This window comes from Gemmobacter sp. 24YEA27, from assembly GCF_030052995.1.
Taxonomy (GTDB): domain Bacteria; phylum Pseudomonadota; class Alphaproteobacteria; order Rhodobacterales; family Rhodobacteraceae; genus Pseudogemmobacter.
In genome coordinates, this window is sequence record NZ_JASJPW010000004.1 from 1 (window position 1) to 55630 (window position 55630).

The window sequence follows — 55630 nt, forward strand, 5'->3', positions numbered from 1 at the left end:
CGCGCCTTGCGCCGCAAGGTCGCCATCGTTTTTCAGGGCTATAATCTCTTTCCGCATCTGACGGTCGAGGACAATGTCGCGCTTGCGCCCGTGTCACCGGCAAGGCGAGCGGCCACCGAGGCGCTGAAGCTTGCCCATCGCTATCTCGAACGCGTCGGCTGGCCGACAAATTCGCGCCCATCGCGCGATCTGTCGGGCGGTCAGCAGCAACGCGTGGCCATCGCGCGCGCCCTTGCCGTGCAGCCCGAGATCCTGCTGCTTGATGAGGTGACGGCGGCGCTTGATCCCGAACTGGTGGGCGAGGTGCTCACGGTGCTGGGCGAACTGGCGGAACAGGGCCTGACCATGGTTCTTGTAACCCATGAGATCGCCTTTGCCCGCAGGGCTGCCAACCGCATTGCCTTCATGCATCAGGGGCGGTTGCACGAGGTCGGCCCGGCAGAGGCAACGATCAGTCAGCCACGGACCGGCGAGCTGCAGAAGTTTCTTTCGGCCGTCCGCTGACAACCAATAACAGGGAAGATGGAGACTAAGATGATCAGACAATTCAGCAGGGTCGCAGCCGGTGCCATGGTCAGTCTGGGCCTGGTCCTCGGGGCGGGAATGGCCGCGGCAGAGGATCTGCCGGCGATTCTGGAAAAGAAAAAGATCGTGATCGGCGTGCAGAATGACCTGCCGCCCTATAGCCAGATCGGCGATGCGAACCAGCCGATCGGGCTTGATATCGATGTAGCGGAAGAAATCGGCAAGCGCCTCGGGGTCGAGGTCGAGCTCGTGGTGCTGACCGGCGCCAACGTGTGCCCTATCTGATCTCGAACCGGGTTGACGCCGTGGTCGCAACCATTGGCATCACGCCCGAACGCCGCGAGGCCATTGGCTTCACCCGCCCTATCTGGTGTTCCGTACTGTCATGGTGGCACCGAAGGATCTTGATGTAACCAGCAATGAAACCATCGGCGACAGGGTTGTGGGCGTGACCCGCGGCACCATGATGGATCCGCTGATCACCAATGGTGCGCCCGCAGGCACCAATATCCAGCGCTTTGACGATGATGCGACGACCTCGGTCGCGCTTGTCACCGGCCAGGTCGACATGATCCCAACCGCGAGGCGATCGTCATGGAAGTGATCCGCCAGAACCCCGCGCGCAATCTTGAGATCAAATATGTCATGGCCAGCACCTATGCCGGCATCGGCGTGAACAAGGACAATACCGCGCTGGTGGAAAAGCTGGACGAGGTGATCACCGCGATGGAGGCCGATGGCAGCCTTGGCGCGATCTATCTGAAATGGATCGGCAATGAGATGCCAGACCTGCCCAAATCGCTTGATGAGCTGAACTAAGCCGGAAACGGCCGCTTGCGGCGCGCCAGCGCGCCCTCGCCCTGTCGCAGTTGCGGTGCCGCAGCTCTGGCGGGGCAGTTGTTTTCCTGCCGGAGACCTCACCGATGACCTTTGCCTTGCTCACCTCCTTTGCCGATGGCGCTGCCGAAATGCGCAGCTGGCTGCGCGCGCTGCATCAGATGCCGGAGCTTGGCTATGAGAGCATAAAAGCGCGGCTTTTGTGGCGGCGCGGCTTGCCGAGATGGGGCTTGAGCCCGTGACCGGCGTGGGCGGCACCGGAGTTGTCGCGGTGCTGAAGGGCCAGGGGCTGGCGCCTCCGATCGGATTGCGGGCCGATATGGATGCGCTGCCGATTGAGGAAGCCAGCGGCCTTGACTGGGCCTCGCGCGTGCCGGGCGTCATGCATGCCTGCGGCCATGACGGCCATATGGCGATGCTGCTGGGCGCGGCCCGTTATCTGACCGACCGCCATCTGAGCAAGGCCCCGCCGCCCGGCGATGTTGTCTTCATCTTTCAGCCCGCCGAGGAAACCGGCGCCGGCGCGGCCGCAATGATCCGCGACGGGCTGTTTGACCGGTTTGATATCCCGGCGACTTACGGGCTGCACAACTGGCCGGGGCTGGAATTTGGCCGCTTTCTCGCCTGTGACGGCGCGCAGATGGCCGCCGTCGATCGTTTTGACATCACCCTGACCGGCACGGGATGCCATGCCGCCATGCCGCATCTGGGGTGCGATGCCCTGCTGGGGGCAAGTCAGCTGCATCAGCTCTTGCAGGCGATCGTGGCGCGCAATGCTGATCCGCTGGACAGCGCGGTGGTCTCGGTCACCCAGATCCATGGCGGCGAGGCCTATAATGTGCTGCCGGAAACCGTGGTGATGCGTGGCTGCACCCGCAGTCTCAGCGCCGGAATGCGTGATCTGATCGAGACGAGGATGCGGGGCATCAGCGCCGGTCTGGCCGCAAGCCTCGATCTGAAGATCACGCTAGATTATCATCGCGGCTATCCCGTCACCCAAAACAGCGCAAAGGAAGCCGGTCTGGCGCGCGAGACCGCGCTCCGCGTGCTTGGGCCCGCTTCTGTCGATCCCGCGCCGAAGCCCTCGCTTGCCTCTGAGGATTTCGCTTATTTCCTGGAGAAACGCCCGGGCTGCTACGGCTTTCTCGGGGCAGGCCCCGGGGCAGCACTGCACAGCCCGCGCTACCGCTTCAACGAAGACCTTTTGCCGGTCGGCGCGGCCTGGTGGGTGGGTCTGGCGCAGCGGGTGGCGCTGACCTGACCCACCGGTCGCGAGTTCGGTGCCGGGGCAGTGTGAGACCTCGGCCGCCCCATGGCCAGGCAGATCATGGGGCGCGTTTTCGGCGGTTGTTACACACGTTCCTTGCGGCGATACTGCGGATCATCCAGCCCGATCACCGTGATGAAGCCCGGCAGGGCGCGAATTCTGTTGATCCAGGCCCGGATCGCCGGATATGGCTCCAGCGGGATATCCCCCATCGGGGCCAGCGCGACATAGGGAAAGACCGAGATATCGGCAATGGTGGGGCGGCCCAGCACAAGCCAGTCCTGCCCGGTCAGCGCGGTCTCGAGGATCTCAAGCGATTTCAGCCCCCGGACGCGGGCCTCCCTCAGCGTGACATCCTCCTGCTGGAAGCCGACGCCGTTATAGGTGCCTTTGAACGAGACGATGGCGCGGGCGGTAAAGACACCATACTGGATCCAGCTGGCCGAGAAGGCGAGCCAGTCGATGATCCCGGCCTGCTCACCCGTATCTCTGCCGCCCCAGCCTTCGGGCGCATAGGTGCCGGCAAGCCAGGTCAGGATCGCGGCAGAATCGCGGAAGGTGCGGTCGCCATCGACCAGAACCGGCACCTCGCCCCGCGGATTGATCGCGAGGAAGGCCGGGCCGTGATGTTCGTCCCCTGGCAGATCGACCTCATATTCCTCAAGCGTGATCCCGGCGAGCGCCGCGAAAAGCCGCACCTTGTAGCTGTTGCCGGATTCGAAATTTGTATAGAGCTTCGGCATATTGGCCTCCCGTTTCATTTGATGGTCAGGCCGCGTTGCGAGGCCATGGTGAAGATCGCGGCGAGCACGATGACCGCGCCTTTGATCATGGTCTGGGCGAAGTCCTGAACGCCCATCTGGTTCAGCCCATTGACCAGAACGGTGATGATCAGGACGCCGAGAAAGGTGCGCCCGACCCCGCCGACGCCCCCCGAAAGCGCGGTGCCGCCGACCACAATCGCGGCGAGGGAATCAAGCAGGGCCGTCGAGCCAAGCGAGGGCCCGCTGGAGCCCAGCTGCGACGAGATCAGCAGCCCCGCCAGCGCCGCCGTCACCCCCGAGGTGACAAAGGCCAGGATCTTCACCCGCCTGAGCGCGATCCCGGACAGCCGCACCACCCGCTCATTGCCGCCGATCGCATAGATATAAAGACCGAACCGTGTCCGGTTGGTGATCAGGGCCACCAGGGCCAGCGCGATCAGCCCGATCACTGCCGAATTCTGCACACCCGGAATCCATTGCCCGATGGAAAGCGACAGCACACCCGGCGCGTCGAAATAGATCGAGCGCCCGCCGATCACCGTCAGCCCCAGCCCGGCAAAGAAGGAAAGCGTGCCAAGCGTGGCGATAAACGAGGGCACTTTGCCGAAGGTGAAGATCAGCCCGTTCACCAGCCCCGCCAGCGCGCCGACAAGGATCACGACCAGGATGATGAGGATCGGCGCAGTGACCCCGAAATTCACCACCCGGGACAGGATCGCCGCCGTCAGCAGGATGATCGAGCCGACCGAGAGGTCGATGCTGCCCATAAGAATGACCAGCGTCGCACCAAGCGCCACCAGCAAAAGGATCCGGCCTGCCCGCTCATGATCAGGAGATTGGCCGGGCTGAGAAAGGAGTCCGCCCGCAGCGCGAAGAAAAGGATCAGCGCCGCCAGCACAGCAACCGGCAAGAGATCCCCCGGCCGCAGCTGCCTCAGCCAAAGGCGGGCAGGCTGCAGGGTAAGACTATGGTCAGACATGGAGTTTTCCTGAAACACTGGCCAGCGCCGCCAGCGGTGCTGGCGGGGTCGCTGACGGAATTGCGGTTGGGGACAGACCCGCCGGGATCATATCGGCGACGATATCGGCCTCGGCAGGTTTCGCCTGCGGCGGCGCGGCGATGTCGCGGGTGATCCTGCCTTCGACCATCACGAGGATCCGGTCCGAGAGGCCGATCAGCTCGGGCAGGTCATCACTGACGATCAATACGGCAATGCCCGCCGCCGCCGCCTCGCGAATGGTGCGGTAGATCGCCTCGCGCGCGCCGCTGTCGACGCCCTGGGTCGGGTTTTCCAGCACCAGAACCTGCGGCGCCCGTTCGAGCCATTTTGCCAGCAGGACCTTTTGCTGATTGCCGCCCGACAGCGCCGAAACCGGGCTGTCGATGCCTTCGGGCGCCTTCACCTCCAGCGCCTGGAAACGGCGTTCTGCGGCCGCGCGGGCTGTTGCCTGCCGCCAGACCCCCAGCCTCGTTGCGAAAAGATCGCGTAGCGACGGCAGCTGGAAATTCGCGATCAGGCTGGCGCCGGTGATCAGCCCCTCGGCCTGACGGTCGCCCGGAACAAAGGCGATCCCGGCGCTGACAGCCGCATCGCTGCCGGCCCCGATCCGCCTGCCATTGACCCGGATCTCGCCCTCATCGGGTTCAAGGTCACCGCCCAGCACCTGGGCCACCCGCCGTTTCCCCGATCCGTCCGTCCCGGCGATGCCGACGACTTCCCCGGCCTGATGCTGAAGCCAAGCGGCCCGACCCCCGATGCCAGCCGCAGACCATCCACCTCCAGCCGGGCGGCCCGGGCAAGGCCGCCGTTTTGCAGATCGCCGAGATAATAATTCGCGCCGCGCTCGCGCCCGACCATCAGCCGGTGCAGGTCAGGCTCTGTCAGGCCCTGAACCGGCTGATCCGTCACCAGATCGCCGTCTTTCAGCACCACGACCCGGTCGCAGCTGCGCAGAACCTCGCCCAGACGATGCGAGACGAAGACCACCCCTGCCCGGCCGCGCAGCCGGTCCAGCAGATGCAGGAAATTCTCTTCATGGCTCTGGTCAAGCGCGGTGGTCGGCTCATCGAAGAGGATCACCGGATCGGGAATATCCAGCCGGTCCGCCAGCGCCACAGCCCGCGCGATATCGAGGCTCTGACGCAGGCCGGGGGGCAGATCGCCCACCCGTTTCGTCACCGGGACAGAGGCCAGATTGCCCGAGGCCAGCACCTCGCGCGCGGCCTCTTCCATGGCGCGCCTGTCGAGAAGGCCCACCGCATTGCGAAACAGGCTTTCCCAGCCGAACCAGAGGTTCTGCGCCACCGTCAGAGTGCCGATCAGCGCCGGATCCTGGAAGACACGGAAGATGCCGCGCTGATTGGCCTCGCGATAGCTGCGCGGCACGATGGGTTTCCCATTCCTGCGGATCTCTCCGGCGTCTTTGGTCACCACGCCGGAGAGGATATTGAGAAGCGTGCTTTTCCCCGCACCATTCTCGCCGAGAAGGCCGATGATCTCACCGCGCCTGAGGGAAAGTGACACATTGGTCAGCACCCTGTGGCCGTCATAGCTTTTGGCGATGCCGGTCAGCTCCAGCAAAGGGGATGCGGGGGCCATCGGCTCAGCCCGCCAGCGGCGATTTGTCGAGCAGCTTGATCTTGTAGTGATCTTTGAACTGCTGGACGATCCGCTCATAAGAGCCGTCTTCGCGGCCCTTCACATAGGCCTCGGGATAGCTATAGCCCTCCGGCTTCGGCTGATTGATCCATTGCTCATCGATGTCGCTCGGGATCAGTTCATATTGCGGATCCCAGTCCTCGGGGCTTTTCACCCGCGAGATTTTGGTCGCATCGAAATGGGTCTCGACCGGCGCGTCGATGTAACGCTCGATATAGGCATCGATATTGTCTTTGGTCAGGATCTCGGCGCGGAAGGTCAGGGCGCGTTCCAGGGGCTCGGGCGTCCAGCCGTTCAGCCGGTCAAAGAGGTTCGCGGCCAGTGTATAGCCGATAAAGGACGGATTATTCGCAGCCGAGGCCAGCTGCGTGCCGTCTTTGATCCGGCGCGCGCCATCCAGCGTGCCATTGGTGCCGACAACCAGGATATCCTTGCCCGGAACCTTGCCGATCGCCCGGATCGCCGCAATCACGCCGGTCGCGGTATCGTCATTCTGCGCGATGATGCCACGGGTATCGGGGAAGCGCGACAGGAGCGCCGCCGCCGCCTTCTGCGATTGCTCCGGCGTCCAGTCGCCGGGCAGCTCACCGGCAAAGGTGATGCCGGGATATTCGGCGATGACCTTATCGGCGCCTGCACTGCGCACCACATCCGAGCTGTCATTCAGCAACCCGCCGACACGCACGATGGTGCCTTCACCGCCAAGCGCCTCGATCAGGACGCGGGTGACCTGGCCCAGGCCCTCGAATTCATTGGGCTGGATATGCAGGCTGTAATATTCGCTGGCATCCCAGGGCGTGAACCAGGGCGCATTGCCCCAGACATGGCTGAGCCAGACCTTGTTCTCTTCCGCCACCCGCGCAAGACCCCGGATCGAGCCGCCATCGACTGCTTCCAGGGCGATGCCGCCAAAGCCGCGCCCGATCTGCTGGTTCAGCCCATTCACCTGGATCGACGGATCAGACTGGCCGTCAAAGCTCTCGCCTTCGATGCCGAGCTGTTTCGCGGCGGCGTTGAAAGCCTCGGCGATCTGCACCGAAAGCGTTGCGGCATAGCTGAAAGGGGTGAAGCCGATGCGCTGTGCCGTCTGGGCGCGCAACGGGCCGGCACCAAGGGCCGGCAGCAGCGCCGCTGCGGCCCCTGCCTGCAAAAGCGCACGTCTGGAAAGCCCACTGACAGTGGGTCGAGTAACTCTGGTCATCATTCTACCTTTGGTTTGATGGTTTTCGGGAAAGGGGCTTCAGGAGCAGGCCCCCTTTTTTTATGTGATGGCCCGGGCCCAGGCGCCGGTCTCAAGCGGCAGATCAGGATCCGCCGTCCATTCGGTCAGCGATCCGTCATAGACCGCCACATCGTCCCGTCCGAGCGTGGCCAGGGCCAGCGCTTCGACCGAGGCGGCAATGCCACTGCCGCAATAGGTGATGGTGCGCTTTGACGGGTCCAGCGCGCCGACCCGGCTGAAATGCGCCCTGAGTTCGTCGGGAGATTTCAGCTTTCCGGTCGCCGCGTCGAAAATGTCCTCATACCAGACATTGCGGCTGTTCGGGATATGGCCGGGGCGTGAAAAGGTGGTGCGCCCGCCCGCATGGGTGACCGGATCAACCGTGTTCAGCAGCAGGATATCATCGCGCGTGATCGCTTCACGCACCTGGGCCTTGTCGGCGATCAGCTCGGGGCGGCGGCGGGCGGTGAACTGTGCGGGTGGATAGTGGGTTTCGCCCGCTTCAACCGGCCGCCCCTCGCGCCGCCATTGCGCAAGGCCTCCATCAAGCACCGCCACATTGTCAAAGCCTTCAAGCCGCAGCTGCCACCAGAGCCGCCCCGCCCAATGCTGATAGAACGCGTCCGGGTTACGGGTCGGATCGAACTGGTCATAGACCACCACGATACTGTCATTCCCGACGCCAAGCGCGCCGATCCGCTCGGCAAATGTCGCAGATGGCAAAACGGTGAAGGCATGTTTCGCCTGCTGATCGGTAAGCTCCAGCAAGAGATCGGCAAAAGCGGCGCCGCTGATATGCTCTTCGATATAGGCATCGCGCCCTGAGGACAGGGTGTAATAGCCGTCCTGGCCATCTTCGGGGAAGGCGAGAACCGTGGTCGCGTCGAAGATCCTGAGAGAGGGCTCACCGAGCCTGGCCTCGAGCCAATCGCCATCAACAAGGGGGGAATCGTTGCCATTTTCGCTCCTTTTGTCCGGCACCGGGGTTTCAAACCGGCCTGATCCGGACTGCTGCGGGCAAAGTCTCCTTCATAACAATACTTGTCAACAAGGTGGATAAAGATTGGAACAAGCCATGTTTCTTCCATGCCCGTTTTGGAAAATTTCATTCAGAAACATGGTCAGAAACAGAAAGCCTGTTAAGCTTTACATCACCAGGTCACTGTGGAATCATGGGGTGATCCGGTCGCAATTCCCGCGCAGGATCCAATATAACTGATCTTATGATGAAGGGCGTTTCGGCCGATGCATATCTCCGCGAGGACCGATTACGCTTTGCGTGCGATGATCGAACTGGCCGCTCATGGCGAGGAGCCGCTGAAATGCGAAACCATCGCCCGGGCGCAGGCAATGCCGCTGAACTTCCTCGTCAATATCCTCAATGAGCTGAAGCGGGCCGGGCTGGTGCACAGCCAGCGCGGCACCGAGGGCGGCTACTGGCTGGCCCGTCCGGCGCGCACGATCTCGGTCGGCGAAATCATCCGTGCTATCGAGGGTGAGATTGCCCTGGTGCGCGGCACGCCGCCGCAATCGGTGGATTACAATGAACGCAGCCGCCCGCTGCAGGATGTCTGGATCGCCTTTCGCGCCGCGATCCGTGAGGTTCTGGATGAAACCAGCCTTGCAAATCTGGCCGACGGAAACCTGCCTGACGTGGTGCGCCGCCTCAGCGATGGGCCGCATCGCTGGCAATCCTGAACATTTGCGTCCCTGCATATCGGCGTCGGCAAAGCGCAGGGTTCTGATGTCTGGCAGCTTGCCCTGAGATCAGGCGCTGCGGCCTGAACGGCCGCAAAAAACTTCCTCCCGCCGAAATCTGTGTTGCTGATTGCTAACAATCATCTATCTTTCAGGGAATCGGGGGGTCTTTCATGCTGTTCGAGAAAGTAAGTCTTACGGACCGGGCGATTTCGCACCTGCGCAACATGATTGTCGCGGGTGAGCTGGTGGCCGGACAGCGCCTGACCGAACAGGAAATCGCGAATGCCCTCCAGGTTGCGCGCGGCACGGTCCGGGCAGCTTTCGCGGCTCTGGAAACCGAAAACCTGCTCGTCCGGCGCCCCTATGCCGGCTGGTCGGTGAAAGAGATCAACCCTGAAGTTCTGCGCGAAAGCTATCAGCTTCGCGGCGCATTGGAGGAACTGGCCGTCCGGTTGCTGGCCGGTTCCATGGATCACGACAAGCGCGACAGGCTGACCGAACTCGGCCAGCGGCTCAGATCGGCAGAGATGTCCGGGGTCGCCGAGGATCGGGTCAAGGCCGATCTCGGGTTTCACAGTGGCATCGTAGGGCTTTGCGGGAACGGGCTTCTCAAGCGGCAATATGAGGCGATCTCGGGCCATACCGAATGGCTCTATCGCTGGTCAGAGCTGAACTGGCCATCCCGGATCAATCTGATCGAATGGCATCAGCCGATGATCGACGCGATCCTCGCCGGCGATGCCGGGGCCGCAGTCAAAGCGGCGCAGGAGCATACAGACCGCAGCCTCAGCGACGATGAACGCGATCTGCACAATCAAAACAAATGACAACAGGGACATATCAGATGACATCTTTCCCTCTCACCGGCACACGCTCTGGCCTCAACCGGCGCGGCTTCCTTGCGGCAGGATCTGCGCTTGGTCTCTTGCTGCCGCTTGGCATGGCGCGCGCGGAAAGCGCGGCGCCGGTCAAGGGCGGTGTATTCAATCTGGGGATGGCCGGGGGCAGCACCGACAACTCGCTCGACCCGCGCGCCTTTACCCAGCAGGTGCAGCGGGTGATCGGGGTTGCGGTCTGCAACCAGCTGGTCGAAGTGCTGCCCGATGGCACGCTGGCGCCCGAACTTGCCGAAAGCTGGGACAGCTCCGACGCCATCACCTGGGTCCTGAAGATCCGCAGCGGTGTCACCTTCCACAATGGCAAGACACTTGATGCCGCTGACGTGGTCTATTCGGTCAATCTGCATCGCGGTGAAGACACGACCTCGGGCGCGAAATCCCTGTTCAATACGATCAGCGACATTCAGGTGACCGCGCCGGATGAGGTGACGGTAGTGCTTGACAGCGCCAATGCTGAATTCATGCGCGTCTTCGCCGATTATCACGCAATGATCGTGCCCGATGGCTTCACCGACTGGCCGAACCTGACCGGCAGCGGCGGCTATCGGCTGGTCAGTTTTGACCCCGGCGTGCGGGCGGTGCTGGAACGCAACCCGGATTATTGGAAATCTGATCGCGCCCATGTCGATCAGGTGGTGATCCATGTGATCAATGACGGCACCTCGCGGCTCGCGGCGTTGCAAAGCGGCATGCTTGACGTGATAAATCAGGTCGACCGCAAGGTCGTGCCCTTCATCCGCAACAACCCGAAGCTGGAACTGGTGCGCTCGCCCGGTGCGGTCCACTGGACCTTTATCTGCGCCGCAGACAAAGAACCGACCAGCAACAATCATATCCGCCAGGCGCTGATGTATGGCTGCGACCGCCAGGCGATGCTGGATCTGGTGATGGGCGGGCTGGGCTCGCTGGGGAATGATCACCCGATCTCGCCCGACAACCCCTATTACAATGCCGACCTGCCGCAGCGCCTGTTCGACCCGGAACGCGCGCAATTCCACCTCAAGGCCGCCGGGATGGAAGATTTCAGCATCGACCTCTATACGTCCGAGGCGGCGCTGCCGGAGGCAATTGACCTTTCGATGGTCTATGCCGCCAAGGCCGGGCCGGCGGGCCTGAAGATAAATGTGCAACGCCGCCCGGCGGATGGCTACTGGACCGACGCCTGGATGAAGCAGCCCTTCGCGGTGTCCAGCTGGCTGAACCGCCCGATCGACCAGACCTTCTCGCTGATCTATGGCACCGGATCGTCCTGGAATGAAAGCTACTGGTCGCATGAGCGCTTTGATGCGCTGCTGGCCGAGGCAAGGCCGCGCTCGACTTTGACCGCCGCAAAGAGATCTATGGCGAGATGCAGGCGATCCTGCACAATGAGGGGCCAAGCGCGATCCCGGTCTTTGCCGATTTCCTCGATGCGAAATCGGTGCGGGTCAAAGGGTTCGAGCCAAGCAATGTCGCAGACCTCTCGGGCGACCGCATCATCGAACGGATCTGGCTGGAAGGCTGACCGCCGCTCCAGGGGCTCCCCGGGTGCAACACGTGCCGCCCGGGCCATTCCGGTGACCGGAAACCCGGTCACCGTCCTCATAACCGGAGAACTGCATGTCCCTCACCTCCGTCTGGTGTGAGCCGGACCTGAGCGCCCAGGGGCGCCAGGTCGGCTGGATCCGTGTCGAGCATTCTGTCCATCGTTCCGCCTATGGCACAATCGCTATTCCTTTTGCGGTTTTCGCCAATGGCGAGGGGCCGACGATCCTTCTGATGGCGGGCTCGCATGGGGATGAATATGAGGGCAGCTGGCTCTGACGCGGCTGATCCGCAGCCTTGATGTCAGCCGAATCAGGGGCCGGATCCTCGTTCTGCCGGCGGCAAATCTGCCGCTGTTGTCGCGGGCCAGCGCACCTCTCCGCTTGATGGTGGCAATCTCAACCGCAGCTTTGCGGATCACTATACCGACACCCCAACCGGGCAGATCGCGGCGTTCATCGCCGAAGAGCTGCTGCCGCTATGTGACGCGATGCTGGATCTGCATTCGGGGGGCAGTTCGCTGCGCCATCTTTCCTGTTCCTATGCCGATCTGGGCTGTGATGCCGTGATCGCGGCGAGGACTTTCGCCGCGCTTGAGGCGATGAATGCGCCGCTGTCCTGGGCGCAGGCGGGGATCCCTGCCGCGCCGGTCGCCGGACGGGCGGCTTTGCGCAAAGGGGTCATGCATCTCTCGGGCGAATTTGGCGGCGGCGGGGCGCTGAATGCCGCTGATCTGAATGTGGCCGAGCGCTGTATCTACCGCCTCCTCGACCATCTCGGCATCCTGGAAATGGCTGCGGAATGGCGGGCGGAAATCGCAACCCGCTTCGTCTTCAACACGCAGGCCCATTTCACCTATGCCCCCGGGGAAGGCGTGTTCGAGCCCTGGCAGAGCCCGGCGATGTGGTGGAAAAGGGTCAGCCTGCCGGCTGGATCCACCGGCCGGAACACCCGGAAGACGTCCCGATCCCCTTGCATTTCACCAGCGACGGGATCGTCGCGGTGGTGCGTGCGATGGGGCGCTGCCTGCCTGGCGACTGCCTGTTCCAGTTGCTGGAGGAGACACCGCGCGCGGCGGTCCTTGCGGGGATCAATGCGCTGAAATGATTGATTTCCGGTCTGATAACAGCTGCCCGCCATCTCCGGAGCTGCTCGATGCCCTCGCGCCCGTGCTGCGCCAGGGTCATTCGCCCTATGCCGCGGATGAGATCACGAAAAGGGTCGAAGGCCGCTTTTGTGAGATCTTTGACCGCGATCTGCGCTTTTTCCCGTTGTTTTCCGGGACTGCGGCGAATGCGCTGGCGCTGACACAGCTCGCGCCGCGTTTTGCCGAAGTGATCTGCCATCGCGACTCCCATATCAATCTCGACGAATGCGGCGCGGTTGAATTCCAGTCGGGGGCCCGACTGCTGCCCGTTGGGGCGCGCGACGGCAGGATCTCGCCCGACGATCTGCCCCCCCTTCATGACAGCCAGGATCCGCACCGGATGCGACCGGCTGTGCTGTCGCTCAGCCAGTGCACGGAAATGGGCACCGCCTACCGCGCCGCCGACATCCGGGCGCTGACCGGGCCGGCACGGGCGGCCGGGCTGGGCGTCCATATGGATGGCACCCGCTTTGCCAATGCGCTGGCGACAACCGGCAGTACACCGGCGGATCTGAGCTGGCGCGCCGGCGTCGATATCCTCTGCCTCGGCGCGACCAAAAGCGGTGCGCCCGGGGCCGAAGCGGTTCTGATCTTTAACCCCGATCAGGCCGCCGGATTTGACCGGCTGATGAAACGCGCCGGGCATCTGGCATCGCGGCTCTGGTTCCTTTCGGCCCAGATCGAAGCCTGGCTGGAAAATGACCTCTGGCTGCGGCTGGCCGCGCATAGCAACGCCATGGCGAGCCAGCTTGCCGGTCTTATGCGGGCCGCAGGTCACAGCCCGCTTTATCCGGTCGAAGCGAATATGCTGTTTTTTGCCGCCAGTGCCGGGCAGAGCGAAGCGCTGAACCAGGCCGGTTTCGCGCATTATCTCATTGCCCGGTCAGACGGGCAGACCGCGATCCGGCTGGTCACCTCCCATGCCACAAGCGGTGCGGATATCGAACGGCTGGCGGCGGTGCTGCCCGGCATCCTCGGGCAAAGTGACAAGGTCTCACAAACCGCCGCCGCCATCTGACTGACGCCAGGCGGTCGGTGACAGACCGACCACCCGGCGAAATTCACGGCTGAAATGATAGATGTCGCTGAAGCCGCAGGCCTCAGCGACCGCCGAGACCGTGACCCCCTGGCGCAGCAGCAGATCCTGAGCGCGCTGGATCCGCTGCCGCCGGAGCCAGTCTCGCGGTGTCGTCTGCAGATGCGCGCTGAACAGCCGGCGCAGCTGTGCTGCGCTCATCCGGGCTGTTACGACCATGTCTTCCGCCGTCCAGCGCAGCTCGGGGCGGGCACCCATCGCGGCGATCAGGCGCATCAGCGCGGGCGGCAGGCGGTCGCTTTCAAGCGCCAGTCTTTCGGCATTCAGCAGGGACCAGAGTTCGCCGATCTGCCGGTTTATCAGCAGATCCTGGTTCGTGCCCCGCTCGCGCATCAGATCAAAGAGGCGGGAAAACCAGTCGGCGACCGCCGCCCCGCGCGCAATCGGGATCCGCCCCGCGGGGCCGAACAGCAGGCGCATCATTTCTGTCGCCTCGGCCCCGGTGATGCGCAGCCAGTACAGCACCCAGGGATTCTGTCGGTCGGCGAAATGGCCATGCGGCTGATCGCCCGCAATCACTGCGCAGGTCGAGGGCCGATCCGGCGCAGCTCCTCGCCGATGCGGATCGTGCCCTGCCCTTCCCGGCAATACAGCAGATCGAAACCCGGCGAGGACATCCGGCTGATCGCATAATCCGGCCCACAGATCACATGGCCCGCCCGGGCAACACGGGTGACTGCGCCGTCCCAGCGGGGATCGGGCAGCGTATGCAGGTTTTCGACAAAAACCGTTCGTTTTTCGCGGAGCGCAATCATGCGCGTTTTGTACAAATAATTGATCTGAGAGTCCATTTTAGAATGGCGCCCGACAGGTCATAACCGCCACAGGAGGGGCCGCTGCAGCCATGGCGCGCGGTCCGGAGGATCGGATTTCATTTCGAAGACAGAGGGAGGGCCGGGTCATGCTCATGCCGACCAGGGACCAGCAGAACCGCTATGCGGAAGATGGCTTCTATATCGTCAAAGGGCTGCTTTCAGCCGAAGAAGTCACCAATTTCCGGGACCACGCCCGCAAGCAGCTTGAAGAAGAGGCCCGCGAAGGCAGTGTCATGGCCAAGGGTGATCGCGATGGCAAAAGCACGCTTCTGAAGATGTGGAACACCGCTGGCGATGACAAATACGGGCTTCTGGCCCGTGACCAGCGCATGGTGCTGCAGGCTGAAGCGCTGCTGGGCGAAGAAAGCTATCTCTACAGCCACAAAATGACGATGAAGCAGCCCCGCGAGGGCGGCGCCTGGGAATGGCACCAGGATTTCGGCTATTGGTACAACAATGGCTGTCTGCGCCCCGATATGCTGTCGATCTACATCTCGCTGGACAAGGCGACGAAAGAAAACGGCTGCCTTCAGGTGCTGAGCGGCACGCATAAGCTCGGCCGTCTGGATCACGTCCGCGAAGACGGTCAGACCAATGTGGCGCGCACCCATCTCGAAGCCGCCATCGAGCGTTACGAGCATCTTTATGTCGAGATGGAAGCCGGCGACGCGCTGGTGTTCCACGGCAATCTGCTGCACCGCTCGGATGCGAACAACAGCGACACCTATCGCTGGGGTTACATTTGCTCTTATAACGCCGTCTCGAATGCGCCCTTCGCCCGTCTGCGTGAATACGGCAATTACGAAGAGATGAAGCCGGTTCCTGCCGGCAGCTTCATGGCTGCCTGACTTCGGTTCTCCTGAGCCATTATGGCCCGCGACGGCGGGCCATTCGCCATCCCAGAAAGGCCCTGATTGCGGCCATCCCGGAAAGGAAACTGGTGACAGGATCTCTGGCACAGCCTGCCGCAAAAGCGGCAAAAAAGCGGTTCCTGCGGTTCGGCGGGCGCGAAACCGGCGTCGCGCTGGCCCTTTTGGTCATGTGTATTGCACTGACGCTGCTGAATGACCGCTTTCTCACGACCAACAATCTGCTGAATATCGGGCGTCAGGTCTCGCTTCTGGGGATCATGGCGGTCGGCATGACCTTCGTGCTCGCCTCGGGCGAAGTCGACCTCTCCGTGGGGTCGATTTATGCGTTTTGCGGTCTGGTGACCGGCATGGTGATCGTCGCCGCCTACGGGCTTTTCGCGGCCCTCGTGCTGGGCATCCTGGCCGGGATTGTGATCGGCATCATCAACGGGCTTTTGTCGACCTATGGGCGGCTGCCCTCGCTGATCGCGACGCTTGGCATGTTGTCGATGGTGCGCGGCGCAGCACTGATCCTGACGGATGGCCGCCCGGTGACCGTCAACGCCAAAAACGGCGCCGCGCCGGATGTGCTGGCGCAGTTCACCTTCCTTGGTCAGGGCTCGGTTGGCGGCATCCCGATGCAGCTTGTATTCTTTGCCCTGATCGCGCTGGCGGGCTGGTTCCTGCTGGCGCGGACCTCGTTCGGCTTTCGCGTGCTGGCGGTGGGCGGATCGACCAAGGCGGCACGCGTCTCCGGGATCTCGGTCGAGCACGTCAAGATCGCAGCCTTTGCGCTGATGGGTGGCCTCGCGGCCTTTGCCGGTATCCTGTCGATCGCCTTCCTGCCCTCGGGCCAGGCAGGGCGCACCGGACTGGGGCTGGAGCTGGACGTGATCGCGGCAACAATTGTCGGCGGCACCTCGCTTGCGGGCGGTGAAGGCACCATCATCGGCACCATCCTTGGTGTGCTGATTATCGGCGTCTTACGCAACGGGCTGGTGCTGACCGGGGTTTCGCCATTCGCCCAGGAATTCCTGATCGGCCTCGTCATCGTCGTCGCGGTTGCCATCGACAAATGGACCATCCGGGAACGCCGGATCTGAATGACCCCGACAGGGGCGATCATGCGGGAGGGCATGATCGAAAACAACAAAGAGGGAGGAACTCAGATGAAGAAACTGCTTGGAACCGCACTGGTCGCGGGGCTTGCCTGGCCGATGCTGGCCGGAGCTGACCCGATCCATGTCAAGGATTTCGCCCTTGCGCCGCGGATCGCGGCAAAGGTGGCTGCGGGCGAAGAGCTGAACATCTTTGTCTCGTATCACGATGTCTCGAATGAATTCGCGCCGAAGATCCGCGCAGGCGTCGAGCGCGGCGATGCGCTGGACAAGGTCAAAGCGAAATTCATCGGTCCGGTTGGCGCAGGTGCCGATGGCCAGATCAACGAGATCGAGGCGCTGCTGGACACGATGGACGGGCTGGCAATTTCCTCGGTCTCGACCGATGCGCTGGCACCGATCATCGACCGCGTGGTCGAGGCGGGCATCCCGGTCATCACCTATAATACCGACAATCCCGACAGCAAACGCATCGCATTCGCCGGCCAGGATCTGATCCAGTCGGGCCGCGAAGCCGGCAAGCTGATGTGTGAGGTTCATCCCGAGGGCAAGCTGCTGATCCTGACGCTGGACGCGGCCGCGCAATGGTCGCTCGACCGCGAAAGCGGCGCGCGCGAGGCGATGGCAGCAAATTGCCCCGGGGCCGAGGTGGTGCAGACCGTCAATACCGGCACCGATCCGCAGGAAATGTATGCCGCGATTGAAAACGCGATGCTTGGAAACCCGGAAATCTCGGGGCTTCTGAGCCTTGAATGCTGCACCACTCCGGCAGCCGGTTCCTGGGTGGATCGCAATGGCCGCGCGGGCGAGGTCAAGATCGTCGGTTTCGACCTGCTCGACCAGACGGTTGAGTTCGTCGAGAATGGGGTGATCCAGGCGACCATCGACCAGGCTCCGGAAGCCCAGGGCTTTGCTGCCGTTGATCTGCTGGCGAAGTTTCTCAACGGCGAGACCATTGACGATCTCGACACCGGCGTCGGCATCTTCACCTCTGCAAATATCGCAGACGTGAACTGATCAAAGCGTCCCGGGCTCGTCAGGGCCCGGGACGTTTCCCGGACAGTTTCTGAACAGATCGGCACGGAATGCAGATGGATACGTCTCCTGTCGTCAGTTTTCAGCGGATCGGCAAATCTTTCCCCGGTGTGCGCGCGCTCTCGAATGTGTCGCTGTCGCTGAACCCGGGCGAGATTCACGCCGTGATCGGTGAGAATGGCGCGGGAAAATCGACGCTTATGAATATTCTCGCGGGCGTTCTGGCGCCAAGCGAGGGCACGCTTATGCTGGATGGCAAGCCGCTGCGGCTGGCCTCGCCGCTGGACGCGCGGCGCCGCGGGATCGCCGTGGTGTTCCAGGAACTGTCTTTGTGCCGCAATCTCTCGGTCGGCGAGAATGTGATGCTGCCGGCGCTGGCAGAGATCCCGTCCTGGCAGCTGATCCGGCGGGCGCGCGCCCAGGGACAATCGCGCGATATCCTCGCCCGGCTCGGCATGGATATCGACCCCGCGACACCTTTGCGCGATCTGTCGGTGGCGCAGATGCAGCTGGTCGAGATCGCCCGCGCGCTGGCCCGCAAGGTGCGGGTTCTGGTGCTGGATGAGCCAAATTCGGCGCTCTCGCCGCATGAATCCGAACACCTGTTCAACATCATGCGCCAGCTGCGCGCGGATGGCGTGGCGATTGTCTATATCTCGCATCACCTGAACGAGGTTCTGGCGCTGTCTGACCGGATCAGCGTCATGCGTGATGGCGAACTGGTCGAAAGCATCACCGATCTGACCGGTATCGAAGTGCCGCATCTGGTGGCCGCGATGGTCGGGCGCGATCTGGGGGATGCCGCGCCTTACGGGCTGACCCATCCGCCGCGCGACACGGCGCCTGTTCTGTCCCTGCGCGACTTCCGGGTGCCGGGCGAAATCAATGGCATCTCGCTTGATCTGCGCCCCGGCGAGATCCTCGGGATCGGCGGCCTGCCCGGCAGCGGCAAGGATATCCTGGCCGAGGCGATTTTCGGCCTCTGTCCGCGTTCCGGCACCGTAACCATTGCCGGCCAGACCCTGCCGGCGCAAAGGCCGATGACTGCCATTCAGACCGGAATTGCACTGATCCCGGCGGATCGCCGCAATGGCGGCGCGCTTTTGTCGATGTCGGTGGCGCAGAATGTGGTGTCCTCGACGCTCGACCGCCATTCGAAGATCGGCGTTTTGCTGAATGCGCTGATCGGGCAAACCGCCGGTCAGCAGATCCGCGCCTTTGATGCGCGCGTATCCGGGCCGGGACAGGTGATGGGCACGCTTTCGGGCGGCAATCAGCAAAAGATCATTCTGTCGCGCGGGATTGTCTCAGAGCCGAAGGTTCTGATCCTGCATGAACCGACCCGCGGCATCGATGTCGGCGCGAAAGCCGAGATCTACGCGATCCTCAAGCGCCTCGCCGAAGAGGGGCTGGCGGTTCTGATGATCTCATCGGAACTGCCGGAGCTGGTGCTGCACGCGAACCGCGTTGTGATGATGGCGCATGGCCAGGTCTCGCGCGATTTCACCGGAGCAGAGATTTCCGAACAAAATCTGATGATGGCGGCAAGTGTGCAGCCCGCGCATCTGTCCGAAGTGGAGGGGGCAGCATGAAGAAACCGGTTATAACCGTTGTCGGCAGTTTTGCGGTTGGGATGACGATCAGAACCCCCACCCTGCCGATATTTGGTCAGACAATTCTCGGGTCCGATTTCGATATGGGCCCTGGGGGCAAAGGGTCGAACCAGGCGGTTGCCACGGCGCGGCTTGGGGCGGATTCCGCGCTGGTCGCCTGTGTGGGGAATGACGCGCTGGCAAAGATTGCCACCGATATGTACCGCGCCGAAGGGGTGAACGCCCGCCATGTGACCGAGTTGCCAGACCGCGCGACCGGGGTGGGGTTCATCATTCTGAACACCGAGGGCAACAACTTCATCATCCTCGATATGGGCGCGAATAACGCGATGGATGCGGCCCAGGTCGACAAATCCGCCGACCGGCTCGCCATGTCGGATGTGGTGATGACGGTGCTGGAAATCCCCGATGCCGCCGCCTCGCGCGCGATGGAACTGGGCAGGGCCTCGGGGCGCGAACGGTGCTGAACCCGGCCCCGGCCCGCGCGCTGCACCCTTCGATCTTCAAACATGTCGATGTGCTGATCCCGAATGAAAGCGAACTGCGGATCCTTCTGGGCCTGAAACCTGACGACCCGAGCCCTTCGCGCGACCTCGCGATCCGTCTGCGCCGTCTGGGCGTTGGCACCGTGGTGGTGACGCTTGGCCGCGAGGGCGTTCTGATCCTCTCGGACGAGCATGACCTGCATATTCGCGCCCCGGAAGTCGCGGTGGTCGATACCACAGGCGCGGGCGATGCCTTCTGTTCGGGCTTTGCCGTGGCGCTGGCCGAGGGGAAATCCATCCCCGAGGCCGCGCGCTATGGCACGCTTTGCGGCTCCTGGGCCTGCACGAAACTCGGCGTGGTGCCATCCCTTGGGCGGCGCCATGAAATCGAAGCCTTTGCGAAGGAAATCCAATGAAACGCGGTCGCATTCTGAACGCTGAACTGAACCATGCCATTGCCTCGATGGGGCATGGCGATCTGATGATCGTCTGTGACGCAGGCTTCCCGATCCCCGACTCGACCTGGCGCGTCGATCTCGCGATCGAGAAAGACCTGCCGGATCTGGGCCAGGTGCTGTCGCTGATCGCTTCGGATTTCGTGGCTGAGAAAGTCGGCTATGCTGACAACCTGCCAACGAACAACCCGGTCTTGCTGGATAAAGTGAAGACACTCTTCCCCGATGCCGATCACGAGATGACCACCCATGCCAATATTCTGGGTGCGATGGCGGCGCAGGCCAAGGTGATTGTGCGTACCGGGGCTTTTGATCCCTGGGGCAATATCCTGCTGTGGTCAGGTGTAGATGTGCCGAAATGGTTCGACAAGCCGGGCGTGATCGCACCGCCGGAATATGCGCGGAAGCTGAAAGCCTGATGCCGAAGATCTTTGACTGGGCCGCGCAACCGGCCGAGCGCATGGTGACCGTCGGCTCGCTCCGGGCGGGGAAAGGCACCCCCGCCCGCCACGCCCAGGTCACCGCCGATACCGCAGAAGAGGCCGCAGCCGCCGAGGCCGCCGGATCGAGATGGTGGTCTGCCGTGCTGCCAATGTGACAACCGTCCGACGCGGATCGAAACGGGTCTTTGTGACGGCGGCGCTTGGTTTCGCTGAAGCCATCACCGAAGATGAGATCCTGCGCACCGCCTTTCGCGCCCTGACCGATGGCGCCGATGCGGTCATCACCGCGCGCCGCCTTTCGGTCGTCAGCCTGCTGGCGGCGGAAGATATCCCCGTCATGGGCCATCTGGGATTCGTGCCCCGGAAAAGCACCTGGACCGGCCGCACCCGCGGCGTCGGGCGCGAGCCTGGCGAGGCAGAAGAGCTCTGGCATCGCTTCCGCCGTCTCGAAGAGGCCGGAGCCTTCGCGGTCGAGGCCGAATTGGTCGCAGCACCTTTGCTTTCGGCCATCACCCGCAAATCGGGGCTGGTCACCGTCTCGCTCGGCTCAGGCCCGGGCGGTGATGTGGCGTTCCTGTTCTCCTCGGACATCATTGGCGACAGCCCGCGCCTGCCACGCCATGCCCGCTCCTGGGGGGATGTGGCCAGCCTGCGTCAGCAGATCGTCATCGAACGACAAAGGGCGCTTACGGCCTTTCGCAGCGAGGTCGCCGGCGGCAGCTATCCGTCGCCCGGCGAGCTGATCCACCCCGAGAGCGACCCGGAGCTCGACGCGCTGCTCGACCGGCTCAGCAGTGCCCGCTGATCTGCCGGCCGCGCGAAAGGGCAGACGCCCGCACTGGGCGAGACCCGACAACCTGACTTCGGGCTTCGGTCACCTGGCGACCGAAGCCGGCGCCCGTCGCCTTCTGGTCAGGTGAGGGTCCCTGCCCTCATACACCTGCCGCGTTGCAGTCCTGGGTGTCGCGCAAACTCAGCAAGCCGGCACTGTCGCCTGTCTGCCGCTGCAAGCCAATTTGCGCAACGCTTCAACGCGGTGACAAAGCGCAGGGCCCAAGGCGTTTTCTGTTCCTCACCTCGCATAGTCGCGCGGCAGACCGGATCCGGCATCCATCAGCGGATGGATCCAGAGCGGCTGCACCATATTTCGGTCAATCCAACCCCTGGCGCTACTGGGCGGCCGGGGTTGAACCAGGGCGGGGCTTGCACTGTTCCACCGACACAGATAGCCCGCAGAGCAAGAAAAGGGAGGCCGATTTCGATATCTGCTGGCGCCTCACACGCTCTGCTCCAAACGCCCGACCAACTACGCTCCCCGGCTGATCCACCTTCACAACAGGAATTGCGATGGCAAGGATGGGGACAGCAGGGGTGACCCGATCACGTGAAGCGTTTCGGCCCAGTCCCCAACACCCCCATGCTCGCCTGCACTGATCAGTCACTGCCGCCAGCGGGATCAGTTTTCACGTAAGCGGGTGGCCAGCTGTGGTGCTGGTTATCCCGAGACACACCGATACGATTTCGGCTTTTGGCGAAGGCATTGAGACGATTAAACCGGGTTCCAGAGAGCGGGGCCAGGGTCTTTACACCGCCCGCAGCAGAGCTGGAATCACAGTCATAGTAATATCCGCGGCGTCCAAAGCCTGCTGCGGAGCTTTCCAGAGGGCACGGAGCCACGTGCAGGCGATCAGCGCCGCCTGCCCATAGCCCTGCGAGATCTTACCGATGAAACCACACGGCCTTCAGAGTGCACGCGAGAAATTCACGCTTGTCTGAACGGGGCTCGTCCTCAGATGGGTCTTCAGGAGACCAAATTATCGAAACATCACAGCACACCGCGTCGCCATCCCAACCGGAGACATCATCCGCGTCGAGAAGATGAGGAGCAGAGTTTCATCCTTCAGCCTGAGATAGGGGCCATATTTCACCGCACCGCCGATCAGCGTATTGGCAGGATCCCAGGCAATCCGCCAGTGCACCGGATCATCGGCCTGGCGCGCGACCGGATCTGCCATTTCGCCTTCTTGATGCCGGGCGAAGACAACCACCGCCTTGCCATGGTCGAAAATCCTTTCGCCGATGCCCCAAGGGCTTTGAATTCGAAAGCTTCCAGGTCTCGCCCCCAGGGGTGAGCAACTGTTGCCTGGCTTGAGAAAGTCTTGCCTCTGGTTCTGCCGACGGACAAGCCCGTCACAGTCACGCGGATGCCACGCCGGTACGGTCTCAGCTGCTGCGATATCCCGGCGCCTGTTCCAGAAACGCGCGCAGACGAGGGGTCATGAAATCGAGAAAGGCACGGACACGGCGCGGCATGTGATCACCGCCCAGGAAGACCGCATGCACGTCTTCACTGTCACCGTCGACGGCCTCGGCGAGCACCTCAACGAGGGTGCCGCGCGCCAGATCCTTGCGGATATGAAACTCCCCCATCCGCGCAAGGCCCATTCCGGCCAGTGCCATCTGACGCACCGTCTCGCCATTATTGGCCAGAAGCGGGCCATTCACGCGGTTGTCGATGATCCTCCCGCCCTCGTGCAGCGGCCAGACCGGCGATGAGCGGCGGAAATTAAGGCCAAGGCAGGCATGATCCGCCAGATCGGCACCGCTTTGCGGCACACCCCGCCGGCGCAGATAGTCGGGCGAGGCCACGATTTTGCGCGCCGCATGGCCCAGACGGATCGCGGTCAGTCCCGAGCTTGCCAGCCGTCCCACCCGAAACGCCACATCGGTCCGGTCAAGATAAAGATCCACCACCTCATCCGAGATCGAGAGATCCAGGGTGATATTCGGATATGCCTGCCAGAACTCCGGCAGCAGGGGCTGGATCGCCACCACCCCCAGCCCGACCGAGGCCGAGATCCGCACCTTGCCGGTGATACTGGCCGCGCCCTGGCGCAGATCGGCCTCGATCGCGTCCATTTCGGCCAGCAGGTTCAGGCTGCGTTCATAATAGACCTGCCCCTCGCCCGTGAGCGAAAGCCGCCGGGTCGAACGTTCCAGCAACCGCACACCAAGCCGCGTCTCGATCCGCCCGATCAGTTTCGAGACGGTCGAAGGGGTCATGAGCAGCTGCCGGGCCGCCTCGGAAAAACTGCCGGATTCAACCACCCGCAAAAACACCTGCATCTCGCCTGCGCGGTTGTCCATCCTCGTCCCCTGCCCCTCTCAGCGCATCCAGGAAATAATTTCACAGATGATGCGAAGATCAGAGGAATTATCAAGCCCTCGCGGCGGGTCTATCTGGGGCAACGCCAGCCGACCGATGGATCTGGCAAAGGAGAACAGGATGCAATTTGTAAAGACCCATGGGGCCATGATCCCGGCGCTTGGCTTTGGCGTGTTCCGCATGTCTGGCCCCGAGGTGCAGACCATCGTCCCGGAGGCGCTCGAGGCCGGGTTTCGCCATTTCGACACGGCGCAGATCTATGAGAACGAGGCCCCTCTGGGACAGGCGCTGAAGGCCTCGGGTCTGCCGCGAAGCGAGCTGTTCCTGACCACTAAGGTCTGGGTGGCAAATTACAGCGCAGATCGCTTTGCGGCTTCGGTCGATGAAAGTCTCGAAAAGCTCGGGGTCGATCAGGTCGATCTTTTGCTGGCGCACTGGCCCGGCGATCAGGTGCCGGTTGCACAACAGATCGACTGGCTGAACGAGGCCCGGGCGGCGGGCAAGACCCGGCATATCGGCGTCAGCAATTACAACCGCAGCCAGCTGCGCGCGGCGACCGCAGCCAGCGCAGCCCCCATCCTGACCAATCAGATCGAAATCCATCCCTGGCTTGACCAGTCAGAGATGGCCGATCTGGCGCGGGAGACCGGCACATCCCTGACCGCCTATTTCGGCATGGCCGATGGTGCGGTGCCAAAGGAGCCGCTGATCACTGAGATCGGGGCACGATATGGCAAGACCGCCGCTCAGGTCGGGCTGCGCTGGCTGATCCAGCAAGGATTTGTCGCCCTGTCGAAAACCGCCAGCCCTGCGCGTTTGGCCGAGAATTTCGACATTTTTGACTTTGCGCTGACCGGGTCCGAGATGGCAGCGATCAGCGGTCTTGCCCGCGCCGATGGCCGCATCGTCTCGCCCGCAGGCCTGGCACCTGACTGGACCGCGTGAGGACAAGATATGGAAAACCGCAACCTGAACTGGCCATTGCTGGCCCTCGCCGTGGGGGCCTTTGCCATCGGCGTGACCGAATTCTCGCCGATGGGGATGCTGCCGGTGATCGCGCGGGGGGTCGATGTCTCGATCCCTTCCGCCGGGATGCTGGTCAGCGCCTATGCCATCGGGGTGATGGTCGGGGCGCCGGTCATGACGCTTCTTTTCGCGCGTTTTGGCAAACGCACCGCGCTGATGGTGCTGATGGCGATTTTCACCCTTGGCAATCTGATGTCGGCCCTCTCGCCTGATTACTGGACGCTGCTGGCCTCGCGCGTGGTGACCAGCCTGAACCACGGCGCGTTCTTTGGCCTCGGCTCGGTGGTGGCCGCGAGCCTCGTTCCGAAAGAGAAACAGGCCAGCGCGGTTGCAACCATGTTCATGGGCCTGACCATCGCCAATATCGGCGGCGTGCCGGTGGCAACTTGGATCGGCCAGGTGACCGGCTGGCGCGAGGCCTTTGCCGGGACGGCGGCGCTTGGCCTTCTGACCATCGCGGCCCTGTGGCTTGCGCTGCCGCCCGGTGCCGCCGGCGCGCGCCCCGAAGTCGCGCGGGAGCTGCGCGTGCTGACCCGGCCGCCGGTGCTGGTGGCGCTTGCCACCACGGTGCTCGGGGCCAGCGCGATGTTCGTGCTTTACACCTATGTCGCGCCGGTGCTGACAACCCTGGCGGGCGCGTCGGACGGGTTTGTGACCCTGGCGCTGGTGCTGATCGGTCTGGGCTTCACCTTTGGGAACTGGCTGGGTGGCCGGATGGCCGACTGGTCGCTGGAAGGGGCAACGGCGACATTCCTCGCGGCGCTTTCACTGATCATGCTGGTCGCGCCCTTTACCCTTGGAACGCTTCCCGGTGCCGCGATCACGCTGTTTCTCTGGGGGGCTGCCGCTTTTGCCATCGTGCCGCCGGTACAGATGCGGGTGATGCAGGCCGCTGCCGATGCGCCTGGCCTTGCCTCTTCGGTGAATATCGGTGCCTTCAACCTCGGCAATGCCATCGGAGCGGCGCTTGGTGGCGCAGTGATCGCGCTGGATCTGGGCTATAGCGCGGTGCCGGTCGCAGGCGGATTGACGGCGGCGGCGGGGCTGGCTCTGGTCTGGATAAGCCGCCGGAACCCGGCAGGGATGCCCTGCAAAGCATAAGATAAAGGCGCGCGGCTTTCTGGCTGCGCGCCTTCACGTTTCAGCGCAGCGCCAGATCAGGTCAGGCGGGCGCGCAGCCCTTCGGTGATGGCGGCACTGCCGCTGTCGCCGCCCAGATCGCGGCTGATCAGCCCATCGGCAATTGCCGCGCTGACGGCAGTACGGATCCGGGTCGCGGCCACCGAGAGGCGGCTGTCCTCATGCCGCGCCGCCAGCCATTCCAGCATCGACGCCACCGAAAGCACGGTGCCATAGGGGTTCGCGACCCCCTTGCCCGCGATATCCGGGGCCGAGCCATGTGCCGCCTGGAAAAGCCCCTGATCCTGGCCAACCTCGGCCGAAGGGGCAAGCCCCATACCGCCAATCGTCGCCGCTGCGAGATCTGACAAGATGTCTCCGAACATATTCTCGGTCACGATCACATTGTAATGGCTGGGCTTTGTCACGAGATACATCGCCATCGCGTCAATCAGACCATGTTCGGCCTGAATATCGGGATACTCCGCCGCCACCTCGTCAAAGATCGCGCGGAAAAACGCATAGCTGCGCAGCACATTGGCCTTGTCGACACAGGTGACACGCTTCACACCATCCGCAGGCGCGCCGTTCGAGGCCCGCGCCAGCTCAAACGCCTTGCGCACGATGCGTTCGACCCCTTTGCGGGTCTGGACCAGAGTATCCACCGCCATCTCGCCGCGCAGCTGCACGCCTGCGCCCCGGGCGGCGTATAGCCCTTCGCTGTTCTCGCGCAGGATGATGTAATCAATATCCCCGGGCTTCACATCCGCCAGCGGCGACCGGATCCCGGGATAAAGCCGGATCGGGCGGATATTGGCGAAAAGATCCAGCTCGAATCGCAGCCGCAGCGTGAAATCCAGCCCTGCCTCGGTCCCGTCAGGATGGACGACGCCCGGAATTCCCGCCGCGCCATGCAAGACCGCATCCGCCCCGGCACAGGCGCGGAAGGTGGTTTCCGGAAAGCTCTCGCCGGTCTGGCGGTAAAGCTCGGCCCCCGCCGGATGATCGGCAAAGCGCAAGGGGCAGTCATTCCCGAAGGCCGCGCGCAGCACCTCGACACTGGCGGCCGCCACTTCGGGGCCGATGCCATCCCCGGGGACGACCGCGATATCATAGATCTCTTTCATCTTGCCGCCTCAGATACAGCGCCCGCCATCGACTTCCATCGCGACGCCGGTGATCATCGACGCTTCCTCGGAACACAGGAACGCAGCCGCATTGCCCATATCCTCAGGCGTCGAGAACCGGCCAAGCGGGATCGAAGCGAGGAATTTCGCACGGATCTCGGGCGTGTCCGACCCCATGAAGGTCGAGAGCAGCGGCGTATCCCCCGCCACCGGGTTGATCGCATTGACGCGGATCCCGAATGGGGCAAGCTCCACCGCCATGGCGCGGGTCGCAGTGATCACCCAGCCCTTGGAGGCATTGTACCAGGTCAGATTGGGGCGCGGCGAGACCCCGCCGGTCGAGGCCACATTCAGGATCGCCCCGGCTTTCTGCGCCTTGAAATGCGGCACCATCGCGCGGGCGCCAAAATAGATCGAGCGCATGTTCACATTGGCGATCCGGTCGAAATTGGCCTCGTCCAGCTCATCAAGCGGTGTCGGCAAATGACCCACCCCGGCATTATTGACCAGCACATTCAGCCCGCCAAAGGCCGAAAGCGCCAGATCACGGGCGCCCGTCATGCCTTCGGCGCTTGCCACATCGCCGATGAAGGGCCGGCAATCGGCGCCAAGGCTTTCCGCCACCCGTTCTGCATTGGTCTGATCGCGGTCCATCAGCACGACTTTCGCACCCTCGGCCACGAATTTCCGCACGATCCCTTCGCCAAAGCCCGAACCGCCGCCGGTGACGACAGCAATCTTACCACTCAGTCGCATCATATCTCCTTCGCGGGACTTTGCCCCCCGCCAAACGCCGGCAGAATGGGGGAAAGCCGGCGCCGGTGACAGCCGCATTATCTGAACGCGCGATCAGGTTTCCTTCCTTGAGCGCGGCTCTGCGCCGGGTATTTTGGGCCGCAGAGATCCGGCGATCAGACCGACCGGAGGGGATAACATGACTGACTGGACCAGCCGCGCGTGCGCGCTTTATGATGGCGGCTTCCGCCCGATGTTCCTTGATGGCCAATGGGTCAGCGCCATCTCGGGCGAGGTGATGGAGGCCCGCAATCCCGCCACCGGCACCCTGCTCGCAACCGTCCCGAAGGGCGGTGCAGCCGATATCGACGCTGCCGTCCGGGCCGCGCGCCGCGCCTTTGAAGGGCCCTGGTCGAAATTCACCCCCTTTGAACGCCAGGCGCTGCTGTTGCGCATTGCTGAGCGGTTCGAAGCGGAATGGGAGGATCTGTGCCTTTCGGATACGCTGGATATGGGGATGCCGATTGCCCGCACCCTAGGCAATGCGCGGCGTGTATTGGGGATGCTGCGCTTTTACGCGGGCCAGGCGGTTGCGATCCATGGCCAGACCATCCCGAATTCCTTCCCCGGCGAGATCCTGTCGCAGACGGTCAAGGAACCGATCGGCGTGGTCGGCGCAATCATCCCCTGGAACGCGCCGATTGCGGGATCGGTCTGGAAGATCGCCCCGGCGCTGGCGACCGGCTGCACGGTGGTTCTGAAACCGTCAGAGGAGGCCTCTCTGACGGTTCTGATGATCGCGCGGCTGATGGCAGAAGCTGGTCTGCCCGAAGGCGTGTTGAATGTGGTGACAGGAACCGGAGCCGATGCCGGCGCGGCCCTGGCGGTGCATCCCGATGTCGACAAGATCGTCTTTACCGGCTCGACCGCCACCGGTCAGGCCATTGCCCGCGCCGCCACCAGCACGCTGAAACATGTCTCGCTGGAACTGGGCGGCAAATCACCGGTCATCATCTGCCGCGATGCGGATATCGACAAGGCGGTCCCCGTGGCCGCGATGGCGGTCTTTGCCAATTCCGGCCAGATCTGCATCGCCGGATCGCGCCTGTTTGTCGCGCGCGAGATCCATGACGAGTTCGTCACGCGCGTCGCGGATTATGCCGCGAAGCTCAGGATCGGCGACGGGATCGCCCCGGAAACCGAGATCGGCCCGATCATCTCGGCCCGGCAGAGCCAGCGGATCGAAGGGTTCCTTCACACCGGGCTGGAAGAGGGCGCAAAAACCTATACCGGCGGCAACAGGCTGGATCTGACCGGCTTGAGGGCGGCAATTTCATCGCGCCGACCGTCTTTGGTGGCGTCACCGATGAGATGACCATCGCCCGCGAAGAGATCTTCGGCCCGGTGATTGCCGCCATGCCCTTTGACACGCTGGACGAGGTGGTCCAGCGCGCCAATGCCACGCCCTACGGCCTCGCGGCGGGAATTTTCACGACGCATCTGGGCACAGCGCATAAGCTTTCGCGGCGTATCCGTGCCGGATCGGTCTGGGTGAATATGTATCACGCCATCGACCCCGCCGTGCCGTTTGGCGGGATGAAGATGTCGGGCTATGGCCGCGAGGGCGGGCTGGAACACCTGGGTGAATATCTTGAAACCAAGGCGATCTGGATCAATACCGACTAGGTTCGTCCCAGTTCGGTCCGGATCAGCTCGATCAGCTGTTCAGAATAGCTGTGCTGGACATAGCCCTTCGCGGTCAGGATGCCCACCGCGCGAGTCGAGCCGGGATCCGAGATCCGCACCACGCGGAATTCGGCGTCGGCATCATCGGCACCGCAATCTCCGGCACCAGCGCCACGCCAAGCCCGGCCGAGGCCAGCGCAATCGCGGTATAGGCGTTTTGCACCTCATATTGCAGGTTCAGCGAGATGTCCTGATCTGCCGCCAGCGGTCGATCTGAGCCCGGATCGCAGTCTGGCGGTCCAGCAGGATCAGCGGGAAACGCGCCACCTCTGACAGCATGAAACGCTGCGCGCCTTCGTCGAAATCGGCGGGATACAGGCGACGAGATGGTCTTCGAGGATCGGCTCGAACTGGAAATCGCTGAGCCGGCACTTCCGGCCCGATATAAAGCTCGACCTCCTGCTCCTGCAAAAGCGCAAGCGCGGCATTGGGCGGCGTTTCCTTCAGATCCACCAGGCTGCGCGGATAACGCAGCTTGAAGGTCGCAAGGATGCGCCCCAGCCGGGTCGAGGCGAGGGTGGGCGCACAGGCTATCCGCACATGGCCACGCCGCTGCGCTGCGACCTCGGACAGGCGCGCCAGACCGGCCTGCACCTCGGCCATCGCGTGGCTGACCTGTTCATAAAGCACCCGCCCTTTCCGAGGTCAGATTGGCGCGTTGCGGCGTGCGGATGAAGAGGCTCATCCCCACCTGCGCCTCAAGATCGCGGATCTGCATCGACACGGCGGAGGGCGATCGGTTGCTTTCTTCGGCCGCGCGGCGAAAGCTGCCATGTTCGGCCGCCAGCAGAAAGGTCTGCAGCAATTTAAGATTGATATTGCTCGCAGCCATGACGGGCCCCCTGTGACAAGATCGTAGCCGCGGGGCGGGCTGCTGTCAGCCTTCCCGCAAACTCCTGTCTCTGAGCCTGGCCGCCGGTCCGATGACCCGGATGCCGTTTGCCTATGCGCCGCTGGCGGGGGCTGATGCGCGCCCCGCGCCAGGGCGGCTCAGTGAACGGCCGCGAACATGATCTTTTCTTCATCCGCGTCAAGGGCCATCATCTCTTCGACGATCTTGCCGCGTTTGGCCACGAGGATACGGTCGGAAACCGCCATGATTTCAGGAAGATAGGACGAGATCACCACCACCGCGAGCCCCTGATCAGCAAGATCATGGATCAGCTGGTGGATCTCGACAATCGCGCCGACATCGACGCCCCGGGTCGGTTCATCGAAAATGATCAGCTTCGGCTCCTGGATCAGCGATTTGGCGATCACCACCTTCTGCTGATTGCCGCCCGACAGTTCGATCATCCGTGCCCGGTCCGAGATCTGCTTCAGCCGGAGCCGCTCACCCCATTCCTTTGCCAGCTCCAGCGCGCGGCGCGGCGAGACAACAGAGAGCGGGTTCGATTGTTTCGACAATTCCCCCAGCAAAAGGTTCTGCCCCGCCGTCATGGTTTCGAAAAACCCGTCATGTTTGCGATCTTCGGTGACATAGACGATGCCATCGCGCATCGCCGGGCGCGGCACGCGGTAACGCACCGGCTTGCCGTTCAGCCGCACCTCACCGCCATGCATGAAATCGCGTTTCAGGACACCCGCGACGACTTTGGCCATCTCGGACCGGCCCGCGCCGACAAGGCCGAAAATCCCCGTCACCTGTCCGCCAAAGACCGAGAAGGACGAGTTCCGGACCATCGCACCACAAGACAGGTTCTCGACGCTGAGTACCTTTTCGCCATAAGGCCGGGGCTTGCGTTTCACGCTGCCATGCAGGCTTTCCGACAGGGTTCGCCCGACCATCGCCTGGACGATGCTTTCGCGGGTGAAGTCAGACGCCGCGCCGGTCGCGGCCAGCTGGCCGTCACGCAGGATGGTGATGCGGTCCGAGACCTCCAGCGCCTCTTCCAGCGCATGGGTGATGAAAACAATGGCCACGCCTTTGGCCTTCAGCCGCTCGATCAGCATGAAGAAATGGCGTTTTTCCTCGGGCGTCAGCGTCGCGGTCGGCTCGTCAAAGATGATGACGCGCGCATTGTGATGCACGGCGCGGGCGATCTCAACCATCTGCTTTTGCGCCGCCCCCAGCGTCGAGACCTGGGCGATCGGATCAACCTGGAACCCCATGCCGACAAGGAATTGCCGCGCTTCGATGTAGAGGCCGCGCAGGCGGTTGAACATCTTCTCATCGCCCAGATAGATGTTCTGCGCGACGGTCATGGCGGGCACCAGATTGGTTTCCTGGAACACCATGACGACGCCGTTTTTCAGCGCCTCTGCCGGCGAGGCAAAGCTGACCTCGCGCCCGTCCAGCAGCATGCGGCCCTGGCTCAGCCGGTAGACACCGGCAATCACCTTGGTCAGCGTCGATTTTCCGGCGCCGTTTTCCCCCAGAAGCGCGTGGACCTCGCCCTTGCGCAAAGTGAAATCCATGTCGCGAAACGCCGCGATGCCGCCGAAGCTTTTGGTGGCATTTTGCAGCTCTACCACGGTTTCCATCTTCAGATCCCCCGGGCGGCGCCATCGAGGCGCAGGATTTTGCCATGGCCTTTCGAGGCTACAAAAAGATCGTCACCCTGCTCGACGGCAGAGACACAGCCATGCGCCTGGCCATCGGCCCGCGAATGGAAACTGCGCAGCGGTTTCATCTGCGGCGAACATTGCAGCACCAGCCCATAAGACCGGGTCTCGGCAAAGGGTTTGGTCACCCCCATCCGGCGGAGCTGGCTGCCCTGCATTGGTTCGGAAAAGGACAGGCCAGAGGCAAGAGCGGGTGCCATCCAGAACGGCTCCGGCACTTCGGCCAGCATGCGTTTGCAATAGGCCGGTTCGCGCAGGATGAATTCGACCAGCTGATTGCGGACCGAGAAAAAGCTGAGCCAGAACCCCGCCTCGACCGCAGGCGCGATCCGGGCCGGATAGGCGGGCAGATGTTCCAGCACGGGCTCGGCTTTGCCCGTGCCCAGATCGACCGACAGCACCCGGTGCCGCCAGCTTTCCGAAACCCAGACCTTTTGCGACCCTGTCGCGGCAACGCCACCCGCCCAGGCCAGACCGCCCAGCACCCTGACCGCCTCGCCCGTGGCAAGGTTCAGCCGCCAGAGCGCGCCGGACTGGCCGCGCTCCATCAGATCGCGGCGCCAGTCTGCAGCGCGGCGCTGGCCTGCGCCTTCGGTCACCAAAAGCGTGTCGGCATCGAGGAAGGCCAGCGCGCTCGGGTTCTTCGGCATGGCAAAACTTTTGCCGCCATGGGCGCCGCCGCGCAGCGTCACGCCCTTGCCGTCAAGCCCCACCGCAAGCATGCCCTTGCCATAAGCCAGCGCCGAAACATCGGCGTCAAAAGCGGCGATCTCTTCTCCGGTCTCGACCCGGATCACACGCGGGCCAGAAGACGCCACCAGCCCCTTGCCGGTCACGACGAGATTATCGGCATCTGTCAGCAAGGCGACCGCAGCCGCCTCATCGAGACCCGCATTCGGCAGCAAGGGGCCATCCAGTACCGGCACCGTGATCGCGGCCTCGCCCCGGCCAAGGCGGCGGTCGATAAAGCGGCGGATCGCGCTCATTTCGGTTTCCCCCAATAGCTGTCGACGCCGCACCAGTCCTGGTCCGCCCCGGGCAGTTTCAGCGCACCCATGCGGTTGTTGAAAATGCCGCAGAGATAGAGCGTGCCCTTATGCTCGCGCATCGAAGTGATCATCGGATGGCGGGTGCCGCCAAGATCCCAGAAGCTTTCCAGAATCTCGCCTTTTTCGTTAAATTTCAGCACGCAGCCAGTGTTGAGGTTCGGCATCAGCCAGGCGTCCTGCGACACACGGCGTGCCATGCGGCGGCGGAAAGACGGCATCTCAAGCGAGAGATCCAACGCCGGGTGCGCGAGCCCATCAGGGCCAGCCAATAGGTGCCGTCAGAGGCGCGGTTGATATTGTCCGGGTAGCCCGGAAGGCCCTCGATCACGCGTTCAAGCCTGCCTTTCTTTGGCCCGGCATAGTAATAGCGGTTAATCCGGCAGGCCCAGCTTTCGGCGAACAGCACGGATTCGCCGTCATAAGAGGTGCAGACCCCGTTCGGGAAGATCAGGTTCGACAGCACGGTGCGGGTGGTTTTGATTTTGGGATCATAGACGATCAGTCGCCCGTTGCCGCGGCTTTCCAGCGCATCGGCATACCAGTCATGCATCTCGAACCGCACGGTCGCCTCGGAAAAGATGATCCGCCCATCGGGAAGGATGTCGCAGTCATCGGCGAGCTTCATCACGGAATCATCCGCGATCGAGGTCCAGCTGCGGTTGGTTTCCGCCGTCAGAAGCGTGACCTCGCCTTTCGGCGAGACCTGATAAAGCCCCATGCCACCGACACAGACCGCAAGGTTACCCTCGGCGTCGAAAGCCATGCCCTGCGGCGCGCCACCGGTATGGGCAAAGATCTCGTAACGGGTGTAATCCGGCCCGAACCAGCGCATGATATCGCCATGGCGCGAGCCGGTATAAAGATTGCCCTCGCGGTCGAAAATTGCATCTTCCGCGCCATCCATGATGCCAAGGCCAATCGGCTCTGACGCGCGCAGCCGGTCATTCGGGACCAGCGGGCCTTCGGTCGTGGAAATCGCCGGCGGCAGCTTGTTGAAGGTGGGCGAGATATAGACCGCGCGCAGCAGTTTATGGCGGTTCTTCACCCAGCGAACGTCAAGGAAGACGGCGGTGACCAACACAAGGCCAAGGATCAGCGCATTGACCGGACCAGGGATTGCCAGCGCCAGCAAGGACGTCGACAGGATCAGCACAAACAGCGCACCCATCAGCGCCTTCGCAACCGATCCGCGCCCTCCGCCCAATGAGATGCCGCCCAGCACGGTCGCGGTCAGGGCCTGAAGCTCCATCCCCGCGCCGATGTCGGATGCAGCCGATCCGATCCGCGCCGCAAAATGGAACCCGCCAAGCGCCACCAGAACCGAGCAGATCACATAGGCGGAAAACACCGTCCAGCGCACATTGATCCCGGCATTATGCGCCGAACGCGCGCGCACCACCCACCGCCAGCAGCCGCCAGCCATAGCGACCACGTGACAGGACGATATGCAGGATCAGTGCAATCGCGGCCAGCACCCAGAAGGGGGTCGGCAGGCCCAGAACATGCCCCATGCCAAGGAAATCCCATGCCGCGGACTCCGGGTAATTCATCACGATATCGGTCGAGATCTGCGGGAAGACGATATCGAAAACCGACCGGAAGATGATCAGTGTCACCAGTGTCGTCAGAAAGGCCCGCATCCTGAGGATACCGACCATGAAGCCGTTGATCGCGCCGCAAACCGCGCCGACCCCCAGAGTGGCGGCCAGGCCGCCACCCAGGCTCAGCCCCATGACATTCATGGTGTAAAGCGCGGTGGTGACCGCAAGGGCGAATGTGGACCCGACCGAAAGGTCGATCCCCCCGAGATCATCACGATGGTCAGGCCCAGAACAACGAGCCCCAGCTCGGCCATCTCGCCGGAAAGAAGTGAGATCGTCCCGAACTGGAAGAAGCGCGGCACAATCGGTGCGAAAATCGCAATCACAAGCACAAGGGCTGCGAAGGGAATTGCGCTGTCCACCCATTTCTTGGTGAGAAGCTCGCCCAGAACGTGATCGGGCAGAACCCGGTACCGCAACCGGACAAGGCTTTCGCTGAGGCTCATTGCAGACAGGTCCTTACTTCAGCTCGTCAATTTTCCAGCAGTTACGGCCGCTGGCATTATTTTTGTCGACCCGGGTGATCGGCCCGAAGAAGACGGTTTTTTCCGAACCCGCCGGGCGGTCGGGGTTTTGCAGGAATTCCGAGATCTGCTGCGCGGCGATCTCGGCCTGGATCGGCGCGTTGAAGTTGTAAACAACGTCAAGCAGACCCTTTTCGATGCTCTCGCACGCGGTATGGGCGCCCGCGCCATTGGTGACGATGGTCACCTGATCCTGCTTGCCTGCGGCCAGAACGGCGGCACCGGCCCCGACTTCGGCATTGTCCCAGATGCCCATGATCCCGCAGAGATCGGGATGCTGTTGCAGCACGGTCTCGGTAATCTGGCGGGCTTTCTCGCTGTCGTAATCAGCGGGCTGGTCGGAAACCAGTTCAAGGCCGGGATTTTCCGCGAGGATCTGGTTGAGACCTTCACGCATATAGATATTTGCGGCACCGGTCTGCACGCCCGCCAGCCAGACGATCTTGCCCGAAGGCGCGCCGGGGGCAAGGCAGGTACGGGCCAGCTCGCCCGCTTCCAGGCGGCCCATCTCGATCCAGTCATTGCCGACATAGCTGTCGGTCTGGGTGATCGACTGCATATTGATCTGCAGGATCTTGATCCCGGCATCCTGCGCCTGTTTCAGCGCACGGGCATAGGTCTGCACATCGGGATTCTGCACGATCAGGACATCGGCTTTTCGGCAATCGCGCCCTGCAGCGCGCGGATGCCGGCGGCGGTGTCCATATTCGGGTCACGCACCTCGAAGGAGAACCCATAACGCGCGGCATGGCGCTGCCAGACGGCGGTCCAGGCCTGGTTGAGATCCATCCCCTGCGACAGCGGAACGAAAATCACCTTCTTGCCGGTCACGGCTTCCAGATAGGCGGCGCGCCCCACCTGTTCGATATCATCGGCCAGCGCCGGAACCGCTGCCAGCAGAGCGGAAGCTGCCAGCGCCGCGAAGGCGGTATTTTTCAGAACTTTCATTATGTCTCCTCCCTGAAACTCTCTTTAGTCCGCATGACGTTCAGATATCGCCGCTTTGCGAGGTCTGCTCATCGCGGGGGTTGATCACCGCATCCAGCGCCAGCGCGGCCAGCAGTATCACGCTCTTGATCAGGTTCTGGCTGGTATAGCTGAAATTCATGATCGTCATGCCATTGATCAGGATCCCCACCAGAACCGTACCGACCAGAACATTGCGCACGCCGCCCTGGCCGCCGGAAAGGCTGATCCCGCCCAGCACCACGACCAGCAGCACGTCATAGATCAGCGTGGAATTATAAAGCCTTGTGTTGATCCCGGACACGAGCCCGGTCATCAGGATCCCGGCGGCATAGGCGATCAGCGCGGCCAGCACATATTGGCTGATCTGCACCGGCCGGGTCGGAAGGCCCATGGTCCGCGCCGCATGCGGATTGTCGCCGGTCGCATAGATGAAGCGGCCAAACCGCGTCAGGCTGAGGAACAGCGCGACCAGCGCCGCGATGCCCGCAAGGATCAGAATGGAATAGGGCACGCCCAGGAAGGTGCCCGAGCCGATGGCCACCAGCCAGCCGATCCCCGCCGGGCATAAAGCACATCCGAACTGAAGGCGACGCGGCCCCCGCCATAGACAATCGACGCCATGGCAAGGGTGGCAAAGATCGGCGGCACTTCGGCAATGGCGATCAGAATGCCGGTGATCAGCCCGCAAAACGCCACCAGACACGCGCCGATCAGCACCGCTTCACCAAAGGCAAAGCCCTGTGATGACAGCCAGATGGCGAAAGCCACGCCCACCACCATGACCGCAACCATGGTCAGGTCGATGCCGCGCCCGACCACGATCATCCCCATCCCCACCGCAAGCGTGCCAAGGATGGCCACGTTTTTCAGCAAGGTGAGCAGATTGCCCTGGGTCAGGAAGTTGTTCAGAAACAGGGCGAAAGCCAGAAACAGCGTCAGCGCGATCAGAGAGACCACGCCCTCCTGGGTCAGCCGGAAACGGCGGTGACGTCCGGCCTGTGCCGGTTCTCTCAAGGACATCTCTTTTCTCCCCTCCCCGGCATCGCAGGATTCATCGCATGCCTGCAACACAAACAGGCCCGACGGATGCGGGCCATACCTCTCCCAAGGCAAGCGCAATCTCCAGCTTGTTTTCCGCACAGGCAATTTCATTTTCCTGACCGCGCGTGCTGAAAATCCCGCCAGCATCCGAAGAACGGCCCCCCGGAGCTTTCGCCAAGGCGGTCGCAGCACCGTTTCGGTCAAGGTGCAGCCCGAGGCCCGGAAGCGCGCGGGTTCAGAGCGCCCGCAACGCGGCCTCGCTCAGCTCGGATGTGCGGGTGAAGATGCGTGCCGCCCCCGCCGCAAGAAGCTGGTCGCCATGTCCCGGCCAGGAATGGCGTCCGGCGGTCAGGCCGGCCACCCGCATTCCTGCCGCAAGGGCCGCTTTTACCCCGGCGGCGCTGTCCTCGACCACCACGCAATCCGCCGGGGAGGCGCCGCACTGACTGGCGGCGAACAGAAACACATCCGGAAACGGCTTGCCCCGTGCCACCTGGCTTGCGGAATAGATATGCAGCGCGAAGAAATCGCTCAGCCCGCAGACCTCGAGCGAGCGGCGCAGTTTCGGCAGTGCCGAAGACGAGGCCACCGCCTTAAGCCCGGGCAGGCTCTCAAGCGCGGCCCGAATACCTTCGACCGGCTGCAATTCGGTCTCCATCCGCGCGAGGAGCAGCGCATCGGCCTGCTCAATGAGACCCTCGGGCCAGGGCGCGCCCCGCAGCGCGGCGATCTGATCCCAGATAACCGCCTTGGGCTGACCTATATGGCCGCGGATGATCTCTGCCGCCGTGATCGGCCATCCAGCCGCCGTCATCAGTTCTGCGTCAATCGCATTCGAGAGGATCTCGCTGTCGACCAGCACGCCGTCACAATCAAAGATAATCATTCGCCGTAAGGAACCCAGATGTTTTTGACCTGTGTGGCGCGGGTCAGGAAGTTTCGCCCCTGGCCTTCAGCGGAAAGCCAGTTGCGGGCCGCACCCTCCTCGCACCAGGTCTGTTTCAGATTGCCGGCCGAGGCGGTCTCGACCGCCTTCGCCCCGTCGCCGGTGCCGAAATACCAGAGGCCATCGACATCGTCATGCTCCGCCAGCGTCTTCGTCAGCACCTCGCGCTCGCCGGTGACGATGTTGATCACGCCGCCGGGAAGGTCCGAGGTCTGGAACACCTGATACAGGTCGGTCGCCGCCAGCGGATGGGTCTGCGACGGCACCACCACTACCCGATTGCCCATCGCCACCGCTGGCAGCGCCAGCGAGACAAGGCCCAGAAGCGGCAACGCGGTCGGGCAGACCAGCCCGACCACGCCGAGCGGCTCGTGCATCGCCAGTGTCACATGCGCCGATTTGGTGGAATGGACCGCGCCGTCGAATTTGTCCGCCTGGGCCGCATACCAGAAAATACGACGCAGCGCGGTTTCGACCTCGGTTTTTGCCGCCGATGCCGTCTGTCCGAAACTGCGCAACCGGTCCTCGAATTCCGCTACGCGCGCCGAAAGGTTCTCGGCCAGGTAATACAGCACCTGGGCACGGTTATGCCCGGTTTGTGCACCCCAGCCTTTGGCCCCATGCGCGGCCTCGACCGCGTTGCGGATATCCTTGCGGCTGCCAAGCGGCGCGAGGCCGACCGTGCCCTTCGGCCCTTCGACCCGGTAGGAATAGCCAGAGTCTGGCCGTGCCTGTTTGCCGCCGATATAGAGCTTTGCCGTTCGGTCGATGGCGCTTGCGGGCAGGGTCTCCGCCGGGCTGGCGTCAAGGGCCGCCGGGGCCTCCTCGGGCTTCTTCGCCTTAGGCACGGCCAGTTTCAGATAGGCGCTCATGCCTTCGCGCCCGCCCTCGCGGCCGAAACCGCTTTCGCGCATGCCGCCGAACCCGGCACCGGCATCAAAGAGATTAGCCGAATTGATCCAGACCACGCCGGCCCGCACCCGACCCGCCACATCCAGCGCGAGGTTAATGTTTTCTGACCAGATCGAAGCCGCAAGGCCGTAACGGGTGTTATTGGCCAGCGCCACGGCATCTTCGGGCGCGCGAAACGGGGTCAGGGTGACCACCGGGCCGAAAATCTCTTCGGTGGCAAGGATCGAGGCGGGCTCGACCCCGGTGACCAGCGTCGGCGGGTAGAAACAGCCTGCCGGCGCCTCGCCCTGGTGGATCGCGACCCCTTCCGCCCTGCCCTTTTCGACCAGATCGGTGATCCGCGCCAGCTGCACCGGATGCACGATGGCGCCGATATCGGTGGATTTGTCCATCGGATCGCCAACCCGCAGACGGGCCATGCGGCGTTTCAGAAGATCGGTGAACCGTGCAGAGACCGCTTCGGCCACCAGGATGCGCGAGCCCGCAGAACAGACCTGACCCTGATTGAACCAGATTGACTCGACCACGCCCTCGACCGCCGCATCAAGATCGGCGTCAGCAAAAACGATGAAGGGGGATTTCCCGCCCAGCTCCAGCGTCAGCGCCTTGCCGGAACCCGCGATCTGGCGGCGGATCACCCGGCCAACCGCGGTTGAGCCGGTGAAGGCGACCTTGTCGATGCCGGGATGGCCGGTGAGCGCCGCCCCGGTCGTGCCATCGCCGGTCACGATGTTCAGCACCCCTTTCGGCAGGCCCGCCTCGCGCGCGATTTCTGCGAATGCCAGCGCGGTCAGCGGCGTATATTCCGCTGGCTTCAGCACCACCGTATTCCCGGCCGCGAGGGCTGGTGCGACCTTCCAGGCCAGCATCAGCAGCGGGAAGTTCCACGGGATCACCTGGCCGCACACACCCTGCGGGCCTGCGCCGGGGAATTCATCGGCGAGGATCTCGGCCCAGCCCGCGTGATGGTAGAAATGCCGTGCGACCAGCGGGATGTCGATATCGCGGCTTTCTCGGATCGGCTTGCCATTGTCGATGGTTTCCAGCACCGCAAGAAAACGGGCATGTTGCTGCACATGGCGGGCAAGCGCATAGAGATGTTTCGCCCGTTCATGCCCCGGCAGCGCCGCCCATTTCGCTTGCGCCGTCCGCGCGGCTTTGACGGCTGCGCTGACATCGGCCTCTGCCCCTTGCGAGACCCGGGCGATGGTCTCGCCTGTGGCGGGGTTCATGACCTCGAAAAGCTGCGAGGGCGCGGTGAACACGCCGTCGATGAAATGGCCAAAGCCCGCCTCATGGCGTTTCAGCCAGTCGCGCAGAACGCTGATGTCCTCAGGGGCGGGCCATAATCCATCGTCGTCAGGATCTCTTTGATCTTGTTCATTTATCCCCCCTCATGCCAATGCGAGGCGCGATGCGGATGAATAGCGTCCGGTGACATGATGTTCCAGCTGACGCTCGATATCCCCAAGCATTGACGAGGCGCCAAGGCGGAACAGATGCGGCATGAGCCAGTCGCGGCCCATTTCTTCCCGCATCAGGATCTGCCAGCTCAGCGCGTCTTTCGCCAATTTCATGCCGCCTGCGGGCTTGAAACCGATGCGGTGGCCGGTGGCGTCGAGATAATCGCGCAAGGCCCGCACCATCACGAGGCTGACGGGCAAAGTGGCATTGACGCCCTCTTTCCCGGTCGAGGTCTTGATGAAATCGGCCCCCGCCTGCATCGCAACCATTGACGCCGCATAGACATTCCTGAGCGTTTGCAGATCACCCGTGGCAAGGATCGCCTTCAGATGCGCCGGCCCGCAGGCCGAACGCATGGCCGCGATCTCGTCATAAAGCGCCGCCCAGTTGCCGGTCAGCACATATTCGCGGGTGATGACAATGTCGATCTCATCGGCGCCCTCGGCCACCGCATAGCGGATTTCTTCCAGCCGCAAATGGAGCGGCATCAGCCCGGCGGGAAAGCCAGTTGCAACTGAGGCGACCGGGATCCCGCTGCCCTGCAGCGCCTTTGCCGCATGGCCCACCATGGTCGGATAGACGCAGACTGCGCCAGTGGTGAGCCCGAGATCCGCGATCCCCAACCCCTCGGTGATATGGGCGGCCAGCGGCTGGCGGGCTTTGGCGCAAAGACGGCGCACCCGCGCCGCAGTATCGTCGCCGGCGAGCGTCGTCAGGTCGATGCAGCGGATCGCATTGATCAGCCAGGCCGCCTGATACTCTTTCTTGACCGTGCGGCGCGCGCCCAGCGACGCGGCCCGGCGCTCTGTGGCAGAGCGATTGACCCCGTGGCCTTCGAACATTGCGATCTCAAGCGGCATGCCCGGATTGCGCGGGTCATTCGCCAGATCCTGCGGGCCGCGGGGCGCAGAGTGACCTGCGGCGGGGTCAAAGGTCATAGGCATGCTCCAATACCCTGGTCGCGCTGGCCCCAACGCCGCCGCACCTATATTGCCATAAAGCGTGAGATTGCTCCCGGACGCAGCCCCGGCAGATCTCCGGAGGGTGGTCTGCGCCCATCGGGTCAGGCGCCTTGCACGTCCGAAAATCCGCCTCCTGCGCCAGTTTGACGAACCTTCGGTCAAAACTCACGAAACCATCACATTGCGCCGATTTTCCCAGATGCAGCGCATCGGCGAAATCCATGCCCTGTTCGGCCCGGTCCAGCGCATCTGCCACGATCACCGCATCCTCGATGGTCACGGTCGCAAGCCCGCCAAAGGCGCGGAGCGCGCGCGCCACGTCGGCCGGTTTGTAGCCGTAAGCGCTGCGCAGCACCCATTCGGTTTCCAGGATGACCGTCACCGCGACGAAAATTGCCTGGCCGTTGACCAGGGTCCGGGCGCGCGGCGACTGGTCGGGGTGATCGCCGGTCAGGTAGCGCACCACCACATTCGTATCAATCGCGATCATGACGCCGCCGGGCTTCGGCCAGCACGGCCGCATCCATCTCTTCAACCGATTTCGGATCGCCGCGATGAGGCAGCAGGGCAAAGACATCCTCGGGCTTTGTTGCGGCAAAGGTCGGCGCGCGTTTCAGAAGCACCCCCTCTGCCGTCTCTTCGACGATGAGCCGGGTGCCAACCTCCCAGTCCCGCCGCTGCCGGATGGCCTTGGGCAGGATAATCTGGCCTTTGGTCGAAAGGGTCGTGGTCACAGAGGGGGGCCGGGGCATGAGCAAAGCTCCAATGTAAGACAAAGGTAAGATAACAGTTCCGCCCCGTCTTTCAACCATGCCGGACAGGGCCAGTTTTCCCTCCCCGGTGATTGAGCGCGTGACGACCAAAGCAGGTACCGGCCCGGCGTAGAGCGTTCTGACCTGCCTGACGAATCGCAACTTTGATCCGGCGGCCAGCGACGCCGGGAATGCTACAAGATATTGATACAGGTCAGGATGACCAACCGGGCTGTTTTCGTTACATTTCGGCCACATGACGGCCGCGGACTACATTTTATCCACAAGCTGGCCCGGGAAGGCACTACCAGGTGTAGAATTTTCTTGCGTGACGCCCATTCCTGGCGCATTTCTCTTTGTAGCGCAGAAATGCAAGAATTTCGGATTTTTGCGCTACAGACATCACGAGCATCCCTGTACAGGGGGCAGAGCACAGAGAAACTGTGCCGCACAGGATAAATGAGGGCTGCATGACAGCAGAGCGTGTATTCGCAGAGCTCCAGGGCGATGCAGCAACCTTGCACGATTCCATCCGCCAGCATCTGGAGCGCAATTTTGCGCCGGATGCACGGAAATATCTGCGCAGCTTTTCCTCGGGAGAAGCTGCCGATTTTCTTGGCCTCGCCCCCGGACATCTGCGCAAGCTGCATGCCGAAGACAAGATCCCGGATGTGGCGCTCGATGAACGCGGCCGCAGGCTTTACACGGCAGAGGATCTCGGGCTGATCCGCCTCGCGCTGGCGCGCACCACCCGGGACCCTTCGCTTTACCTGCGCGGCCGGGTCGGGCAGGAGCCCGTGCAGATCCTGTCCTGTGTCTCCTTCAAGGGGGGTCGGCCAAGACGACTTCCGCGGCCTATCTCAGCCAGTGGTTCGCGCTGCATGGCTACCGGGTGCTCGTGATCGATATGGACCCCCAGGCCTCACTGTCTTCGATGACCGGCCTGCGCCCCGAGATCGATTTCTCGCATCAGGGCACGATCTATGACGCGATCCGCTATACCGACCCGCTGCCGATGGAGGAGGTCATTCGCAAGACCTATTTCCACGGGCTCGACATCGCTGCGGGCGGGCTGATCCTGTCGGAATATGAAACCGAGACCCCCTATGCGCTGCGCCAGGGCTCGGAGCCGCCGTTTTACCTGCGCCTGCGCGAGGCGATCCAATCGGTCGAGGCAAATTACGACCTCGTCTTCATTGACTGCCCGCCGCAGCTGGGCTTCCTGACCTTGTCTTCGCTGGTGGCCTCATCGTCGATCCTGATCCCGGTGGTGCCGAATTTCATCGACGTGGCATCGCTGGCGCAGTTTCTGACCATGGCAGCCTCGCTCCTTGACACGATCCGGGACGCGGGCATGACGCTGGATTACGATTTCCTGCGATACCTGGTGTCGCGGTTCGAACCCTCGGACGGGCCACAGGCCCAGGTCGCCGGGCTTTTGCGCGCGAATTTCGGGAAACGGGTGATGACCGAGACTTTCCTGAAATCCACCGCCATCTCGGATGCCGGGCTGACGCATCAGACCTTGTTCGAGGTCGGGCGCGGCAGCATGAACCGCAATACCTATGACCGCGCGATGGAATCCGTGAATGCGGTCGCGCGCGAGCTGGAGCAAGACATCCACAGAGCCTGGGGAAGGACCTGACATGGCCCGCAAGAACATGTTCGAAGGCATCTCCCCTGCCCCGCGCCCTGCCGGGGTGGCCGAGCCCGCCAAGATGCCCGAGGTCTTTCAGGCCAGCGGCCCGATTGCGGCGATCCGCAATGACCTGCGCAGCATCGGCAGCCGTTCGGTCCAGGAGATTGATCCGGCCCAGATCGAAGATACCGGCCTCAGGGACCGGCTTGGCGATCTGGGCGAAGACATTCTGGAACTGCGCGAGAGCATTGCGAAACACGGGCAGCAGGTGCCGATCCTGCTGCGTCCGCATCCAAAGCTCAGCGGCCGCTATCAGGTGGTCTATGGCCGGCGCCGTCTGGCGGCGATCCGGGGTCTTGACCTTCCCGTCAAGGCGCTGATCCGCACGCTCTCGGATGAAGAGGCGGTGCTGGCTCAGGGCCAGGAAAACAACCTGAGGAAGGATCCCTCGTTCATTGAAAAGGCGCTGTTTGCCGGCGACCTTGAAGAGGCCGGCTATGAGGCCCGCGTGATCCAGGACGCGCTGAATGTCAGTCGCAGCCATACCTCGCATATGCGCAAAGTGCGCGAAGCGCTGCCGCGTGAAGTGATCGAGCGGATTGGCGCGGCGCCCTCGGTGGGCTGGAAACGCTGGTATGATCTGGCCTTGCGGATCCTCGAAGGGCAGATCGCGGCGGGCTCGGTCCACCCTGCCCCATTTGCCCCGGAGCTGACCTCGGATCAGCGCTTTGAGGCCTGGGTCAGGGCGATCCCGTCGGCCGCGCGGCCGGAAAAAGCAGCCGCTGCCGACAGTGCCGCCCCTATCCTCGCCCGTGACGGGACAGAGCTGGGCTCGGTCCGGCTGCAAAGAGCCCGGATGAGCTTTGAGGCAACGGCCGGGAATGCCGGTTTCGCGGCCTGGCTGCATGACGAGGCACAGGATCTGCTGCCGCGCCTGCATGAGGAATTTCTGGCGGCGCGCGCGAAACGCAGCTGACCGGACACACCACACCCCAACGATAACAACAAAGGAGCAGCGTCGGAAAAAGAAAGACCTTCCGAATGGAAACCACCCGGAAGGCCCGTGCAAACCACAGGGCGCCAACCCTGAGAATGCTTAACGTCTAGCAAGAGCAGTCTAGCGCAGGCCCGAATCACATGCAACATCGCTCAGGCGGTGATTGGAAAACTGTTGTCGTTTTCCCGGTGTGCCAGCCGGCATGCGGCCCATAATCGGACCGTCTTCTCGTTCCGCCCGATGACATCATGGAACAGATCACTTATTCGCCCCTGCCCCGCCGGGACGGGCGCCGGTCGTTTGCACCCTCTCGCCCTGCCCTGCCGCAGATGACAGGCAAAGGCGTCACCGACCTGCGCTGGCACCTTCTGGATCTGGTGCGGATCTGCCGTGAACGGCTTCAGCTGCGCGACCGCGACATTGCGGTTCTGCGCGGGCTCCTGAGCCTTTTGCCACAGGATCCGCAGCCGGATCAGAGGATGGTCTTCGCCTCGAACCGGGTGCTGATCGCGCGCTGTGACGGCATTGATGAGCGTACCTTGCGCCGCCGGCTGAACCATCTCCGGTCGGTCGGGCTGGTGAGCAAGCGGCCGAGCCCCAATGGCAAACGCTATCAGGTCCGCAATTCTGAGGCCGATGTGCAGCTGAGCTATGGTATCAGCCTCGCGCCGCTGTTCGACCTGCATCCCCATCTGGAAGCCCTTGCTGAGACCTGCCATCAGGAAGCCGCAGAGGTGAAGGCCCTGCGGGCAGTGATCCGCGACCGGCTGTTTCACAGCGCCGGAGATCTGGCTCAGCCACTCCTGGAAACTGCCCGCCTCGCGCTGCGGCGAAAGCTTGGGCCGGATGAGCTGCGGACTATTGCGGCGACCCTGCCCGATCCGGATGACAGCGCGCCTGACCACATGCCGCCCGACATGACACAGCCAGATACCGCATCTGAACGATCCGGCGAAATGACCGCCAGCAACGGCCAGAATGACCGGCACATTCAGAGATCAGGAAAAGAAACCTTTGATTCTGACTCTGCTCAGAAAGCACAGGATATCAGTGTTGATGAATGCCTGGAGATGGCTGCGAGTGTGAAAGATTACGCTCCACACCAGCCGCGAAGCTGGCCTGATCTTATCCGGCTTTCTGAAACTCTCGCACCGGCGATCGGTCTGACGCATCCCTTGCTTGGCATCGCGAAAAAACAATTTGGGCTGCAAGGCTGCGCGCTGGTGGTTCTGGGGCTTGTGGAGGCCTTTGGACGTATCCGCAGCCCCGGCGCTTATCTCAACGCGGTGCTGCGAAAGGCAGATGTTCAGGTGCCAGACCCCGTGCGGATGTTCCATTCCCTTGTGAGGTCCGCGCCCAGGGCCAGATGTATACCGGGGTAAACACTCAAGCCTCGGGTCATGTATACCGGGGTAAACATTACGGATGTTTCGAAAGATCAGACTGGCCTGAAATCCGCCGTCTGCCCAGATCTCAGTTCCTCTGGCACCTCATCTGACGCCGCGAGATCCACAATCAACAATGCCTCTCCCCGGGCACCGGCGGTTGCAAGTGGCTGGCCATCCGGCCCGGCAATCACGGAAAGGCCGCCAAAGGTCAGGTCCCCTTCCGGGCCGGTCAGATTGGCATAGGCCACGGTGCAATTGCCTTCATGCGCGCGGGCCGGCACCAGGACACGCTGGACATGTTCAAAGCCGGCAGGATTGGCTGTGGGCACCAGGATCAGCCCGGCGCCATTGCGGGAAAGGGCTGCCACATGGGCCGGAAATTCGATGTCATAGCAAACCAGCATGGCAAGCTTTCGCCCTTCCAGATCAAACACCGGACAAAGCTGGTCGCCGGGGCGAAATGATCGGCGCTCCATCGGGCCGAAGAGCTGGATCTTGCGGTAATGCGCCAGCACCGCGCCATCGGGCCGATCGTCGTGGCGGCGTTGTAAACGGTAGCGCCGTCCCGTTCTGCCCAGCCGAGGCAGATGCCGCACCCCGCATGCGCCGCCATCTCACGCAGCCGGGTGATCCATGCGCCGTCCAGCGGCTGTGACAGACTTTCATGCAGATCCGGCCGGTTATAGCCCGGGAGCAACAGCTCCGGCGCGAGCAGGAGTTTGGCCCCTGCCGCTGCCGCCACCTGCAACTGCGTGCAAATCGCCGAAAATGCCGCCTCAATGTTCCCATTGGTCGGCTTCGCCTGCCAGAGTGCCACCTTCATCTGAACCTCGCTTCCGCTACTGTCTTTACAAATCTGCCCTGGTTTCCCTCAATCTGCAAAGCACCAGCCCGAAAGCCTCTGATCGCATGACCCTGAAAAAGCCTGTAACCGCCTTCGGCCCGGATTTTCCCTTTGCCTATGATGACTGGCTGACGCATCCGGCCGGGCTCGGAAGCGTGCCGCAGGCGCGCTTTGGTGAAAAACTCGCGGTGATCGGGGCGGGGGCTGCGGGCATCATCGCGGGCTATGAGCTGATGAAGCTGGGCCTCCATCCCGAAATCTATGAATCCGGCAAGTTCGGTGGCCGGCTGCGCTCAGAGTTATTCGAAGGCACGGAGGATATCATCGCCGAACTTGGCGGCATGCGCTTTCCGGTCTCGTCGCGCGCCTTCTACCATTATGTCGATCTCCTTGGGATCGAAAGCCGCCCTTTCCCCAATCCGCTGACCGAGGCCGCCGGATCGACGGTGATCGACCTTGAAGGCGAGACCCATTTCGCCCGCGGCCCCGAGGATCTGCCGCAGCTTTATCACGAGGTCGCCACCGCGTACCGCGCCGCGCTTGAGGAACATGCCGATTTCGCCGCCCTGACCGAAGCCGTGCGCGACCGCGATGTGGCCCGTCTGAAGGCGATCTGGGATCCGTTGGTTGCGAAATGGGATGAACGGACATTTTACGATTTCGTCACCTCGTCCAGCGCGTTCCAGAGCCTTGGCTTCCGGCATCGCGAGGTCTTTGGCCAGGTTGGGTTTGGCACCGGCGGCTGGGACAGTGACTTTCCGAATTCGATGCTCGAGATCCTGCGGGTGAATCTGCTCGAACTGGATGACCATCAACGCTACATCGTTGGCGGGGTCGAAGGGGTGCTGCACCAGCTCTGGCGTCTGCCTGCGCGCGCGGCGCATTGGCCCGAGGGTACCTCGCTGGCGGATCTCAACGGGGGAGCCACGCTGGGGCGCGCGACGCGCATCGCGCGGAGCGGGCAGGGCGGGTTCACCGTCACCGACCAATGGGGAGTGGCGCGCGATTACAGCGCGGTGCTCGTGACCTGTCAGAGCCATCTTCTGACCACTTCGGTCGCCGTGGATGAGGCGCTGTTTGATCAGAAACTCTGGATGGCGCTGGACCGCACCCGATATATGCAGGCCGCGAAGACCTTTGTCATGGTCGACCGGCCGTTCTGGAAAGAAACCGGCCCTGACGGGCGACCGCTTTTGTCGATGACGCTGACCGATCGCAATACACGTGGCACCTATCTCTTTGACAATGGGCCCGACCGGCCTGCCGTCATTTGCCTCTCCTACAGCTGGATGACCGATGCGCTGAAAGTGTTGCCTTACGGGCCGGAAAAGCGGGTCGAACTGGCGCTTGCGGCGCTGGAGCGGATCTATCCCGGCGTTGATATCCGAAGCCATATTCGCGGCAACCCGATTTGCGTCAGCTGGGAGGCGGATGACAACTTCCTTGGCGCCTTCAAAGGCGCGCTGCCCGGGCATTACCGCTATAATCTGCGGATGTACCGACACTTCATTCAGGCCGAGATGCCTGCGGATCAGCGCGGCATTTTCCTTGCCGGGGATGGCATCAGCTGGACCCCGGCCTGGGTCGAGGGGGCCGTCCAGACCGCATTGAACGCGGTCTGGGGCATCATGACCCATTTCGGCGGCAGCTCTGACCGGGCCAATCCAGGTCCGGGAGATCTCTGGCCAACGCTCGGCCCGGTCTCGCTCGACGGGCCGGAGCAGTCAGGCTGACTGCTGCGAGTCCGTGCGCCACCATCGGGCGCACGGGCAAAGCGCGAGACCAATCAACAGACGTCTTGAGGGAAATTCCAGCAACTGAAGAAAAAACTGCGGCCATTTCACTGTAATATGTTGTATTATAATGGATTTATAGGTTTTTTCTGAGGGCAGGGGCGCGAAGGCCTGCCATCGCGCCCGACCCATGCGTCACGCCCGCCCGATGGGGTGGTGCAGCGCATTGACGCTCCTCGCAAAAACCTCAAATCTGGGCCTGTCAGCGGGGCGAGCCTGGGTGCTCCTGGACGTATCGGATAAAATGCTATGAGCGGGTCAGGAGTTCTCGTCTGTATCAGGATCAACGCGACGAGGACGAACCACCAGTCCTGGGGTGAAAGCCAATACGCGGAAGGCCTGGCCCGCGCCATCCGGTGGCATGCAGGCTGTGAGGCTGTTCTGGTGTTTCGGGGCGAAGAGCCGGAGCCGTCCGCGCAGCCCTCGGTTCTCTTGCAGATCGCTGGCCCGCATCTGGAAGAGCCTGTCGCGGGGATGGCCAATCTGCTCTGGATGATCAGTCCGCCGAACGTGGCGCCGATCGGGATGTTGCGGCGCTATCAGGCACTGTTCATCGGCTCAGAGAAGCTCGCGTCCCAGCTGAGGGATCATGGGCTTGCGGCAGATTACCTGCCTCAGGCCACCGAATGTGCCCGTTTCCATCCCTTGCGGCGTCCGGCGGGGGCGGATGAGATTCCGCTGGCCTTTGTCGGCGGCTATGCCCCCCGCGTGGATCGCCGCATTATCCTTTGGGCGGCAGAGGCCGGGTTCGAGCCGCAGATCTGGGGGCCGGGCTGGAAGGATGTGGTGCCCGCCCGTCTCTGGCGGGGCGAGCGCCTGAATTCTGAGGCGCTTGCAGAGGTCTATGCCAGCGCCCGCATCCTGCTGAACAGCCATATGCCGCTGATGGCGACGCAGGGCTTCATGAGCAACCGGAGTTATGATGCGCTGGCCAGCGGGGCGCTTGTTGTCTCGGACCGGGTATCCGGCTTCCACGATCCGGATTTTCCCGAGATCCGGCAGGTTGCCGGGCAGGAAGAGCTGGTGTCGACGCTGAAACAACTGCTCGCGGCGCCACCCGTCGGTTTGCCGTACCGGATTGCCCTGCATGATCGTGTGGTCTCCCGATACGGCTTTGACAGGGCTGCGGGCGTGATCCTTGACCGGGCGCGTTCGCTGATCAGCGGCTCTTCCAGTGCCGTCGCGGCCTTCTCTCCGGGTCGATCAGTTCCGATGCCCACAGCCGGCAGCGCGGCCTCTGTGGCAGATGATGTCCGGTCGACCGTTCTGGCCGCAGCGCAAGAGATCGTCACTGCGCTGTATTATCTGGAGCAGGGCGGGCCTGCCCCCTTGCCCTCCGACACCGGTAGCACGGGCATCATCCACGTACTCTCGGCGGATCTTCACGAGATGCGGCAGCTCGCCCGGCGCGGGGCCGCACCTGACCGGACAGCCCGGATCGAGAGGATTGCAGGCCGTGCGCGCAGGGTGATCGAAGCTTTGGAGGATCGCGCCTCTCCCCTGCACCTGCATGTCACGCCGAAATTGCTTGAGCCGGTGTTGACCCGGATTGTGAGCAATGAGCCGCTCTGGGCGCATGGTCCTCAGGGTTTTGTGCGCGAACGGGGCAAGGCGGGATTGCCGCTGCGCCCGAGGGCGCAATGTGCCGGGACGGACCGTCCGGTGGGTGTGTTCCTGCACCTTTATTATGACGAGCTGGCGCCGGTCTTTGCCGCGAGGCTCGTGCATATTACCGTGCCGTTCCGCCTCTATGTGTCAACTGACACCGATGAGAAGGCGAGGCGCATCCGCGCGCATCTGCCGGATGCCGAGATCCGGGTATTTGCGAACCGGGGCCGCGATATCTGGCCCAAACTGTATGGCTTTGCCGCTGCCCATGCCCGCCATGACATCGTGCTGCATCTGCATGGCAAACGCTCGCTGCATTCCGACAGGCTGGATGACTGGCTGGCGCATATTCTCGGCTGCCTGCTCGGTTCGGAAGGCGAGGTGAACCGGATCCTGTCCTTTTTCGGGTCGATCCCCAGGCTGGGCATGGTGGTTCCGGTCACATATCGCGCCGTGCTTGGTGCGGCACATTGGGGGGCGAACCGCGATATCGCGCGCGAACTGGCACGGCGGATGGCGCTGCCCGGTCCGCTGCCCGACAATGACAGACTGCGCTTTCCGGTGGGGTCGATGTTCTGGGCCCGCAGCGCCACGCTCCGCCCGCTTCAGGATCTGGCGCTTGGGCAGGAGGCGTTCCCGCCCGAGGCTGGCCAGGTTGACGGGACCCTTGCCCATGCGATCGAGAGGATGCTTGGTGTCAGCTGTCAGGCAGGCGGAGCCGATATCCTGCCGGTGATGGGAGGCGGCACGCAGCTTCATCGCAAGTACCAGGTCCCCTTCACATCCAATCGAGACCTGCGCGAGGCGCTTGCGAGCGGAGCCTTCAATGACTGATCTGCCGCCTGTTGTGTTCGGCGCGCCGATGCTGCCCGACCCCGCCCGTCTCGCCAGCCTGACCGCCGAGGCGCTGGATGCCGGCTGGCTGACCAATGGCGGTGTATTGCATATGCGGCTGGAACACGCGCTGAGTGCGTGGCAGCACGCGGAGGATACGGTCTCACTGACCTCATCAGGGACGATGGCGCTGACACTTGCGCTGATGCTGGGTGAGCTGCCGGCAGGAGCCGAGGTCATCACCACCCCGCTCACATTTGCCGCGACAGCGCAGGCGATTGCAGCGCTCGGGCTGGTGCCGGTCTTTGCCGATGTCGATCCAGACCGGCTGACGCTCTGCCCGCGCGCGGTTGAGGCGGCGATCACGCCGCGCACGGCGGCCATTCTGCCGGTGCATTTCCTGGGGATACCCTGCGATGTCGCGGCGCTGGCGGCCCTTGCGCGGCGGCATGGCCTCTGGCTGGTCTATGATGCCGCCCATGCCTTCGGGGCCGAGATTGACGGCATTCCGATTGGTCACTTCGGCGATGCCTCGGCCTTTTCCCTGCATGCGACCAAATTGCTGAACACGGCTGAGGGCGGGTTTGTCGTGACGCGCGGCAATCAGGCGGCGGCGCTGCGCCGGCTGCGCAATTTCGGGCTGGAACAGGGGCGGGCGACCGGGCCGGGCCTCAATGGCAAACTTTCGGAACTGCATGCCGCCATGGGGCTCGCCCTCTTGCCCGATCTGCCGGCAGAGCTGACCGCGCGCCGGGCGTTGCGCCAGGCTTATGACAGTGCATTCTCCGGCTTGCCTGGGCTGCGGCTGCATCGGGCAGGGGGCGAAATCCCCGGCTATTATGCGCTGCGTCTTGCGCCGGATCTGCGCGCGCGGCTCGTGCTGGCCCTCGCCGAGGGGCGCATCTTCGCGCGAGATCACTTTCCGCTGCTTTGCGGTCCTGGCACATACTGGGCCGGAGACGGTATCGTGACCGCCTCCGGCACGTCCCCGGTGGCGCCGGAGGCAGGGCCTGAAATTCTCTGCCTGCCCTTTCATGGCCGTATTACTGCGCCACAGCTGGCCCGCATCACCGCCATCGTTTCGGCGGTGCTTGATCACAGCGACCCCAAACCGGAGCAGGCCGAATGAAATCCACCACCGATTTCGACGAGATCACCGTCTTCGGCGCGCGCGGGCATAGTCTGATGATCCTGCGCGGACTTGAGGAATACTGGCGGGGCCGCGTCCGTGTCCGGGCGCTGATTGATGAAATCGAGAACGGGTTCGTGCATCCCGGCCTTGGTGTGCCGGTGATCTCGTCGGCTGCGCGGCTGCGTGACCACGCAGCCCTGCCTGTGCTGCTGACGGTCTCGAACCCGGGATTGCGGCGCCGGGTGGCCGGGGGGCTGCGCGAGGAAGGTGCAACTCTTGCCACCGCCTGCTGCCCCGATCTGCCGCATGTCGATCCGGATGTGCAATTCGGCCCCGGTTCGATCACCATGCCCTGGACCCGGCTAGGGCCGGCGGTGAGGATCGGCGCCTGTGCGATGATCCTGTCCTCCAGCATCGGCCATGATGTGGAGATCGGCGATTTCTCAACGCTGGCGATCGAATCCGCCCTGGCCGGGCATGTGAAGATCGGCGAAAGCGTGAATATCGCTCCGAGGGGGGCGGTTATGAATGGCAGCCGCCGCCGGGTGATGGAGATCGGCGACGGGGCAGAGATCGGCGGTGGCGCAGTGGTGATCGGTAAGGTTGCGGCCGGGGCGCGCATGATCGGCAATCCGGCCATGCCGATCCGCGACTGGGTCAGGCTTCGCCGTCTGTTGCGGAATGAAACCGGCTCAGAAGCGCTGTGACATAGGGCCCGAAGCCGGTCTCCCTCCGGATCAGCCGGCGCAGATCCCGGCGGGACCCGGAAGTGACCGCATTGGCGGCGGCACCCGCTGCCGCGACAAATCCCGCCTCATCCTCGGGGGGCAGGAAACGCCCGACGCCCTCCGTCATCCCGATCAGGCCGATATCGGCGGCATAGCCGACAAAGGGCGTGCCAACCGCTGCGGCATGGATCGCGGTGGTCGGCCCCGGATCCTGGCGCGAGGTCAGCAGATAAACGTCAGCGGCACGATACCAGCCGAGGCAATCCTCGACAAATCCGGGCAGGGTCAGGGGCAGCCCCCCGGCCAGGGCGGCATTCGCGAGATCCCTGGCCCAGGCGTCCAGCACCCCCAGCCAGACAAAGCGCGCGCCGGGCTGCGCCGCCCGGATCCGCCGGGCCGCGTCGAGAAACAGATCAAAGCCTTTGCGCTTGTCGGCATGGCCGGCGCCGATAAAGACCGGCCCGTCCTGCCGCTGCCGCCACAGCCGCGCGCGCCGGAATGAGGCCAGCGGCGTCGGGGGCGGAATGATCCCTGGCCGCAATTGCCCGACAGGGCAGGGGTCCCCCGCCGGCGGCCCAGCCTTGCCCCGAGAGGTCCCCTGCGAGATGAGCGGTGAAATGCCCCGTGAAATCTGCGGCATCGAGGCAATCAGCCGGGCGCCCGCCGCTTGCGCCAGACGAAGATCCGGCATCAGGCCCTGGTCCCGGATGTAATCGGGCATCTCATGCAGCAGCACCAGACAGTCGAGACCTGCCTGCGCCAGAGGCACCGCAAGCCCGGCGGCGGCACTGGTATTGATCAGCGCAGCCGTGCCCTGCGGCAGCGCTGAGGCCAGCCCGGTCGCATCCCATCCCTCTGCGAGGATGAAAACGGGGCCAAGCGCCCGAAACCTGTCGAGCAAAGGCCCGGCATTGCCCATAAGGAAAACCGGATCATAGCCCCGGGTGCCAAGGGCGCGCGCCAGATCGAGCGTCAGGATCGGCACCCCGGCCTTTTGCGCGTCATGGCAGACCAGCACGAAGGGGCGTGGCCGTCCGGTCATCGCAGCCGCCATGGCGGCGCCTGACATTGCCGCATCGACAGGTGTTGGCCGCGGCAAAAATCCTAGCGCAGAGCCTTCGGTGACATAATGGCGAAACGGGTGGCTTTGGCCGAGCGCGAGGTAACACCGGCGATAGAAACCGGCATCGAACCCTTTGGAAGGCGAGCGCCCCTCGGCATCGCCATGGAGGATGAAATGCCGCACGGGATCTTGCGCGGGGCCGCGCAGGTCGGGATTGGCCTCGAGGTAATCCTCGGGGTCAATCAGGGGGTGGGGCTGGCGTTTCTGACCTTTTGCCACCCGCAACAGATAGTCCTCTGCCGCGCTGGCAGCTTTTTTGTGCCAGTTCGGGTAGCTCGCTTTATAGAACTTAGTGGAGAAATAGGGGGATGGGTCCAGTCCCCTTGCATCGCCATGGCTTTGGAAATGACGCCATGCCTCGCTTGTGCTCAGGCCATTCCCGCACTGACTGAGATAATAAACAGGATCGAACAGCCCCTGATGGATGAGCTGGTTCCGGGTGATATCTGCAGAGTGCATTTCTGTCGGTTGCTTGTCCCGGGAGGGCAGGGGGCGAGGATCGCCAGGCGCGAAAATGCTGCCGTCATGGTGTGACCAATGTGCCGGACCTGCGGGCCGTGCCTGATCTTCCCCAGGCCGGAAAAGCGAGGCCGCCATCGCCGCCATCGATCCTGTTGTGCAGCGCGAAACACCGTGAAGCTCACTGGCACGGTCTGTCACAAACGCGCCGATCACCTCCAGGGCGCGGTCGCTGCCAGGCGGAACGGTGTTGCGAAGCACGTCCAGGACATGCGCCGGATCCGGCTCTGAAAGGCTGACGATATAGTCAAACGCCGTCAGCACTCCGAACCCGGTCAGCATCGGGATCCGGTCTGCGGCCCGCTGCCGCACAAGGCGCCGCACCAGCTCTGCAAGCAAGACGAAGTAACGTGCCGGGGCCGGGCCCGCATGCAAAACCCTGTTGGTCAGCACCCGGCCGAGAACAGTGCGCGCCCTCCGGACCATGGGAGTTAGGTCCTCCGCCGGGGCCGAGAGCGCGAATACCGGATGTCCGGATCGCAACAGCTGCGGGGCGAGGGGGCCGGGCAGAAAGGCCGGGTCGACATAGAGCCCGCCTTCCGCCGCCAGCCGGTGATACCGGAAATAGTCCGATGCCATTGCAGGGACCGAGCAGGCAAGAAAGCCTGCCAGCGCCTCCCCCCCGAAATGCCGTTCGAGATAGTCGGCGGCGGTCTTGCGATCAAAGAGCTGGTACTGTCCGGGGAAGGTGCGCGCCCATTCGCTCTGCCGGCGGCGGGTCTCTGGCGGGCAGTCAGCTTGATGCCAGTATTGAATGACCATGCTCATGGCCAGCGTTGCACCTTCATCTCTCGCATGTTCCAGCCGGGCCCTGCCTGACCACTATATGAATGTCGGCAAGGCCTTGTTTCATGACTGGAATATG

General features: G+C 63.3%; 59 protein-coding genes and 5 pseudogenes. 31 read left to right on the forward strand and 33 right to left on the reverse strand.

Annotated features, from left to right (window positions below; all coding sequences use genetic code 11):
- From QNO18_RS21045 to QNO18_RS21070, 5 genes and pseudogenes are all read left to right on the forward strand, one after another.
- Nucleotides 1–504: ATP-binding cassette domain-containing protein (locus QNO18_RS21045; RefSeq protein WP_283179475.1), on the forward strand; the 504-nt coding region annotated here is incomplete at its 5' end.
- A gap of 99 nt (nucleotides 505–603) precedes the next feature.
- Nucleotides 604–1129 (forward strand): annotated as a pseudogene (locus tag QNO18_RS25810) (transporter substrate-binding domain-containing protein).
- Nucleotides 1120–1344, forward strand: coding sequence for a transporter substrate-binding domain-containing protein (locus QNO18_RS21060; RefSeq protein WP_283179477.1), 225 nt, complete (start codon nucleotides 1120–1122; stop codon nucleotides 1342–1344). The pseudogene QNO18_RS25810 and the gene QNO18_RS21060 overlap by 10 nt, the downstream one beginning before the upstream one ends.
- A 104-nt stretch (nucleotides 1345–1448) precedes the next feature.
- Nucleotides 1449–1604, forward strand: a complete 156-nt coding sequence (locus QNO18_RS21065) for a hypothetical protein (protein WP_283179478.1) — start codon at nucleotides 1449–1451, stop codon at nucleotides 1602–1604.
- Nucleotides 1586–2623, forward strand: coding sequence for an amidohydrolase (locus tag QNO18_RS21070; RefSeq protein ID WP_283179479.1), 1038 nt, complete (start codon nucleotides 1586–1588; stop codon nucleotides 2621–2623). Before QNO18_RS21065 ends, QNO18_RS21070 begins: the two co-directional genes overlap by 19 nt.
- Nucleotides 2624–2712: 89 nt before the next feature.
- Here QNO18_RS21070 and QNO18_RS21075 read toward each other — a convergent pair whose 3' ends face one another.
- From QNO18_RS21075 to QNO18_RS21100, 6 genes and pseudogenes are all read right to left on the reverse strand, one after another.
- Nucleotides 2713–3372, reverse strand: coding sequence for a glutathione S-transferase (locus QNO18_RS21075; RefSeq protein WP_283179480.1), 660 nt, complete (start codon nucleotides 3370–3372; stop codon nucleotides 2713–2715).
- A 14-nt stretch (nucleotides 3373–3386) separates the two neighbouring features.
- Nucleotides 3387–4190: an ABC transporter permease gene (locus QNO18_RS21080; protein WP_283179481.1), complete on the reverse strand. Its 804-nt coding sequence runs from the start codon at nucleotides 4188–4190 to the stop codon at nucleotides 3387–3389.
- 174 nt (nucleotides 4191–4364) lie between these two features.
- Nucleotides 4365–5066: an ATP-binding cassette domain-containing protein gene (locus QNO18_RS21085; RefSeq protein ID WP_283179482.1), complete on the reverse strand. Its 702-nt coding sequence runs from the start codon at nucleotides 5064–5066 to the stop codon at nucleotides 4365–4367.
- 392 nt (nucleotides 5067–5458) lie between these two features.
- Nucleotides 5459–6070: pseudogene (locus QNO18_RS21090) on the reverse strand (ATP-binding cassette domain-containing protein); the annotation flags it as partial.
- Entirely contained in the window at nucleotides 5997–7253 is a 1257-nt protein-coding gene (locus tag QNO18_RS21095; RefSeq protein WP_283179483.1) for a sugar ABC transporter substrate-binding protein, read from the reverse strand. The gene QNO18_RS21095 and the pseudogene QNO18_RS21090, both read right to left, overlap by 74 nt.
- A 60-nt stretch (nucleotides 7254–7313) precedes the next feature.
- Entirely contained in the window at nucleotides 7314–8255 is a 942-nt protein-coding gene (locus tag QNO18_RS21100; RefSeq protein ID WP_283179484.1) for a sulfurtransferase, read from the reverse strand.
- Nucleotides 8256–8519: 264 nt separating this feature from the next.
- Here QNO18_RS21100 and QNO18_RS21105 point away from each other — a divergent pair, with 264 nt between their 5' ends.
- From QNO18_RS21105 to QNO18_RS21130, 6 genes and pseudogenes are all read left to right on the forward strand, one after another.
- Nucleotides 8520–8972: an Rrf2 family transcriptional regulator gene (locus QNO18_RS21105; RefSeq protein ID WP_283179485.1), complete on the forward strand. Its 453-nt coding sequence runs from the start codon at nucleotides 8520–8522 to the stop codon at nucleotides 8970–8972.
- 173 nt (nucleotides 8973–9145) lie between these two features.
- Entirely contained in the window at nucleotides 9146–9802 is a 657-nt protein-coding gene (locus QNO18_RS21110; protein WP_283179486.1) for a GntR family transcriptional regulator, read from the forward strand.
- Nucleotides 9803–9819: 17 nt separating this feature from the next.
- Complete coding sequence (locus QNO18_RS21115; protein WP_283179487.1) at nucleotides 9820–11499, forward strand: ABC transporter substrate-binding protein; 1680 nt, start codon at nucleotides 9820–9822, stop codon at nucleotides 11497–11499.
- Nucleotides 11474–11677 carry a hypothetical protein gene (locus QNO18_RS21120; protein WP_283179488.1) on the forward strand — a complete coding sequence of 68 codons (204 nt, stop codon included), beginning with the start codon at nucleotides 11474–11476 and terminating at the stop codon, nucleotides 11675–11677. Before QNO18_RS21115 ends, QNO18_RS21120 begins: the two co-directional genes overlap by 26 nt.
- Nucleotides 11678–11759: 82 nt before the next feature.
- Nucleotides 11760–12500, forward strand: a pseudogene (locus QNO18_RS21125) (succinylglutamate desuccinylase/aspartoacylase family protein); the annotation flags it as partial.
- Nucleotide 12501: 1 nt separating this feature from the next.
- Entirely contained in the window at nucleotides 12502–13563 is a 1062-nt protein-coding gene (locus QNO18_RS21130) for a beta-eliminating lyase-related protein (protein WP_283179489.1), read from the forward strand.
- Here the strand turns inward: QNO18_RS21130 and QNO18_RS21135 are convergent.
- Both QNO18_RS21135 and QNO18_RS21140 read right to left on the reverse strand, forming a co-directional pair.
- A complete protein-coding gene (locus tag QNO18_RS21135) occupies nucleotides 13540–14160 on the reverse strand; it encodes an AraC family transcriptional regulator (protein WP_349293921.1) in 621 nt (206 codons plus the stop codon). The genes QNO18_RS21130 and QNO18_RS21135 overlap by 24 nt on opposite strands.
- Nucleotides 14157–14396, reverse strand: a complete 240-nt coding sequence (locus QNO18_RS21140) for a hypothetical protein (RefSeq protein WP_283179491.1) — start codon at nucleotides 14394–14396, stop codon at nucleotides 14157–14159. Before QNO18_RS21140 ends, QNO18_RS21135 begins: the two co-directional genes overlap by 4 nt.
- A gap of 146 nt (nucleotides 14397–14542) precedes the next feature.
- Between QNO18_RS21140 and QNO18_RS21145 the strand changes: the two genes are divergently transcribed.
- The 9 genes from QNO18_RS21145 (at nucleotide 14543) to QNO18_RS21185 (ending at nucleotide 21261) form a co-directional block, all read left to right on the forward strand.
- On the forward strand, nucleotides 14543–15304 hold the full coding sequence (locus QNO18_RS21145; RefSeq protein ID WP_198838677.1) for a phytanoyl-CoA dioxygenase family protein: 762 nt from the start codon (nucleotides 14543–14545) through the stop codon (nucleotides 15302–15304).
- Nucleotides 15305–15396: 92 nt separating this feature from the next.
- Nucleotides 15397–16410: an ABC transporter permease gene (locus tag QNO18_RS21150; RefSeq protein ID WP_283179492.1), complete on the forward strand. Its 1014-nt coding sequence runs from the start codon at nucleotides 15397–15399 to the stop codon at nucleotides 16408–16410.
- A 66-nt stretch (nucleotides 16411–16476) separates the two neighbouring features.
- Nucleotides 16477–17442 (forward strand): substrate-binding domain-containing protein, encoded by a 966-nt coding sequence (locus tag QNO18_RS21155; RefSeq protein ID WP_283179493.1) that lies wholly within the window; start codon nucleotides 16477–16479, stop codon nucleotides 17440–17442.
- Nucleotides 17443–17516: 74 nt separating this feature from the next.
- Nucleotides 17517–19052, forward strand: coding sequence for a sugar ABC transporter ATP-binding protein (locus QNO18_RS21160; protein WP_283179494.1), 1536 nt, complete (start codon nucleotides 17517–17519; stop codon nucleotides 19050–19052).
- Nucleotides 19049–19540 carry a PfkB family carbohydrate kinase gene (locus tag QNO18_RS21165; RefSeq protein ID WP_283179495.1) on the forward strand — a complete coding sequence of 164 codons (492 nt, stop codon included), beginning with the start codon at nucleotides 19049–19051 and terminating at the stop codon, nucleotides 19538–19540. The genes QNO18_RS21160 and QNO18_RS21165 overlap by 4 nt, the downstream gene beginning before the upstream one ends.
- The gene (locus QNO18_RS21170) at nucleotides 19534–19974 is read left to right on the forward strand and encodes a PfkB family carbohydrate kinase (protein ID WP_283179496.1); all 441 of its coding nucleotides are present in this window, start codon (nucleotides 19534–19536) and stop codon (nucleotides 19972–19974) included. Before QNO18_RS21165 ends, QNO18_RS21170 begins: the two co-directional genes overlap by 7 nt.
- Nucleotides 19971–20432, forward strand: a complete 462-nt coding sequence (gene rbsD / locus QNO18_RS21175; protein WP_283179497.1) for a D-ribose pyranase — start codon at nucleotides 19971–19973, stop codon at nucleotides 20430–20432. Before QNO18_RS21170 ends, rbsD begins: the two co-directional genes overlap by 4 nt.
- A complete protein-coding gene (locus tag QNO18_RS21180; protein WP_283179498.1) occupies nucleotides 20432–20611 on the forward strand; it encodes a hypothetical protein in 180 nt (59 codons plus the stop codon). Before rbsD ends, QNO18_RS21180 begins: the two co-directional genes overlap by 1 nt.
- Nucleotides 20587–21261, forward strand: a complete 675-nt coding sequence (locus tag QNO18_RS21185) for a 3-methyl-2-oxobutanoate hydroxymethyltransferase (protein WP_283179499.1) — start codon at nucleotides 20587–20589, stop codon at nucleotides 21259–21261. The genes QNO18_RS21180 and QNO18_RS21185 overlap by 25 nt, the downstream gene beginning before the upstream one ends.
- Before the next feature lie 1009 nt (nucleotides 21262–22270).
- Here the strand turns inward: QNO18_RS21185 and QNO18_RS21190 are convergent.
- A complete protein-coding gene (locus QNO18_RS21190) occupies nucleotides 22271–22471 on the reverse strand; it encodes a hypothetical protein (protein ID WP_283179500.1) in 201 nt (66 codons plus the stop codon).
- A 208-nt stretch (nucleotides 22472–22679) separates the two neighbouring features.
- Nucleotides 22680–23603 (reverse strand): LysR family transcriptional regulator, encoded by a 924-nt coding sequence (locus QNO18_RS21195; protein ID WP_283179501.1) that lies wholly within the window; start codon nucleotides 23601–23603, stop codon nucleotides 22680–22682.
- 139 nt (nucleotides 23604–23742) lie between these two features.
- Between QNO18_RS21195 and QNO18_RS21200 the strand changes: the two genes are divergently transcribed.
- Complete coding sequence (locus QNO18_RS21200) at nucleotides 23743–24567, forward strand: aldo/keto reductase (RefSeq protein WP_283179502.1); 825 nt, start codon at nucleotides 23743–23745, stop codon at nucleotides 24565–24567.
- A gap of 9 nt (nucleotides 24568–24576) precedes the next feature.
- Nucleotides 24577–25749 carry an MFS transporter gene (locus tag QNO18_RS21205; RefSeq protein ID WP_283179503.1) on the forward strand — a complete coding sequence of 391 codons (1173 nt, stop codon included), beginning with the start codon at nucleotides 24577–24579 and terminating at the stop codon, nucleotides 25747–25749.
- Nucleotides 25750–25805: 56 nt separating this feature from the next.
- Here the strand turns inward: QNO18_RS21205 and QNO18_RS21210 are convergent, their stop codons facing one another.
- On the reverse strand, nucleotides 25806–26894 hold the full coding sequence (locus QNO18_RS21210) for an isocitrate/isopropylmalate dehydrogenase family protein (protein ID WP_283179504.1): 1089 nt from the start codon (nucleotides 26892–26894) through the stop codon (nucleotides 25806–25808).
- A 9-nt stretch (nucleotides 26895–26903) separates the two neighbouring features.
- Complete coding sequence (locus QNO18_RS21215; protein ID WP_283179505.1) at nucleotides 26904–27650, reverse strand: glucose 1-dehydrogenase; 747 nt, start codon at nucleotides 27648–27650, stop codon at nucleotides 26904–26906.
- A gap of 178 nt (nucleotides 27651–27828) precedes the next feature.
- Here QNO18_RS21215 and QNO18_RS21220 point away from each other — a divergent pair.
- Nucleotides 27829–29315 (forward strand): annotated as a pseudogene (locus QNO18_RS21220) (aldehyde dehydrogenase family protein).
- On the opposite strand, the gene QNO18_RS21225 reads toward QNO18_RS21220, so the two are convergent.
- The 18 genes from QNO18_RS21225 to QNO18_RS21310 all read right to left on the reverse strand — a co-directional run bounded on the left by QNO18_RS21225 (nucleotide 29312) and on the right by QNO18_RS21310 (nucleotide 42142).
- Entirely contained in the window at nucleotides 29312–29437 is a 126-nt protein-coding gene (locus QNO18_RS21225; protein ID WP_283179506.1) for a hypothetical protein, read from the reverse strand. The pseudogene QNO18_RS21220 and the gene QNO18_RS21225 sit on opposite strands and share 4 nt — an antisense overlap.
- A gap of 115 nt (nucleotides 29438–29552) precedes the next feature.
- A complete protein-coding gene (locus tag QNO18_RS21230) occupies nucleotides 29553–30005 on the reverse strand; it encodes a LysR substrate-binding domain-containing protein (protein WP_283179507.1) in 453 nt (150 codons plus the stop codon).
- A complete protein-coding gene (locus tag QNO18_RS21235; protein ID WP_283179508.1) occupies nucleotides 29995–30207 on the reverse strand; it encodes a LysR family transcriptional regulator in 213 nt (70 codons plus the stop codon). Before QNO18_RS21235 ends, QNO18_RS21230 begins: the two co-directional genes overlap by 11 nt.
- A 158-nt stretch (nucleotides 30208–30365) precedes the next feature.
- A complete protein-coding gene (locus QNO18_RS21240) occupies nucleotides 30366–31859 on the reverse strand; it encodes a sugar ABC transporter ATP-binding protein (protein WP_283179509.1) in 1494 nt (497 codons plus the stop codon).
- 2 nt (nucleotides 31860–31861) lie between these two features.
- Nucleotides 31862–32926 (reverse strand): hypothetical protein, encoded by a 1065-nt coding sequence (locus tag QNO18_RS21245; RefSeq protein WP_283179510.1) that lies wholly within the window; start codon nucleotides 32924–32926, stop codon nucleotides 31862–31864.
- The gene (locus tag QNO18_RS21250) at nucleotides 32923–33153 is read right to left on the reverse strand and encodes a hypothetical protein (RefSeq protein ID WP_283179511.1); all 231 of its coding nucleotides are present in this window, start codon (nucleotides 33151–33153) and stop codon (nucleotides 32923–32925) included. Before QNO18_RS21250 ends, QNO18_RS21245 begins: the two co-directional genes overlap by 4 nt.
- The gene (locus QNO18_RS21255) at nucleotides 33153–34385 is read right to left on the reverse strand and encodes an SMP-30/gluconolactonase/LRE family protein (protein ID WP_283179512.1); all 1233 of its coding nucleotides are present in this window, start codon (nucleotides 34383–34385) and stop codon (nucleotides 33153–33155) included. Before QNO18_RS21255 ends, QNO18_RS21250 begins: the two co-directional genes overlap by 1 nt.
- Nucleotides 34363–34788 carry a hypothetical protein gene (locus QNO18_RS21260; protein ID WP_283179665.1) on the reverse strand — a complete coding sequence of 142 codons (426 nt, stop codon included), beginning with the start codon at nucleotides 34786–34788 and terminating at the stop codon, nucleotides 34363–34365. The genes QNO18_RS21255 and QNO18_RS21260 overlap by 23 nt, the downstream gene beginning before the upstream one ends.
- Nucleotides 34728–35036: a hypothetical protein gene (locus QNO18_RS21265; protein WP_283179679.1), complete on the reverse strand. Its 309-nt coding sequence runs from the start codon at nucleotides 35034–35036 to the stop codon at nucleotides 34728–34730. The genes QNO18_RS21260 and QNO18_RS21265 overlap by 61 nt, the downstream gene beginning before the upstream one ends.
- 13 nt (nucleotides 35037–35049) lie before the next feature.
- Nucleotides 35050–35754, reverse strand: a complete 705-nt coding sequence (locus QNO18_RS21270; RefSeq protein ID WP_283179513.1) for a sugar ABC transporter substrate-binding protein — start codon at nucleotides 35752–35754, stop codon at nucleotides 35050–35052.
- A 2-nt stretch (nucleotides 35755–35756) separates the two neighbouring features.
- Nucleotides 35757–36062, reverse strand: a complete 306-nt coding sequence (locus QNO18_RS21275; protein ID WP_283179514.1) for a hypothetical protein — start codon at nucleotides 36060–36062, stop codon at nucleotides 35757–35759.
- A gap of 40 nt (nucleotides 36063–36102) precedes the next feature.
- Entirely contained in the window at nucleotides 36103–36624 is a 522-nt protein-coding gene (locus tag QNO18_RS21280) for a hypothetical protein (RefSeq protein ID WP_283179515.1), read from the reverse strand.
- Entirely contained in the window at nucleotides 36576–37103 is a 528-nt protein-coding gene (locus tag QNO18_RS21285) for a hypothetical protein (protein ID WP_283179516.1), read from the reverse strand. The genes QNO18_RS21280 and QNO18_RS21285 overlap by 49 nt, the downstream gene beginning before the upstream one ends.
- A gap of 256 nt (nucleotides 37104–37359) precedes the next feature.
- Entirely contained in the window at nucleotides 37360–38010 is a 651-nt protein-coding gene (locus tag QNO18_RS21290) for an HAD-IA family hydrolase (protein WP_283179517.1), read from the reverse strand.
- Nucleotides 38007–40214, reverse strand: coding sequence for an aldehyde dehydrogenase family protein (locus tag QNO18_RS21295; protein ID WP_349293922.1), 2208 nt, complete (start codon nucleotides 40212–40214; stop codon nucleotides 38007–38009). The genes QNO18_RS21290 and QNO18_RS21295 overlap by 4 nt, the downstream gene beginning before the upstream one ends.
- 162 nt (nucleotides 40215–40376) lie before the next feature.
- Nucleotides 40377–41306, reverse strand: coding sequence for a deoxyribose-phosphate aldolase (gene deoC, locus QNO18_RS21300; RefSeq protein ID WP_283179666.1), 930 nt, complete (start codon nucleotides 41304–41306; stop codon nucleotides 40377–40379).
- A 67-nt stretch (nucleotides 41307–41373) separates the two neighbouring features.
- Nucleotides 41374–41898: a type II toxin-antitoxin system VapC family toxin gene (locus QNO18_RS21305; protein ID WP_283179518.1), complete on the reverse strand. Its 525-nt coding sequence runs from the start codon at nucleotides 41896–41898 to the stop codon at nucleotides 41374–41376.
- Entirely contained in the window at nucleotides 41885–42142 is a 258-nt protein-coding gene (locus tag QNO18_RS21310; RefSeq protein WP_283179519.1) for an AbrB/MazE/SpoVT family DNA-binding domain-containing protein, read from the reverse strand. The genes QNO18_RS21305 and QNO18_RS21310 overlap by 14 nt, the downstream gene beginning before the upstream one ends.
- A gap of 488 nt (nucleotides 42143–42630) precedes the next feature.
- Between QNO18_RS21310 and QNO18_RS25815 the strand changes: the two genes are divergently transcribed.
- From QNO18_RS25815 to repC, 4 genes are all read left to right on the forward strand, one after another.
- A complete protein-coding gene (locus QNO18_RS25815; RefSeq protein WP_349293923.1) occupies nucleotides 42631–43062 on the forward strand; it encodes a hypothetical protein in 432 nt (143 codons plus the stop codon).
- Complete coding sequence (repA, locus tag QNO18_RS21315) at nucleotides 43038–43805, forward strand: plasmid partitioning protein RepA (RefSeq protein ID WP_349293930.1); 768 nt, start codon at nucleotides 43038–43040, stop codon at nucleotides 43803–43805. The genes QNO18_RS25815 and repA overlap by 25 nt, the downstream gene beginning before the upstream one ends.
- A gap of 1 nt (nucleotide 43806) precedes the next feature.
- The gene (gene repB / locus QNO18_RS21320; protein WP_283179520.1) at nucleotides 43807–44775 is read left to right on the forward strand and encodes a plasmid partitioning protein RepB; all 969 of its coding nucleotides are present in this window, start codon (nucleotides 43807–43809) and stop codon (nucleotides 44773–44775) included.
- Nucleotides 44776–45125: 350 nt separating this feature from the next.
- On the forward strand, nucleotides 45126–46178 hold the full coding sequence (gene repC / locus QNO18_RS21325; protein WP_283179667.1) for a plasmid replication protein RepC: 1053 nt from the start codon (nucleotides 45126–45128) through the stop codon (nucleotides 46176–46178).
- Nucleotides 46179–46234: 56 nt separating this feature from the next.
- On the opposite strand, the gene QNO18_RS21330 is transcribed toward repC, so the two are convergent.
- Complete coding sequence (locus QNO18_RS21330) at nucleotides 46235–46660, reverse strand: nitrilase-related carbon-nitrogen hydrolase (RefSeq protein ID WP_349293931.1); 426 nt, start codon at nucleotides 46658–46660, stop codon at nucleotides 46235–46237.
- A gap of 101 nt (nucleotides 46661–46761) precedes the next feature.
- A pseudogene (locus tag QNO18_RS25820) lies at nucleotides 46762–47007 on the reverse strand (nitrilase-related carbon-nitrogen hydrolase); the annotation flags it as partial.
- A gap of 86 nt (nucleotides 47008–47093) precedes the next feature.
- Between QNO18_RS25820 and QNO18_RS21335 the strand changes: the two are divergent.
- From QNO18_RS21335 to QNO18_RS21350, 4 genes are all read left to right on the forward strand, one after another.
- Nucleotides 47094–48761 (forward strand): NAD(P)/FAD-dependent oxidoreductase, encoded by a 1668-nt coding sequence (locus QNO18_RS21335; protein ID WP_283179522.1) that lies wholly within the window; start codon nucleotides 47094–47096, stop codon nucleotides 48759–48761.
- Between the two features lie 309 nt (nucleotides 48762–49070).
- A complete protein-coding gene (locus tag QNO18_RS21340) occupies nucleotides 49071–51263 on the forward strand; it encodes a rhamnan synthesis F family protein (protein WP_283179523.1) in 2193 nt (730 codons plus the stop codon).
- A complete protein-coding gene (locus QNO18_RS21345) occupies nucleotides 51256–52392 on the forward strand; it encodes an aminotransferase class V-fold PLP-dependent enzyme (protein WP_283179524.1) in 1137 nt (378 codons plus the stop codon). The genes QNO18_RS21340 and QNO18_RS21345 overlap by 8 nt, the downstream gene beginning before the upstream one ends.
- Complete coding sequence (locus tag QNO18_RS21350) at nucleotides 52389–53102, forward strand: acetyltransferase (protein WP_283179525.1); 714 nt, start codon at nucleotides 52389–52391, stop codon at nucleotides 53100–53102. Before QNO18_RS21345 ends, QNO18_RS21350 begins: the two co-directional genes overlap by 4 nt.
- Here the strand turns inward: QNO18_RS21350 and QNO18_RS21355 are convergent.
- A complete protein-coding gene (locus QNO18_RS21355) occupies nucleotides 53053–55533 on the reverse strand; it encodes a glycosyltransferase (protein ID WP_283179526.1) in 2481 nt (826 codons plus the stop codon). The genes QNO18_RS21350 and QNO18_RS21355 overlap by 50 nt on opposite strands.
- Nucleotides 55534–55630: the final 97 nt, after the last annotated feature.

What these genes read in the sequence shown, in the direction of transcription:
- QNO18_RS21275 (WP_283179514.1), bottom strand. Translation starts at nt 36,062, where the DNA reads ATGAAAGTTCTGAAAAATACCGCCTTCGCGGCGCTGGCAGCTTCCGCT.
- QNO18_RS21180 (WP_283179498.1), top strand. Translation starts at nt 20,432, where the DNA reads ATGCCGAAGATCTTTGACTGGGCCGCGCAACCGGCCGAGCGCATGGTG.
- deoC (WP_283179666.1), bottom strand. Translation starts at nt 41,306, where the DNA reads ATGCCGCTTGAGATCGCAATGTTCGAAGGCCACGGGGTCAATCGCTCT.
- QNO18_RS21105 (WP_283179485.1), top strand. Translation starts at nt 8,520, where the DNA reads ATGCATATCTCCGCGAGGACCGATTACGCTTTGCGTGCGATGATCGAA.
- QNO18_RS21335 (WP_283179522.1), top strand. Translation starts at nt 47,094, where the DNA reads ATGACCCTGAAAAAGCCTGTAACCGCCTTCGGCCCGGATTTTCCCTTT.
- rbsD (WP_283179497.1), top strand. Translation starts at nt 19,971, where the DNA reads ATGAAACGCGGTCGCATTCTGAACGCTGAACTGAACCATGCCATTGCC.
- QNO18_RS25815 (WP_349293923.1), top strand. Translation starts at nt 42,631, where the DNA reads ATGACAGCAGAGCGTGTATTCGCAGAGCTCCAGGGCGATGCAGCAACC.
- QNO18_RS21095 (WP_283179483.1), bottom strand. Translation starts at nt 7,253, where the DNA reads ATGACCAGAGTTACTCGACCCACTGTCAGTGGGCTTTCCAGACGTGCG.
- QNO18_RS21355 (WP_283179526.1), bottom strand. Translation starts at nt 55,533, where the DNA reads ATGAGCATGGTCATTCAATACTGGCATCAAGCTGACTGCCCGCCAGAG.
- repB (WP_283179520.1), top strand. Translation starts at nt 43,807, where the DNA reads ATGGCCCGCAAGAACATGTTCGAAGGCATCTCCCCTGCCCCGCGCCCT.
- QNO18_RS21065 (WP_283179478.1), top strand. Translation starts at nt 1,449, where the DNA reads ATGACCTTTGCCTTGCTCACCTCCTTTGCCGATGGCGCTGCCGAAATG.
- QNO18_RS21210 (WP_283179504.1), bottom strand. Translation starts at nt 26,894, where the DNA reads ATGAAAGAGATCTATGATATCGCGGTCGTCCCCGGGGATGGCATCGGC.
- QNO18_RS21200 (WP_283179502.1), top strand. Translation starts at nt 23,743, where the DNA reads ATGCAATTTGTAAAGACCCATGGGGCCATGATCCCGGCGCTTGGCTTT.
- QNO18_RS21265 (WP_283179679.1), bottom strand. Translation starts at nt 35,036, where the DNA reads ATGAGCCTCAGCGAAAGCCTTGTCCGGTTGCGGTACCGGGTTCTGCCC.
- QNO18_RS21330 (WP_349293931.1), bottom strand. Translation starts at nt 46,660, where the DNA reads ATGGAGCGCCGATCATTTCGCCCCGGCGACCAGCTTTGTCCGGTGTTT.
- QNO18_RS21250 (WP_283179511.1), bottom strand. Translation starts at nt 33,153, where the DNA reads ATGCCGAACCTCAACACTGGCTGCGTGCTGAAATTTAACGAAAAAGGC.
- QNO18_RS21130 (WP_283179489.1), top strand. Translation starts at nt 12,502, where the DNA reads ATGATTGATTTCCGGTCTGATAACAGCTGCCCGCCATCTCCGGAGCTG.
- QNO18_RS21115 (WP_283179487.1), top strand. Translation starts at nt 9,820, where the DNA reads ATGACATCTTTCCCTCTCACCGGCACACGCTCTGGCCTCAACCGGCGC.
- QNO18_RS21290 (WP_283179517.1), bottom strand. Translation starts at nt 38,010, where the DNA reads ATGATTATCTTTGATTGTGACGGCGTGCTGGTCGACAGCGAGATCCTC.
- QNO18_RS21155 (WP_283179493.1), top strand. Translation starts at nt 16,477, where the DNA reads ATGAAGAAACTGCTTGGAACCGCACTGGTCGCGGGGCTTGCCTGGCCG.
- QNO18_RS21295 (WP_349293922.1), bottom strand. Translation starts at nt 40,214, where the DNA reads ATGAACCCCGCCACAGGCGAGACCATCGCCCGGGTCTCGCAAGGGGCA.
- QNO18_RS21060 (WP_283179477.1), top strand. Translation starts at nt 1,120, where the DNA reads ATGGAAGTGATCCGCCAGAACCCCGCGCGCAATCTTGAGATCAAATAT.
- QNO18_RS21350 (WP_283179525.1), top strand. Translation starts at nt 52,389, where the DNA reads ATGAAATCCACCACCGATTTCGACGAGATCACCGTCTTCGGCGCGCGC.
- QNO18_RS21140 (WP_283179491.1), bottom strand. Translation starts at nt 14,396, where the DNA reads ATGATTGCGCTCCGCGAAAAACGAACGGTTTTTGTCGAAAACCTGCAT.
- QNO18_RS21240 (WP_283179509.1), bottom strand. Translation starts at nt 31,859, where the DNA reads ATGGAAACCGTGGTAGAGCTGCAAAATGCCACCAAAAGCTTCGGCGGC.
- QNO18_RS21110 (WP_283179486.1), top strand. Translation starts at nt 9,146, where the DNA reads ATGCTGTTCGAGAAAGTAAGTCTTACGGACCGGGCGATTTCGCACCTG.
- QNO18_RS21075 (WP_283179480.1), bottom strand. Translation starts at nt 3,372, where the DNA reads ATGCCGAAGCTCTATACAAATTTCGAATCCGGCAACAGCTACAAGGTG.
- QNO18_RS21245 (WP_283179510.1), bottom strand. Translation starts at nt 32,926, where the DNA reads ATGAGCGCGATCCGCCGCTTTATCGACCGCCGCCTTGGCCGGGGCGAG.
- QNO18_RS21215 (WP_283179505.1), bottom strand. Translation starts at nt 27,650, where the DNA reads ATGCGACTGAGTGGTAAGATTGCTGTCGTCACCGGCGGCGGTTCGGGC.
- QNO18_RS21145 (WP_198838677.1), top strand. Translation starts at nt 14,543, where the DNA reads ATGCTCATGCCGACCAGGGACCAGCAGAACCGCTATGCGGAAGATGGC.
- QNO18_RS21305 (WP_283179518.1), bottom strand. Translation starts at nt 41,898, where the DNA reads ATGATCGCGATTGATACGAATGTGGTGGTGCGCTACCTGACCGGCGAT.
- QNO18_RS21160 (WP_283179494.1), top strand. Translation starts at nt 17,517, where the DNA reads ATGGATACGTCTCCTGTCGTCAGTTTTCAGCGGATCGGCAAATCTTTC.
- QNO18_RS21195 (WP_283179501.1), bottom strand. Translation starts at nt 23,603, where the DNA reads ATGGACAACCGCGCAGGCGAGATGCAGGTGTTTTTGCGGGTGGTTGAA.
- QNO18_RS21190 (WP_283179500.1), bottom strand. Translation starts at nt 22,471, where the DNA reads ATGGCAGATCCGGTCGCGCGCCAGGCCGATGATCCGGTGCACTGGCGG.
- QNO18_RS21235 (WP_283179508.1), bottom strand. Translation starts at nt 30,207, where the DNA reads ATGGCTGCGAGCAATATCAATCTTAAATTGCTGCAGACCTTTCTGCTG.
- QNO18_RS21205 (WP_283179503.1), top strand. Translation starts at nt 24,577, where the DNA reads ATGGAAAACCGCAACCTGAACTGGCCATTGCTGGCCCTCGCCGTGGGG.
- QNO18_RS21340 (WP_283179523.1), top strand. Translation starts at nt 49,071, where the DNA reads ATGAGCGGGTCAGGAGTTCTCGTCTGTATCAGGATCAACGCGACGAGG.
- repC (WP_283179667.1), top strand. Translation starts at nt 45,126, where the DNA reads ATGACAGGCAAAGGCGTCACCGACCTGCGCTGGCACCTTCTGGATCTG.
- QNO18_RS21165 (WP_283179495.1), top strand. Translation starts at nt 19,049, where the DNA reads ATGAAGAAACCGGTTATAACCGTTGTCGGCAGTTTTGCGGTTGGGATG.
- QNO18_RS21285 (WP_283179516.1), bottom strand. Translation starts at nt 37,103, where the DNA reads ATGTCCTTGAGAGAACCGGCACAGGCCGGACGTCACCGCCGTTTCCGG.
- QNO18_RS21345 (WP_283179524.1), top strand. Translation starts at nt 51,256, where the DNA reads ATGACTGATCTGCCGCCTGTTGTGTTCGGCGCGCCGATGCTGCCCGAC.
- QNO18_RS21120 (WP_283179488.1), top strand. Translation starts at nt 11,474, where the DNA reads ATGTCCCTCACCTCCGTCTGGTGTGAGCCGGACCTGAGCGCCCAGGGG.
- QNO18_RS21070 (WP_283179479.1), top strand. Translation starts at nt 1,586, where the DNA reads ATGGGGCTTGAGCCCGTGACCGGCGTGGGCGGCACCGGAGTTGTCGCG.